This window comes from uncultured Chloroflexus sp. (assembly GCF_937129525.1).
GTDB lineage: Bacteria > Chloroflexota > Chloroflexia > Chloroflexales > Chloroflexaceae > Chloroflexus.
The window spans coordinates 56,905-109,253 of record NZ_CAKZNK010000143.1 but is presented as its reverse complement, the minus strand read 5'-3'; the positions used below and the strand labels follow the sequence as shown (position 1 = coordinate 109,253).

The following is a 52,349-nucleotide window of genomic DNA, read 5'->3' as shown; positions in this document are numbered from 1 at the left end:
GTCTTGCCGTGGTCAACGTGGCCGATGGTGCCGACGTTAATGTGCGGTTTGGTCCGCTCGAATTTCTGCTTTGCCATTGTGTTCTTCCTCCGCGTTTTTCCGCGATCTGCTTATCCTCAATCAGCCAGATTCGGCTATTTCCCGATCAGACCAGACAGCATAAATTGCCGTCGGTAGCAAACGGCGAGAATGTTGTTCTGGGATAGCCAGCTCGCCGGCAGTAACATATCCCTGGAACGGCGCCATCACTTCGGCAAGCAAGTTACCGATTGTGAGCGCCGAGATAGTTGTCGCGTAGGCGCACACCAACACCCCAAGTGGTTGCTGGCTAAGCAAACGAGCGCATTGGGCCAACAATTGTGGTAATTGCTCGTGCAAGCGCCAGATTTCACCGTTAGGCCCGCGACCGAAGACGGGCGGATCGAGCAAAATCAGATCGTACCGATTGCCGCGCCGCAATTCACGGGCCACAAACTTACCGACATCATCGATCAGCCATCGGATTGGGCGGTCGGTCAACTCTGCCAACGCCTGATTCTCTTGCGCCCAACGCACGGCAGGTTTGGAAGCATCGACGTGCGTTACGTGGGCGCCGGAACGCGCGAGATGCAGACTGCTCAATCCGGTATACCCAAACAAGACTAACGCGCGCGGCTGATCGCGACGTTGCGCCTGTCGGGCCAACCATTCCCAATGGGCGCTATGTTCGGGGAAGACACCGGTATGACGAAACGGTGTCAAACGCACCCAACAGCGCAACCCATTGGCATTGAGTGGCCAGCGTTCAGGCAAGGGACGATGGTAATGCCACTCACCTGGTCCGTCTTCACCGCGCGCGCGGTGAAACGTTGCATCGGCCCGCTGCCACTCGGTCGCCGGCAGGTAGGGCGACCAGATCGCCTGCGTTTCCGGTCGAGCCAGCACATACGGGCCAAACCGTTCCAATTTTGCGCCGTGGCCCGAATCGATCAATTCATAATCGAGCCAGGGCGGCGGTGTCAGCAGGCGTAGCTCCATCGTCGCAGAAAAGGGACGACCGCGCGGGGCGGTCGTCCCCGTCGTTCCTCGCTAATTCGCGCCACGCTTCTCAATAATCTCCCTGGCCAGCGCATCGGGCAGCGGCTCGTAATGATCAAATTCCATTGACGAGGTTGCGCGGCCCTGAGTCGCCGAGCGGAGATCGGTCATATAACCAAACATATTGGCCAGCGGCACATAGGCGCGCACGACTTGCGCATTGCCACGCGGCTCCATACCCTCAATCCGACCGCGGCGTGAGTTGAAATCGCCGATTACGGTGCCGAGAAAATCTTCGGGAGTAACCGTCTCGACCTTCATAATCGGTTCAAGCAACTGCGGCTTACCGCGGCGCACCGCCTCTTTGAGACACATCGAAGCGGCGATTTTAAAGGCCATTTCCGACGAGTCAACCTCGTGATACGAACCGTCGTACAGAGTTGCTTTGATGTCAACCACCGGATAACCGGCGATCACACCGGTTTGCATCGCCTCACGCAGCCCCTGCTCAACGGCGGGAATATACTCTTTCGGAATCACGCCACCGACAATTGCATTGACGAACTCAAAGCCACCTCCAGGGGGCAATGGTTCAAACTTAATCTTCACGTGACCATACTGACCCTTACCACCGGTCTGGCGCACGAAGCGAGTCTCGTGATCAACCGGAATGGTAATCGTCTCGCGGTACGAAACCTGCGGCTTGCCCTGGTTGGCTTCGACTTTATACTCGCGGCGCATGCGGTCAACAATCACCTCGAGGTGCAGCTCACCCATACCCTTGATGATCGTCTGACCGGTTTCAGAGTCGGTATAGACACGGAAGGTCGGGTCTTCTTCCGCCAGGCGGCTCAACGCGATCGACATCTTATCCTGATCGGCCTTGGTTTTCGGTTCAATCGCCATCTCGATCACCGGCTCAGGGAAGCGGATGCTCTCGAGCACAATCGGGTGATCGGGATCGCAGATAGTGTCACCGGTATACGAATTCTTGGGGCCGACCATGGCCGCAATCTCGCCGGCATATACCTCGTCAATATCTTCGCGATGGTTCGCGTGCATACGGAGCAAGCGACCGAGGCGTTCGCGCTGACCGCGGGTCGAGTTGAGCACATACGAACCCTTCTCGATCTTGCCAGCGTAGACGCGGAAGTAGGCCAGCTTGCCGACGTAAGGATCGGCAACGATCTTGAAGACCAGGGCTGTAAACGGCTCATCATCGCTAACCCGGCGCGTAATGACCTCGACACCCTCATCGCCCATCACCTGACCGGGCAATGTGCCGGTAATTGCAGGCCGGTCGAGCGGCGAGGGAAGATACTCGACCACGGCATCGAGCAGTTTCTGCACACCCTTGTTGCGGAGGGCAGCGCCGCAGAGCACCGGAACCAGCTTGCGTTCGAGAGTTGCCTTGCGCAGACCACGCTTCAGTTCCTCAATAGACAGTTCCTGGCCTTCGAGGTAAAGCAAGGTCAGCTCATCGTCGGTCTCGGCGATCATCTCAACCAGTTCGTTGCGGGCCTTTTCGGCGGCAGGGCGCAGCTCGGCTGGAATCTCCTCTTCGCGAATATCCTTGCCGAGATCGTCGTAATACACCGTGGCCTTCATCTTGAAGAGATCAATCGTGCCGCGGAACGTATCTTCGACCCCAATCGGCAACTGGACAATCGCGGGCTTGGCGCCGAGGCGATCCTTGATCATCTGCACGCAGCGCTCAAAGCTTGCGCCAACGCGATCCATCTTGTTGACGAAGCAGATGCGTGGCACATTGTACTTATCGGCCTGGCGCCAGACCGTCTCAGACTGAGGTTCGACGCCAGCCACGCCGTCGAACACGACGACGCCGCCGTCGAGCACGCGCAGTGATCGTTCTACCTCTACCGTAAAGTCGACGTGGCCGGGAGTATCGATAATATTGATTCGATACTCAACGCCATCCAGGCGCCAGGACGCAGTCGTCGCTGCGGCGGTGATGGTGATCCCGCGCTCCTGCTCCTGCGGCATCCAGTCCATCGTTGCGGTACCTTCGTGAACCTCGCCGATCTTGTAGGTGCGGCCGGTATAGAACAGGATCCGCTCGGTCGTGGTGGTCTTGCCCGCATCGATATGGGCAATAATGCCGATATTGCGCACTTTGTCGAGTTCGATCTGACGTGGCATAACCGTCACATACTCCTGCGTAAGGCGACATAAATCGCCGTATTCTCATAAACCGACGCCAGCTTTAAAGCCGGCCATAGTGAGCGAAAGCGCGGTTTGCTTCCGCCATACGGTGAGTATCTTCTTTTCGCTTGATCGTATTGCCTGTATTATTATATGCATCGATCAATTCGGCAGCGAGGCGTTCAACCATTGGCTTGCCAGAACGAGCGCGGGCCGACATCAGCAGCCAGCGCATTGCCAGCGAATAGCGGCGGTCGCTCTTTACTTCCACCGGCACTTGATAGGTTGCGCCCCCGACCCGCTTGGGCTTCACTTCGATAGAAGGGCTAGCATTGCGGATCGCCTGCTCGAAAATCTCTAACTGTGGCTTCTTGAGCCGTTCGGCGGCAAGGTCAAGCGCCTGGTAAACGATGCGTTCGGCGAGGCTCTTCTTGCCGCGTTCCATCACTTTATTGATAAACTTCTGCACAAGAACGCTGTTATAGCGCGCATCTGGCGGCGTGGGCCGACGCTCAACAGTTCCACGACGGGGCATACCGCACCTCTCCTACTTCTTGCCACCCTTGCCGGCGGCTGTGCCCTTGCCGACAGGCTGATTCTTCTTCGTGCCGTACTTGCTGCGACCCTGCTTGCGACCACTGACACCCTGGGTATCGAGCGTGCCGCGCACGATGTGGTAGCGCACGCCGGGCAAGTCCTTCACACGGCCACCGCGGATCAGAACAACTGAGTGCTCTTGCAAATTGTGCCCTTCACCAGGGATATATGCCGTCACCTCAAGGCCGTTGGAGAGCCGCACGCGGGCGATCTTGCGCAGCGCCGAATTAGGCTTCTTCGGCGTCATTGTGGTCACCTTCGTGCAGACGCCGCGCTTTTGTGGCGATCCGCGGCCGCGAGTCAGCTTCCCCTTCAGCGAGTTGTAGGTGAAGCGCAGGGCCGGGGCTTTGGTCTTCTTTACCACCGGCTTGCGCGGCTTCCGAACAAGTTGGTTAATGGTCGGCATTTACTGCTCTCCTTTAAACCGGCCTGCGATAGACTATCTCTTTTGCAGACAAAATAATAACTGGCCCAAAGATCTGGTCGCAGTAACGGACTGCGCCTTAGAAGTGGGCCGCATGGCGCACAGATACTTTGCTGCGCAATTTCTTCGCAGCAGTATTGGAGTATAGCACTGTCACCGGCCTTTGTCAAACTTGCCATAGTAACTGGCGATGGCAGGATGCAGAGCGCAATGCGGCACCGCGGTGACCTGTCAGCGCACCGTATAGGGGAGTAGCCGCATTGATTTCTGCCTGTGCGCCGTGACGGGCGCGCATCTCGGCTATGTGTCGCTCGCCTGAGGAATCATCGATGAAATACTGCTCATCGATAGCCGAGGCGTGGATGGTTGTTTCGTGTCAACGACCGGCTGGCGTAGTGGCGCTGTTTCCACGACGCAAGGACGGGAATGTCAGGCACTGCGATTGCGCTGTTATGAGATTGGCGCTGGCGCCGCCAGTATTGTGCTACCGGCATGATACTGCGTGTGATGTGATCGCGTCAACGGGAACTAAGCGTTGCGTAAAAAGTGTTGTGTTTGTCGGTCTCCTCTCTCAAGGCCAACAATGCCTGACCGGAGATTGGGTTTGCCACACATCGAACGAATACCTGGTCACTATCGCTGTTCCATCGGTTGTGAACGTTTGTCACCGAATGCGGTATGATGAGAGATAACATCCTGGGATGAACCAGATCGAAGCAATGAGCAGTGGCCGGATTGAGATTTTGGGAATACCGATCGATAACGTGACCGAGCCAGAAGCGCTGGCGCTGGCGGCTGCAATGATTGAGGCGGGTGGCCCGCATCAAATTTGCACGGTCAATCCGGAATTCATTATGGAAGCGCGGCGCAATCCGACGTTTCGGGCAGTATTGCGGGCGGCTGATCTGAATACACCCGATGGCTTTGGCGTATTGCTGGCGGCGCGCTGGTTGGGAACGACGTTGCGCGGTCGGGTAACCGGTGTTGAACTAACGCAAGGGTTGACCCGGTTGGCGGCTGAGCGCCAATACCGTGTCTTTTTTTTAGGCGCAGCGCCAGGGGTGGCGGAAGCGGCGGCAGCGCGGTTGCAACAACGCTGGCCGGCGCTCCAGGTTGCCGGTTGCTACGCCGGTTCGCCAGCGCCAGAGGCCGATGAGCAGCAGCGTCGGATCATTGCCGCAGCTCGTCCGGATATTTTACTGGTTGCGTATGGTCATCCACGCCAGGAATTATGGATTGCCCGCAATCAGCCATTCTTACGGGTACCGCTGGCAATGGGCGTGGGCGGGACGTTTGATTATCTGGCAGGACGAGTGCCGCGCGCGCCGCGATGGTTGCGACGGTTGGGATTGGAGTGGGCTTTTCGACTGGTGGCGCAGCCGGCGCGTTGGCGGCGGATCATTGATGCTGTGCCAGCATTTTTACTGACAGTGTTCTGGCAGGGACGGCGCAGTCTTTAGGAAACGTTGCCTGAATTGCCGGCAGCGCAAGCCGGTTGTGGAAGTGAGGAGTGCTATGGCTCAAACAACAGCGGAAAAGATTGCAGCATTGCGTGAGCGACGCGAACGGGCGCGCAATCAAGACCCGGCGGCGATTGCTCGCCAGCACGAGCGCGGGAAACTCACGGCGCGCGAACGGATTGAACGCCTGCTTGATCCTGGCTCATTTGTCGAGCTTGATGCCTTTGCCGTTCACCGCACCTCGGCGTTTGGCATGGAGCGGCGGAAGCCGTTGGGTGATGGTGTCATTACCGGTCATGGCACGATTGATGGCCGTCCGGTATGTGTCTTTGCCCAGGACTTCACCGTCTTTGGCGGTTCGCTTGGCGAGGTCTTTGCCGAAAAAATTTGCAAAGTGATGGATCTGGCGTTACGCATGGGTGTGCCTTGTATCGGGATCAATGACAGTGGCGGCGCCCGGATACAAGAAGGTGTGGTCAGTCTGGGTGGTTATGCTGAGATCTTTTACCGCAATGTGCTGAGCAGCGGCGTGATCCCGCAGCTCTCAATCATTGCTGGCCCGTGCGCCGGTGGCGCAGTCTATTCCCCGGCAATGACCGACTTCATCTTTATGGTCAAAAATATCAGTCAGATGTTTATTACCGGGCCAGACGTGATCAAAACGGTGACCGGTGAAGAGGTTGGCTTTGAAGAGTTGGGCGGGGCGATGACCCATAACACTCGCAGCGGTGTCGCTCATTTTGCCGCCGATACCGAAGATGAATGCTTTGATCAGTTGCGCACGCTGCTCTCGTTCTTGCCGGCGAACAATATGGAAGACCCGCCATATCAACCGCCTGCCGACGATCCTGAACGGATGGACGAGCAGTTGCAGAGCATCATTCCCGATAATCCACGCAAAGCCTACGACATGATTCAGGTTATCGAGTCGGTCGTTGATGATGGCTTCTTTTTCGAGGTGCAGCCGGCCTGGGCCAAAAACATTGTGATCGGATTTGCCCGTCTCGACGGGCATGTCGTGGGTGTGGTCGGCAACCAACCACTGCAAATGGCCGGCACGCTCGATATTGACAGTTCGGTGAAAGCGGCGCGCTTTGTGCGATTCTGCGATGCGTTCAACATTCCGCTGGTCACATTTGTCGATGTGCCGGGTTTCTTGCCCGGAACGCAGCAGGAATATGGGGGGATTATCCGCCATGGCGCCAAGCTGCTCTACGCCTACTGCGAGGCAACCGTGCCGAAGCTGACGGTCATTACACGCAAAGCCTACGGTGGGGCATATGACGTGATGGCGAGCAAACACATTCGCGCCGATTTCAACTTTGCCTGGCCAACCGCCGAAATTGCTGTGATGGGAGTCGATGCTGCTGTGCGGATTATCTTCCGCAAGGAACTGGCCGAAGCTGACGACCCGGCAGCAAGGTTGGCCGAGCTGGTGGAAGACTATCAGAATCGGTTTGCCAACCCCTACGTTGCGGCTGAGCGCGGCTATATTGATGCTGTCATTGAACCGCGAGAGACCCGCCCGGCGCTGATTCGCGCGCTTCGTCTGGCACGCACCAAACGCCAGAGCCTGCCAGCGCGAAAACATGGAAATATCCCGTTATGAATCAGAAGCGGGAATATTCTGATACAGATCTCGCCACAATTTTATCGATGCCTGTGCTATGATAAGACTGTTAGACTCGACTCCAACGATCCGTCTGGGTGGGATGACAGGCATGAGCGGTGCAGAGGGTGTGACAGAACAGGTGATTGAATTGCGCCTGCCGAGTCGGTTAGGGTATGAACGGATCGCGATGGATACTGCGGCGTCCCTGGCGCGACGGATGGGATTTGCTGATGAGCGAATTGATGCTTTGCGCACCGCGATTGGCGAAGCAGTAACCAATGCGATTGAACATGGGAATCAGGCTGATGAGGCGATGAAGGTGGTGGTTTTGCTAACGGTACGCCCTAACGAACTCGTGATCAGTGTGTCTGATCAGGGCCGGAAGGCGTTGGAAGTGGAGCAAACAAAACTACGCCCTCATATCGCCGATGTGTTTCAACGCGCCGATAAGGGTGGTTGGGGGATCTGGTTAATGCGCGAGTTGATGGACGAAGTGGAATTTACGCTGGCGCCGGGTGGTGGTAATCTGGTGCGGATGGTTGTCCATCTTGAGCGCATGCCGATCAGTGATCAGTAAATCGGGTATATCTGGTTTGGGCTGTAGAGTAACGTAGTGTCGTTGCCTGACCTGTCTGGATTTGGAAAAGGCAGAGTATCGTCCAGGCGGGCATAATGGCACTTTCCATATGCGCCAGAACAACACCATTCGTTCTCTACCATTCAACGTATCTGGCGCTGTGGCATAAAATCTTTAAATGCGTCTCGCTCGTTATCATAACCCAGTATGTAGAGTATTGCCTGAGCTTACAGGTATCGGAGTAATGAGGAGCGATCGATGTTAGAAGACGAGTTAAACGTCAATATCCGTCATCGCGATGGAGTCGCAGTCATCGATCTGATCGGCGATGTTACCACCTTCGCCGAAGAGAAGATCAATGGGGCCTATCGTCAAGTGACGGCGCAGGGTCATCGGTATATTTTGCTCAACTTTCGCCAAAATGATTATATCAATAGCGCCGGTATCGCCATCCTGATTGGGATCGTTACTGAAGTCAATCAGAACGGGCAGAAGCTGGCAGTAAGCGGATTGTCTCCTCATTTCCAGAAGATCTTTCGCATGGTTGGGTTAGCGCAGTACGCTGAGATTTACCAGACCGAGGAAGAGGCGTTGAGTGCGTTCCGCCGGTTGAGCGGTGTCGAGTAGCAGGGTTAGGGCAAGGTGTTGGCAGTTACTCCGGGGGTGACGGTGCCGTCGCCCTTTTTTGCTGCTTTGCTATGCTGCGGCAATTGCGGCAGATAATTCAGCCGGCGTCACCACTGCATTTCCTAACCGTTGCACGACCAACGCTGCGGCAATGTTGGCCAGGGCAGCGGCAATACGCCCCCGGCAACCGGCGGCAAGAGCGAGTGTCGCCACCGCGATAAACGTATCGCCGGCGCCGGTCGTATCGAAGACTTCGCTGACCCGGTGAGCGGGAAGCTGGAGATATGGCTCATCATCGCCAATGAGTGCTAGCCCGGCTGGGCCGCGGGTGACGATCACAAGCCGGGCAGCAAGCTGGCGGTAAAGATGGGTCAGGCCGGTAGCCAGCGCGGTTTCGTCGTTTAACGCCATCCCTAACGCTGCCGCAGCCTCGGCATCGTTACAGCGGAAGAGATCGGCATGGTGGTAGTATCGTGAGTTGCCCTGAGCATCTACCGCGAAGATGACGCCGTGTTGCCGACAAAGCTGACGCACTGTGTCAACAACCTGTGGTGTAAGCAGGCCAAGCTGATAGTCGGAACAGATGACGGCATCGGCGGTCGGTATGTGATTTGATAACGCATCGATTACCAGTTCCTCTTCGGTAGCAGTGATGGGTCGGCGGTCGAGCCGGTCGAGTCGGGCGACCTGTTGTGGGAGACGCGGGGCAGCGTCGGCCAGGATGCGCGTTTTGCAGGTGGTGAGGCGATCGCCAACGGTGATCAGTCCGCTGTCGTCGATGGCTGCCGCGCGCAGGAGATCGCGCAGGTGGGCGCCGGCGGCATCGTCGCCTACGATGGCAATCAAGCTGGCTTGCGAGCCGAGCGCGACTACATTGCGGGCCGGGTTGGCCGCCCCGCCCAGAATGGTTTCGCGACGCAGAAATTCGAGTACCGGTATCGGCGCTTCGCGTGAGAGACGGGTAGCGCGACCGTACAGGTATTCGTCGAGCGTGATGTCACCTACCACCACAATCCTTTTCCCGGCGAGAATGGATGGATCGGGCAGGCTGGTGTAGTCGATCGGTGTGCCGGTCATGGCCAGTTTCGCCCAATGTCTGCTATGCCGCGCCGGGCATCGCAGAGCCGGGAAGTATGAAGGAGAGTAGCGGCTGAAGTCGCCATATCTGCCCTCTTGCGCGTCTACGGCGTCAAGCGCAGGCGGAGCAAGGCCTCTTTTCCACTGCTCCTACGACTCAATCTTTGCCTCTAAAGCGCGGGATATTGGTATATTCGTTTAAAGTTGCTACTCTCCGAACGCCATCACCATTCCTCACCCGGCCTGCTCAACGAGAGCAGGCCGGGATCGCTGCGCGTCAGACTTAACCACTCACGGCTGCGAATGCGCGGCGTATTTCTATTCGGTAGAGCAGAAATGAAGCATCGTTGCGCCAGCATCTGCCTGCAACAGACGTAAGCGCAACTGCGCTGCGCTCACGCCTGATTACTCACTCTGCACGGCAGCGCGGAACCGCTCCATCCCGATCCGAATCTCTTCGCTCCCGGTTGCATATGACAGGCGGAGGTATCCGGGAGCGCCGAAGGCTTCGCCGGCAACGCAGGCAATATGCGCTTCTTCCAGCAGGTAGAGATTGAGTTCATCGCTGGTGGCGCACACCTTGCCGTTGCGTAGCGGTCGGTTAAGCAAGGCGTTGACGTTGGGAAAGACGTAGAATGCGCCATCAGGTACTGTACACGTTACGCCGGGGATAGTTGCCAGCAGGCTGAGTATCAGATCACGCCGGCGGAGAAATTCGGCAGTCATTGCCGCAACGGTAGCCTCGATCTCCGGATTGGGTGTGTAGGCGGCAAGAGCAGCATCTTGCGAGATGCTGGAGGTATGGGTACTGGTATGGCTTTGAATCGCCTTAATGGCCTCGATCACCGGTTGTGGGCCGGCCACATACCCAACGCGCCAGCCGGTCATAGCATATGCTTTAGCCGCCCCGTTCACAACCAGCGCGCGATCGGCAAGGTCGGGGGCGATTCGCAGCAGACGGGCATAAGGCACGTAAGAGATGGCATCATAGATCTCATCGGTGATAATCATCGCCGAATGATCACGCAGCACAGCGGCCAGCGCTGAAAGCTCATCAGCACTGTAAACGGCACCGGTCGGGTTCGAGGGTGAGTTCAGTACCACCACGCGGGTGCGCTCGTTTAAGCTAGCGCGTAGTTGCTCAGGCGTCAGCTTGAAACCGGTCTGCTCAGTAGTTTGCGGAGTAACCGGTGTAGCGCCAGCAAGTTTGACCTGCTCTACGTAACTTACCCAGTACGGAGCTGGAACCACCACTTCATCACCCTCCTCGCAAAGAGCCTGGAAGGCGAGATACAAGGCCTCTTTAGCGCCGGTCGTTACAGTGACCTGACCGATACCATAGTTGATGCCCTGATCGGCTGTAACGCGGGCGGCAACGGCTTTCCGCAGCTCGAGGGTACCACCGGTGGGCGTGTAGTGGGTATGATTGGCATGAATTCCGGCAATTGCGGCCTGTTTAATTGGTTCAGGGGTGTCGAAATCAGGTTCACCGACGCTAAACGAAATTACCTTGATTCCGGCAGCGCGCATCTGAGCGACGCGGGCTGTCATTGCGGCTGTCGCCGAAGCCTCAAGCGCAGCGAGGCGACGGGCGAGGCGGTATTCCATTTTGGCCGACATAGAACTCTCCTGTTGGGTCGCGCACAGACTTGAAGGGATTATACCAGAGGCATGGAAGGCGTGGTGACGTTTCGGTATCACGATGACGCATACCCTGGGTCGGCAATGTGATTTATGGCGGCAGGATGCCGTTGCGAGCGTAGGCTTGCACGGCCAGATAGATCGCGCGTGGTGTGCCATCAGGATGGACAAAATTCCAGGCATCGGGGTAGGATCGGGTGAGGAAGGGTGTGCTGAATTGCCAGAGAATGGTGGCTTCAAGCCAGGGATAACGACGTGATTGCTCGTAGGTGGCAATCGTCCAGCGGAGTCGATCGGCAGGTCGCACAGCGCCGCTCCAGCGGGGATGATCGTTGTAGCCACCTTCGGTAATGATGATCCGTTTATCAGTTCCGCCGAGCTGATCGAGCAGGTTGCGCACCAGTTCAATCCGGCGAAAATTGACCCGGTCAAACGCTGGTTCGGTATCGGGTGGTTCAAGGCCGCCGTAGGCGTGAACGGCCCACATATCAAAAAAGGGGAAGGCGCCGGCATCGGCCAGGGAAGCGAGAAACTGCATGTCGTCCATACGGAGCGTGCCGCCTTCGAGGCTGGGGCCAGGTGAGAGAGCACCGGCAATCACAATTGCATCTGGGGCAACGGCTTTGATTGCAGGGTAGGTCTGTTTGAGCAGATCAGTATACGCTCCCGGGTCGGGTGGTCGCTCACCCCATTCAAAGCGCAGATTGGGTTCATTCCAAATGATAATGTGACGCACACCCTGGCTGGCGTAGCGGGCAGCGAAGGCGGCGGCAAAGTGGGCGAAGTCGGCAAAATGGTCGCGGTCGAGATAGCGATCGGTTGTGCCCGGTGGTCGGGCCCAGGCCGGCACAATATCAAGGCGGGCCACCACATTGAGACCTTGCGCGCGGGCATGAGCGATGATCAGGTCGGCCCCGGCCCAGTCAAAGCCATAGCGTGAACGGGGTTGGATATAGGCCCATGGGAAGAGTTCGACAATCCAGCTCGCGCCCATCTCGTTGACCTGAGCCAGCGCGCGGCGAACATAGGCTTCATCGCCGATCCCGGTCAGGCGAGTATGCACGCCGATGAGCGGATTAGTGGTAGTAACAGTGCGAGGTGAAGGAAGGTCAAAGGGGCGAGGTAGCCGTGGCGTAATGAATTGGAGGCCGATCAGAAAGGCCAGACCGAGACTCAGGAGCACGCGCGGTACGATACTTGTCTTTGCGGGCATAAGACGGTGTGCCGGTACGATAGGTTCTCACAACAATTCAAAGGCATTGTAGCACTCTATCCAAAGCTTTGCTTGCCCTGTTGCCGGATTTTCTCGCTTTTTTCGCAATCTATAGCTACACTGTGATGTGAAAGACAGGCCACGCCTGCGTCGTCCAGGTCAATGCTCTATCCCAATGGTGGAGGAGCGAGTATGCTACGTTACCCACCGGTATTCCTTGCCATCCTCGCAACGACTGCGGACTCTCAAGGTTGTGCAAGAGCTGTTCATATGCCTTGCGTGACCATCCTAACCATGCTATAAAGATGTAGGTTGTTCATTTTTGCACATTGAATTGAATAGTCACAGGAATCAAACCACTATGCGTATTGTCATTGCAGGAGCTGGCCCGGCAGGCATGGTAGTCGCTCGCGCGATGGTCGAGCGCGGCCACGATGTAATCGTGCTTGAGAAGCGGAATGTGCCCGGCGGTAAGGTGTCAGCCTGGCAGGATGCCGACGGTGACTGGATTGAGAGCGGACTACACGTCTTTTTTGGCGCGTATCACAATCTCCTGGCTTTCCTTGAGCGGTACGGTCTAAGTGATACGTTCAACTGGAAGCCGGCAGAGATGATCTTCGCTTCTGAACGCCACGGCCTGGCGCCAATCCGGTTTGTGCCCTGGCTTCCTACGCCGTTTAACGGTCTGGCAGGTGTGCTGGCATTTAAGCCACTGTCGCTGGGCGATAAGCTGCGGATGGGCCTGGGGCTGATGAGAGTAATCTTCGGCGATCAGAAATATGTGGATGAACAGGATAACGAAACCTACGCCTCCTGGCATTTACGCCACGGAATGGGTCAGCGCGCGCTCGATGAGGTAATGCACACGATGGCGCTGGCGCTTAATTTTCAGCGCGCCGACCGTGTCTCGGCGAAATTGCCGTTGACGGCGATGCTGCACTTTGCGCATGAGAAAGAAGCGCCACGGATGGCGCTGGTCAAAGGATCGCCTGACACCAATATCTGGCGACCATTGATTGCGCAGATTGAGAAGCTGGGCGGTCGGGTTGAGCTGAACGCCAGGGTTGCAGCAATTGAGTACGATGCCGAAACCAATCAGGTGACCGGATTTCGGCTCGATGATGGTCGCCTTGTCACCGGTGATGTCTATGTCTCAGCGATGCCGGTACACAATCTGCGCAAGGTGATCCCGCCGGCGTTGCGTGAGCAACCCTACTTTGCCAATTTGAACCATCTGAAGGGTTCGCCAGTGATTACGATGCAGCTCTTCTTCGACCGGCGCATTGCCGGCGTCGATAATCTACTCTTCAGCGCAGGCACTCATTTGAGTGTCTACGCTGATATGGCGATGGTAGCGCCGGAATATCATAAGGGCGAACGGAGTATCATGCAGTTTGTAGTGGCGCCGGCGGCTGAGTTGATCAAGCTACCTGATGATGAGCTGGTGCAGTTCGTAATGAGTGAGTTTGTGCGACTGCATCCAATTGCGCGTGAAGCCAGGTTGCTCAAGTATACGATTGTGCGAATTCCCAACTCGGTGTATCAAGCCTTGCCAGGTGTGGATAAGTATCGACCTGATCAGGCAACGCCGGTACGAAACTTTTTCCTGGCCGGTGATTATACTCGTCAACACTTCCTGGCTTCAATCGAAGGCGCAGTGATCAGCGCGAATCGGTGTGTTGAGCGCATTACCGAAGCTCAGGCCCGCGGTGATCTGGTGATCCAACCACAGATTCTCGCCGCAGCAGATTAAGACATCCCGTATACTGATGGTAGCGTAAGTGGCAACCCGCCCTGTTGCGGGCGGGTTGTCGATTCGGAGCAATTTTTGTCTGTTTCTTGAAGGGCTGCCATGCTCGCCATCGACACTTTACTGAATGGGCATTACCGGATCACGGTTGCGCTCGATGCATATCCCGACGCCGAGCTGTATCGGGCAATCGATCAACGTTCTTCCCTGCGAGTGCTCATCACAGCTTTGCCTCAGCCAAATCAGACGGCGGTTGACGATGTATTGCGGCTGGCGCGTGAGCTGGCGCAGGTACAGATGCCGGGATTGCTGGCATTGCGCGACTATTTTGCCATCGATCTGGTCTGTTATCTGGTGGCTGATGACCCTGGCGGTTCTGATCTGGAAAGGTTTGCTCGTGAACGCAGCGCTCCCCTGCCTGAGAGTGAGACATTAGCGATTGTTGACCGGTTGCTTGTAGTGCTGGATAGGTTGCATCACCATCAGCCTCCGCTCTTGCTCGGCGATTTGCGCACGTGTGATCTCTGGTCATCGCCGGAGGGGGGGCTGAGCCTGGCTCCGTTTGCCTGCGCGCGCCATATCGGGTTGGAAGCCACGCCATACCGCGCGCCGGAGCTGTATGACCACGCGGTTGAACCGGCACAGGTCAGCGATATTTATGCAATCGGGGCTGTACTGTATCATCTGTTGACCGGATGGCCGCCGCCACCGGCCAATCAACGCCAGGCCGGTGTGCCGCTTAACGCGCCACGCGCGCTGAATCCGCAAGTATCGGTTTTGGCTGAGCAACTGACATTGCGCGCGCTCGAATTAAAACCGGCGAATCGCTATCAGCGGGTAAGTGAGATGCGTAGCGCGCTTGAGACGGTGCGCCTGATGGCCGGACGACCAATGGGGGCTGCCGCGCCGATTGGTCAGGGAACGGCTTCGGTACCGTTGGCGAATGCTCCGGTAACATCAACCCCATCTCCCTCATCGCTTGCTCCACCTGTCTCGCCAACGCCGTTACCGCCTGCTCCACCGCCAACGCCGGTTGCCGCTGCGCAAACCGGGGCGACTGCAACGGTTGCAACCCCGGCTCGTCCGTTCATCAGTACGTCGTGCTTGCTGGCGATCGTGGGCGGGTTGGCGGTGGCAGCGCTAGGGATGTGTTTGCTTGTAGCGGTCCTGCTGGCCCTGTACCTCACCGGTGGATCGCTGTTTGGCATGATGGGTGGCGCAGTCGCGATGGAGCCGACAGTTGCGGCTTTACCGACCACGCAGCCGGCAGCAACGGCGGAATTGCTTCAGCAGGTTGAGGCTATCACGCAGACCGCACAGTTGCGCGAAGATAGTCTGGGCGCATCCGCTTATAGTCCGAATGGTCAACTGGCAGCCGTCGCAGTCGGTTCGGCAGTGCAACTACGCAATGCCGAAACGTTTGTGCTGCAAATGACACTTACCGGTCATACGGGTGATGTGAGTTCACTGGCATTCAGTCCTGATGGGGCAATCCTTGCTTCCGGCGCGCAAGATGATCCAATCGTGCGGTTGTGGGATGTGCGTAATGGTCGCGAACTGGCCCAGTTGCGCGGTCACGACGACTGGATCCGTTCGCTGGCGTTCAGTCCTGATGGCCGCTTGCTGGCCTCTGGGAGCGCCGATCGCACAGTGCGCATTTGGGATGTAGACCGACGCGAGACATTAGTGATCTTGCGAGGTCATACCGATTTCCTGGGGAATATCGCGTTTAGTCCTGACGGACAGCGCCTGGCTTCAGCTTCACGCGATGGGACAGCGCGACTGTGGGACGTGGTGAGTGGTCGTCAGATTGATACCTTTCGTTTTAGCGCTCCGGTTGATCCGACGAGTAATACCCCTTTCTGGCTGACCGGTATCGCCTTCTCACCTGATGGTCGTCAAATTGCCGTTGGTTCGATTGACGGTAATATCTATCTTCTTGACGCTACCTCCGGCAATGTCCAGCACGAGTTGCGTGGTCACGATGGCTGGGTAGTGATTCGGGGTGTTGCGTATAGTCCCGATGGTCGGCTCCTTGCCAGCGCCAGCCTCGATGGCAGTGTGCGGTTGTGGAACCCGGCCAACGGCTCCAACCGGGGTGTGTTGCGCCAGCGTGGTTTGCGTCTGTTGGGGTTGAGTTGGAGTCCAGATGGTGAGCGTATTCTGGCGTCGAGTGATATGGGCGGTAATCTGATTGTATGGGACGTTGATTCAACTGAAGTAGTGCAGAGTTTTCAAGTAACTCAGGGGATTGTTACCGGCGTGCGTTACAGTGCCGACGGCACATTGCTGGCTGCCAGTGGCGCCAATGGCGCCGTGCGCGTGCATACGCTGGGTAGCGATCGCGTATTGAAACTCGATGGCGGCGCAGCGACAACGCAGTACATCGATTTTATTAGCGATACTGAAGTGGTGGCAATCAGTGAAGCTGGTGAGATTGTAACCATCGATCTGACTAATCGCCGTCCTAACGAGCAACTGAGTGGTATGAGAGGGTTTCCGCTCAACCTTGCGGTCAGCCCGGATCGAAATCTCATCGCGGTCGGGAACGAGCAGGGTGAAGTATACATCTGGGAAACTGTCAGCCGGCAATACCTGCGTCGCCTGACCGGCTTGAACGGGCCGGTCTACACACTGGCTTTCAGCGCGAATGGCGCTTATCTCGCTGCAGTGACCAATCAACCACCAGACTCGCCACAGATCGCGGTTTGGGAGATGGCGCGCGGTGGGAGTCCGGTCATATTACGTGGTCACAATGGTCCAATTACCGGTCTAGTTTTCGATAACAATGTGCTGATCAGTGCCAGCAGTGATGGCTCGGTACGCGCGCGCGATGTGGCCAATAATAACGCCGAAGTCTTGCAGATGCGCATCCCCAATGATCGCGGTTGGTTGAGCTGTATGGTGGTAACATCCGATGGCAATCTGCTGATTGCCGGTACGATTAGCGGTCATCTGGTCTTTTACCGGTTGAGTAATGGTGAACTCCTGCGCGAAATCGATCTGGCAGCCGGTGCGGTGTTGGCTGTTGCTGTCACACCTGACGAATCGCAACTGGCCGTGAGCACTCGCGATGAGGGGATTTTGCTCTTCGATCTGGCGCCACTGAAATAATTTCCTCGCAGTGACCGGCTGCGGAAGAACTCCCCCCTTTCCCCGGTCACCTGCCTTCGTGTATTAAATATAGTCAGCGCAGGCTAAATGCCTGTGCCGTTTGTGTTCCCGGAAGTGATTGGTTATGTGAGCAGATCGCCGGAGCGCTACTCCTGTTGGAAAATGCTTCAGCGCATAGCAGCCCATTGTATGATCTGTTTTACTGCGGCTTTCACTCCACCTTCAGCTTGCATTCGTTTGCTAATGTCGGCGGCGCGAGCGCGCCGCAGTGGACTGATTGCCTCTGCCAGAGCTGCGCTTAGCCGGGTAATTGATAGCTCTGCTATCGGAATGGGAGCTGGATTGGCTCCGGTCAGATGGGCACGCCAGGCCCAAAAAGGTTGATCGGCAGCAAATGGCACAATGACCGCCGGGAGACCGGCGCGCAGGGCAGCGGCTGTTGTCCCGGCGCCACCGTGATGAATCATTGCTGCGGCTTGAGGGAGCAACCAATCATGAGGAATGTCATCGGCTAAATAGATGTGGGAGGGTAGGCGTTCCGCTATCAGATCGGCCCAACCGCGTTGTACGATCCCCCGCTGTCCGGTTTGTTGCAGAGCATCGAACACTATTCTGGCAATTCGAGCGGCTTCACGCGAAACCATGCTACCAAAGCTGACCACTACCGGCGGCGGACCCTCGGCAAGAAAGGCGGCAAGCTCAGGTGGAGGTTGCCAGCCGGCATGGTTCAAATGCCAGGAACCGGTTTGGATTGATAACGGCCCTGATCCAGGTGGCGCGAGCAAGGCACTGTAGGCGAGCAACAGTGGTATCTCGCGGCCTGGCGCTGCCCATAGCAGTTGTGGCGGACCGATCTCAGGGTTTCGGCAACGCAAGAAGCGGTAAGTCACGCTTTGGCTGACGCGAAACACTGTTTGAGCAAAGAGATGACTGATTCGTCGCCAGTGCAATGCCATGCGGTTGTGCGTCCATATCAGGTTAGCCAGTTCGACTGGCGGATCGAAAAAAGGGAACAGATCAACGGCACACTCGGCGACGCCGTACTGCTTTGCGTAGAGATGTCCGAGCGTCATGGTCAGAAACGTATGCGCGATGAAATCGGTTGATTGGGCAGCCTGTTTGATGCGACGAGCTACCTCAATGCCGATGGGTAAGGCGAATCGGTAGATGATGCTGATGAGGCGCAGTGGTCGACCACGCGCCTCATCAGCAATCTGGCGAGCCAGGGTCACTACGTCTCCTGGCAGGGGCACGAAGTCGATCTGATAGGTCGCAGCCAGTGGAGCAAAGCGCATTGGCGCTGCCAGCTTGGGCTGGTGGCCAGCGTCGCGTAGCGCTGCGCCGAGGGCGATAAAGGGCTGCACATCGCCTCGACTGCCGTAGGTAAGCATCAGAACGCGCATATATGATGATGATCTCACTCTTGGGCCATGACTCGCAGGTACTCTTGATCGAATTGCCACAACAGTCCTTCCGATTGGGCGTAAGGACCGGGTCGGTAAGCGCGCGAGCTGACCCCTTGTTGCGACAATTCGCAGACGTGCCAGTCTTGTCGGTTGGTGCGATCCCAAAATTCTACCGCGTCGGACGGATCAAAATCGGCGGCGGTTGCAATTTCAGGAGCGAAGTACCATTCGCAAATAACGGTGGTCGCGTCAGGACGCCGTGGCAGCAGACGGTGCGCCATGACGTAATCAGGATGCAGGCTGAGCAAAAGGTTGGGGAAGATGGAATAGTAATAGACCCGACGACGATCGACTGGATCAAGACCGGGTAACGGTGGCCGGCGCGTATGACCATCGAGCGTCATGCTCTCGTGGGTTAAATCCATATAGCCGCCCAGAAAAGGGCCACTGGTCAGATCGTTGCGACCACTCTGCCATGGCGACACGGCTACCAGTTCGGGATGGATGAGCGGGCAATGGTAGCATTCCGAATAGTTGGCGACAATCAATTTCCAATTCGCCGCCACTTCATACACAATCTGAGCGCCGCGTTGCAATCGCCCAACATCCCATGCCTGAAACTTTCCGATCAGTGGCGCAAAAGCCTGGTTGAAAGGCACAGGTTGCGAGGCCAATGATATAAATACAAATCCATCCCATTCTGCCACCGTCGCGCCGATTAAAGGCCAATCTTCGCGTCGGAACCCAGGAGCGTCTTGCATATATCGCGCCGTCGCCAGTGTGCCGTCGAGCCGGTATGTCCAGGCGTGGTAGGGACAGACAATTGTTTCACCAAGCCTGCCTTGCATTTCAGTGCAGAGCCGCGCGCCACGGTGACGGCAGACGTTATAATAAGCGCAGAGGCGTTGGTTGTGATCGCGGAGCAGGATAAGACTCTCGCCGGCAATCTCGACCAAGCGATAATCGCCAGCCGAAGGCACGTCAGCGCTTCGTCCAACACAGATCCACTGACGGGCAAAGATCTGTTCCTGTTCGCGGGCAAAGATCTCTGCTGAAGTGAAATACTGACCCGGTAGCGTGTATGCTGGTCGATCGATCGAAGCGCGCTTAAATGTTGTCATCGCCAACTCCTTGTAAATGCGATATAATACCGTTTGAAAAGAAACTCCTAATGAATTAGTCGAAGGAGGGACGAATGTTTAACCCGTTTAGACGGAAAGAACAGGCTCAATCCGAACAGGGACATCGCGTCCCACCGGGACAGTATGTTACCGACAAGTTTCCAGTACTGCACTATGGAACCGTCCCTCAGTATACCAATGTTGAAGAGCAATGGGATCTGCGCTGTTGGGGCGAGATTGCCGAACCGGTGCGCTTTAGCTTCAGTGAGTTTCGCGCTTTGCCGACCGTCACCATCAAGACCGATATTCATTGTGTGACGCGCTGGAGTAAGCTCGATACCGTGTGGGAAGGGGTCAGTTTTCGCGAGTTTTTGCGTCACATCCCGGCGCTGAAGCCGTCGGTGCGGTTTGTAGTTGCCCACAGCGAGCAGGGATACACGGCGAATTTGCCGTTTGAAGCGCTGCTTGATGATGATGTGATGCTGGCTTACAAATATGACGGCCAGGAGTTGACGCCAGAACACGGCTATCCTCTGCGGCTGCTGGTGCCGAAGAAATATTTCTGGAAGAGCGCGAAGTGGCTGCGTGGTCTCGAATTCCTCGACCATGATCGCCTGGGTTTCTGGGAGCGTTACGGCTACAATAATAACGCCGATCCGTGGCGCGAAGAGCGTTATGCCGATGATTGATGCTCGTGATGAACGGATTGCCGCAGCTATTGCCGAACAGCAATCGTTGCGCGAGCGAGTATCGTTGCGCGATGAATTTGGCGATTTGCAATCAGTGGCCGGAGTTGATGCTGGTTTTGAGTGTGATGGTACCGTAATCCGCGCCGCAGTTGTCGTCTTGCGCTTTCCTGAGCTAATCCCGATCGATTACGCGCTTGTTCGCCGACCGGTGACGTTTCCATACATTCCGGGGTTGCTCGCTTTTCGGGAAGCGCCAGCGATCGTCGCGGCGCTCCATCAGTTGCAGGTGATGCCAGACCTCGTGATCTGTGATGGACAGGGTATTGCCCACCCCCGTCGATGCGGAATTGCATGCCATATCGGTGTTTTGCTCGATCTTCCCGCCATCGGCTGCGCAAAGCAACGCCTCTGGGGGCACTTTACACCGCCGCCACCTGAGCGTGGAGCGCGGAGCGCGCTTTATGATGGTCAGGAACAGATTGGTTGGGCGCTGCGTACCCGGGCTGACGCTCAACCGGTCTTTGTCTCCCCTGGTCATCGGGTCAGTCTCGAACGCGCTCCTGAGCTGGTCATGGCCTGCACAACTCGCTTCCGTTTGCCCGAAACAACCCGTTTTGCCCACCGCTTAGCCTCACACGGTCAGTTGCCATTGTTGTAGATTCAGAGGTTACAACGAGATCAGACGTTGATTGTTATCAATTTCAGCGCATCGTTTGACCTGCTTGCGCGGTTTCTCTAGTAGATGGCCGATCTGCTGGAGAACCGACCATGCGCTGGTTAGTGGCAGCAATCGTAATCGTGGCGATCATCGGTGCCGGTTGGCAACCATCCCAGGCTCAAACGCTGGTGGTGCTGATCAATGAAGTGATGTCTTATCCAGAGACTGGCACCGAGTGGGTCGAACTCTACAATCCCGGCTCTTTGCCGGTTGATCTGAGTGGCTGGCGGATTGATGACTCGGTAATCGGTGGCGCGCATACCATCATTCCTGCGGGCACATTGCTGTTGCCCGGCAATTTGCTGGTCGTACCGCTCGCCAGCGCCATTCTCAATAACGGTGATCCCGATCAGGCACAGTTAAGTAACACGACCGGGGAATTGATCGATCAAACTCCGTTAGCTATCGTGCCGCGTGGGCAAACGCTGGCACGCCAGCCTGATGGCAGCGCCGTCTGGCAGGTGGGCGCGCCATCGCCGGCATGGTGGAACAGTGGCATGCCGCCTGCGATACCATCATTGTCGCCGGTAGCGACTTCGACAGAGTTGACCGAAACCGTTCTGTCAGAGACAGCCATTACAGGTGACCCGGTTGTCCCCACGGCGACGGCGGAGAGCGCGGCGACGGCCACCGGCGCGCCTACCAGCTCGCCCACGGCAACGGCGGAGAGCGCGGCGACGGCCACCGGCACGCCCACCAGCTCGCCCACGGCGACGGCGAGCCGGACGGCGACGGCATCAGCCACTGCCACCGGCACGCCTACTCCGCCTGCGGGATTTGAGCAGGTCGTCATCAACGAAATCGCGGCGGCGGGGGAAGCGGAATGGGTCGAGCTGTACAATCGCGGCGCGAGCGCCGTCGATCTGAGCGGGTGGCGGCTGGAACGGGTGAGCGACAGCGGCGCTGTGGCGCGCCGCGAGGTGTCGCCAGCGGTGATCGGGCCGGGAGAACGGCTGGTCATAACGCTGGCGAAGGGTAGCCTGCCCGACAGCGGCGGGCAGGTGACGCTGTGGTGGGGGGAAACGCCGATGAGCGCGCCGGTCGCCTACCCGGCGTTGAGCGCGACGACGGTGTATGCGCGGGTGGGGGATGGGGCAACGGCGTGGGCAATCAGCGCCAATCCAACCCCCAATGAGCCGAATGCGCTCCCGGCGACGGCGACCGCGACCACGCTGGCGGAGAGCGCGGCGACGGCCACCGGCGCGCCCACCAGCTCGCCCACGACGACGGCCACGAGAACACCCACTGAGACACGCACCCCAACCGCGACGAAGACGCCAGCCGTGACGAAGACGCCAACCGTGACGAAGACGCCAACCGCGACGAAGACGCCAACCGTGACGAAGACGCCAACCGCGACGAAGACGCCAACCGTGACGAAGACGCCAACCGCGACGAAGACGCCAACCGTGACGAAAACGCCAACCGCGACGAAGACGCCAAAGAGTGCTGCTGTTGAAGAAACCCTGCCGGTATCATGGCCGCCGGGCAGTGTCATAATCAGTGCACTCTTACCGGCGCCGGCAACTGGCCAGAGTGAATGGATTGAGGTGACCAACCACTATCCAACGGCAATCGCGCTTGAGGAGTGGTTTGTGTCTGATGCCAGCGGACAGCGTCGCTTCCTGCCAGCTCAGGAACTGGCACCGGGAATGTCAGTGCGTATCCCATTATCGCGCCCCTTACTCAATAACAGTCATGACACGGTAGTATTGCATGATCCCACCGGCGCAATCATTGATACATTTACCTATACATCAGTGACTAAAGATCAGGTGATTTGGCGACAACCGGATCCTTCAGCTACATTATCGATATCAAAAGAAGAGATGCTGAGCCAATCAGATGAATCGGCAACTGATACATTGTCAAGTGTTGAGCCAAATTTAACTGCGTTAGCCGTTTCAAACTCTATGACATCTGCTGTGATCATGGCGCCTCGCCCGACTGAACCCTGGCCTACTTCTCTGTCGCCTCGCTCACCTGCTCCGGGGTATCTTCGCGGTACGTCGCCAGCGTCAACATTGACGCCAACCCCATCATCAATCGCTGAGGGCAATTGCGCCGATTGTGTTAAGGCGAGCTGGTCGTGGTCGCGAATAGCAGCGGCAATATTCGGCGTTATTGCCTTGCTGCTCTTTGTTGCTGAACCAACACCGGCGCGAGCAGCGCAACGCGATCATGATGTGCTATAATCTCACAACACTGGCGTGGCTAATCCGCTGAAGCAAGTATGTAGAGAGGAACCCCCTATGAAAGATCTGCCCACCCTGATCAGTGAACGGTTGACGCAGAACCTGTGGGGAGTTCTCGGCAATCAAGGCTACATTCTTGGTATCGATCTGGGGAGTTATGGCCTGCGCGCGGCGCTGATCGATCTCCAACACCATACTTATCAGAACGCAGCCATTGAGTCTTTCGATCATCACGAAGATCCGGAAACGACGGTTATGCGCGTTATCGAACTGGCGCGCGGTTTGATGGCGCGCGAGGGGGTAACGGTTGATCGGTTGGTGCGGGTTGGAGTGGGTTTCAGCGGGCCGGTTGATCTGCGTCACGGCACAGTGCGTCTGGCGCCACGACGACCGGGTTGGGAGAACTATCCCTTGCAGGAGCGATTTGAACAGGCGTTTGATGCCGTCACGTTGATCGACAATGATGCCAATCTGATTGCGCTTGGCGAGGCCACGTTTGGGGTGGGCAAGGGCTGTCAACACCTTTTCTACTTTCATCTGAGCACTGGCGTAGGTGGCGGCGCTGTGTTAAATGGTCGTCTGTATCACGGCGCTCACTCGATGGCCGGCGAAATCGGTCATGCCGTCGTTGGGCACGGCTGGGATGGCGATGGTCGGCCAGAAACGCTTGAGGAGCTGGTCTCGATCGGTGGCCTGATCAGGCGGGCTGTTGCAGGGGGGATGGTTGCCGAACGCCTTGAAGATATCTTTAGCGATCATCCGGTTGCGCAGCGGGTAGTGCAGCATACGGTTGATCTAATGGCTACCCGGATTGCGCAAGTAATCGCGTTACTCGATCCGGAAATGGTGGTATTAGGCGGGATTGTGGTGCGGATTGGCGGCGATCGATTCGTAGAGGCAATTGCTGCCAGAGTTAACGATTTCATTGCGCCGCAATTTGCCCGTCCTGTGCCGGTGGTTGCTTCTGTGCTCGGCCCTGATAGTGTTGCGATCGGCGCGGTAGCAATGGCGCTCGATAGCCTGTCGGATTGACCACTCTGCCTGCGCGGTTAGCGGGTGATGATAGGTGAGTCAGGTAGTGAACATTCGGACAATTCGATGGTTACAGTTCACACAACGCGCGTTCAGCATCCGAATTCATCGCTGGATGGTCGCATGAGCGTAATGGCGAGAAGAAACAACACCATACGCTTCCGTCTTTCTGAGTTGCGTGTAGCGCCAGGTAATGCTACAATACGGTAAGCTATATCGTACACCCTACGGATAGCAGGGAGGCAATTAAGCCTCTCTGTTTCCTGTTGTCTATAAGTGTAGCGGGGGCTGAATGGACGCGAAGACGATCATCTTTGGCGATACGGCAGTCGATCAGTTGCTACAATGGCTGCGAGCAAGTGGTGAACCGAAGGACGTGCATGATTTGTTGCTGAAGTATCTTGAAATCTTGAGCAGCTTGGTGACGGAGGAGAGCGAATGACCGCCACAACGGGAACGCTGGCTGATGAAGTATGGCGGCTGATGACCGCACAAGGGATCCTCTTCGCCGTTGATGCCCCTATCCGCCAGACGTTAAGCAATCTGGTCGAGTTTTTTGCGGCGCAGCTTCAGCGCGACCCCGATAGCATACGTGCTGAGTTAGAGGCGGCGCTGGCGGCTGATGAACGTTTTACCCGCGAAGAGGTCAATGGTCAGGTAGTATTTGTGACCTCTCGGCAGGGGCGGTATGTGCCGCGCGATACGACCGATATTCATACCTTCAAGCAGCGACTCTACGAACCAGATAAGCCATTGCCGATCGATGATTTGAGCGTGGTGGTCTCAACATCGCGTCCTGCAATCACGACGGTCGAGCCGGTCTATATCTCCGACTACTGGATTGAGCAGGCTCGCCTGGTAGCGGCGGCAAAAGCGGTGGAAGCAGCGCCTGCCGAAGAGCCTGCGGTGTCAGTTGAAGGAGAACCGGTTGTGGCGTCGGTTACCACCGAGGAGCCTGCTACCGAAATGCTATCGACAAGCGCTGTCGAGCCGGTAGAAACAGTCGTTACTGAATCGGTTGCCGGGAAGGAAGAACAACCTGTAGTCTCTGAGCCGGTTGAGTCGGTTGAAGTAACGCCGGTTGCATCTGGTGAACGAAGCACAGTGCTGGTAGTCGATGGTATTGAGATCGATCTTCATCGTTCGCCAGCCGAGATTGTTGCCGAATACGGCCCGACTCTGGAGCGGATTCTGGCCGAACAGCTCGAGCGAGATCCATTGCGTCGGATCGTGAGCTTTGGTCGGCTGCATTATCCTGAAGCGAGTCTGGTTAGCTTTGGCAAGAATGACCTGCGCAAGATTCGCGATTATATTCTCGAACGCAACGAACCACTGCTTGATACTGAGATCATTGCCGATCTCTACTACCATAATCCGCGCCAATCTGATTACGAAGGGTTTCGCTTTTCACTCAATTATCGGCTCTCGCGCGAGAAGGATTTTGAGTACGTCGGCGTCGAAGGCGCCAATATCTGGTCAACCAAAGGTTTGCCGGCAATTGGCTCGAAGCGGGTGAAAGCGGCAGAGATGGGGCAGTTGACTGCGTATCTGCTTGAAGGGTTTGACGATAGCCTCGCCGATCAGAGCGCCGAGTCGATTGTAAATAGTGGCAGCGTGACACGCTTGCTCACGTTTTTCGAGTGGGAATATGGTGTGTTGCCGCTCGATGCAGCGCTGTCGGCGTTGTTGCCTGCCCCGCTCTTCCCGGATCAGCGCAGCGCCGTGTTGCGCTTTGAGTCGCCGCAGCATTTCAGTACCTATCTGGTAGAAGTGCGTTATCCAACCGGTAATCGTGGTGGCTGGCTGCAAGGATTGGAAGATTTCTTCCACGAGCATCTTGTGCCTGGCGCGCTCATCACGATTAGCCGTAGCGAAGCAGTCCACGTCTTTACCATCAGCTACGAAGAAGCCAGCGAGACAACGGAACGCCTGCTCACCTTTGACGAGAAGAAGAACAAGTTTGCGTTTGCAAACCTGACCTTCTATTGCGCCGTTGACGCTGACCTCTTGCCCGATCAGAATCGTTACGGTAAGCTGCGCAATCTTAAAGCATTCTCAATGAACGAACGGCGCAAAGCCGAGATGATCCTCGAGCACGTCTGTGAAACAATGGGTGAGCGTAGTGGTAGCCGCGATCAACCGACCTACCGCGTGTCGTTTGATGATATCTTTGTTGCCTACAACGTGTTGCGTCCGGCATCGCGGACGTTTTTACAGTCGTTGATCGAGAGTAATCCGTCTATAACAGCCGATCCTGCCGCCGATGGCTTCTATCTGTTCACGCCACCCCCGATGGAGGCAGCGGCTGATGAGTCGGGAGAAGACGAAGAGTTGCCGATACAGCCAACGTTGCGCCGTCGGAGCGGTCGCTACATCGACGAAGATGAGTAATGTATTGGGCGGCGGCGCCGATTCCTCGCGTCGCCGCTATCCTCTCGCGTCCTACGTGAGGATTTTCCATGACTCTGAGTTTTGCTGAGCGTGTTGCCCAACTTGATACCGCTGAGTCAGCGCCAAAGCGGGTTGATTTGAAGCTGCTGGCAAACCTTGGCCCGGAAAGTGTCTACATTTTTTGGGAACAATGGCAGCGGTTTAGCCTTGATCGGCGGCGTCATATCATGCATTTGCTGGCCGAAATGGCCGAGGAGCAGATTCGGCTTGACTTCCGGCCCATTTTTCGGGCCTGCCTGGCCGATCAGGATCCTCAGATCCGGGTGCTGGCAATTGAGGGTTTGTGGGAAGATGATCACGAACAGATGATGGATCGTCTCATTAAGATGATCCATGATCCGGCTGGCGAAGTGCGAGCGGCTGCTTTGTTAAGCCTAGCCCGGTTTGCCTACCGCGCCGAAATTGGCGAGCTGGCTCATAGCGCCAGCCAACGCTTGCATGCAGCACTCCTCGATGCAGCCGATGATCCAGAACAACCGCTCGAAGTTCGGCGACGGGCAATCGAGGCGCTGGGCTACTTTGCCGGTTCGCGCGAAGCGCAGGCCGCTATAGGGCGCGCGTACAGTATGGACGACATTCTAATGCGCGAAAGTGCGGTGCTGGCAATGGGTCGTTCGATGCGACCGAGCTGGTTTCCCTACATCGAACGAGAGTTGCAGAGTCCATCACCGGCATTGCGTTACGAGGCTGCGCGCGCTGTCGGTGAACTGGGGGAAGATGGGCGCGCCTTGTTGCCATCGCTGTTGCCGTTGGTAAACGACGATGATACTGAGATTGCCCTGGCTGCAATCTGGGCGCTTGGTCAGGTCGGTGGGCCAGATGCCCGCCGCATTCTCACGCGCCTGGCTCGTTCTCGCGATGAAGCGCGCGCGCAGGCGGCTCAGGATGCTCTCGCCGAACTCGATCTTGATACGCTCTGAGGATGTATGCCCCTTATCACCGAACAGGCCACGGCCTTGCCTGGCGGCTATCGTCATATCGTGTTGTCGCCGCATCTCGATGATGCGGCGCTTTCCTGTGGTGGCCTGATTGCGCGCGCAATCGCAACTGGCGAATCGGTGCTGGTTGTGAATGTTTGTAGCGGTAGTCCGTCACCAGATACGCAGTTTAGCCCGTTTGCGCAATCACTCCATGAACGTTGGGCTTTGCCACCAGGAGCAGTAGTTGCGCATCGGCGCGCCGAAGATGCAGCGGCGCTGAGCGCTCTTGGCGCCGATGCCCTGTTGGGGTCAGCGCTTGATGCAATCTATCGCCTGCCGGCGGTCTACGCTGATGAGGCGAGCTTGTTCGCCGCACCATTCGCTGCGGATCCGTTGTTCGATACCGTGACCGATCTGATAGCCGATCTGATCCGGCGCTCTCCGCGCGCTATGTTTTATCTGCCCCTGGCGGTTGGTATGCACGTGGATCATCAGGTCGTTTTTGCCGCAGCTTCCACGTTCCTGACCAATACAGGCGCTCAGGTTGCTTACTATGAAGATTTTCCCTATGCGCGCCAACCCGATGCTGTTGAGCAGCGCCTGGGAATGGTTGGACGTGAATGCTATACTCCGCGCTATGTTCCGCTTGACGAGTCGCTGTTGACAATCAAGATTTCAGCAATCGCGGCGTATAGCAGTCAGTTGGGCGTCCTCTTTGGGGGAGCGGCAGCTATGCCGGTAGCGGTGACCGAGTATGCTGCGCGGGTGGCGTTGCCAACGATGCGCTACGCGGAACGGTTATGGGTGCGCGTATGAGCAGTTCCTGGCGTGTCGCTGAGCCTGTTTCCGCTCAGTGGGACGCATTTGTGGCTAACCATCCACAAGGCAATTTGTTGCAGGCCAGCCCCTGGGGATTGCTCAAAGCGCTGTTTGGCTGGAGCTGCCGACGCCTTGCCGTGTTCGATTCCGCCGGTCATATCGTGGCCGGCGCTCAGGTGCTCTTCCGCCGCTACTATGGACTGGCCTTTGGGTACACGCCGCGCGGTCCGCTCTTTGCCGGCGATCCGGCAGTTGATGCGCTCCTGTTGCGCGCCTTGCGCCGTTTGGGCTGGCAAATGGCCGCCGTGCTGATTCGCATGGAACCGAATCTGCTTGTCGGCGATCCTGAAACTGATACTTTGATCGATTGGCTCAGCCGTCACCGTCTACCGGTTGCCGAGACCATTCAACCGCGGAGCACCATTCTGGTCGATCTTCAACCAGATGAAGAGGCATTGTTTGCTGCCTGCTCAAAAGGTCATCGCGCCGACATCCGACGCGCCGAGCGGATTGGGGTGACAGTCCGTGCCGGTGATGAAACTGACCTGCCGGTATTTTTCGCTATCATGCAGGCAACCGGCGCGCGGGCAGACTTTGGTATCCATAGCGCTGAGTATTATGCTGCGGCGTGGCGTCTGCATCAACCGCGTGCCCGTCTCTTGATGGCGGAACTGAATGGTGTGCCGGTGGCTGCCCATCTTGTCTTTGCCGATTCGCGCTACGGTCGCTACCTCTACAGTGGCGCAACTGCGGATGGCTTGCGCAGTGGCGCCAACCATCTGCTCGAATGGCATGCGTTGCGCTGGGCGCGTGGATTGGGTTGCATCGGCTATGATCTGTGGGGCATTCCCGACGCGCTAGGGCAAGCTGCCTTGTCTACCGATGATTCGCTCCGCGCTGCGCTTGAAGAGGCAGCGCAGCGCGATCCGTTGATCGGTGTGTACCGCTTCAAGAAGGGTTTCGGTGGTCGTGTCGTTCGTTTTGCGCCCGCATTTGATCTGGTCTTACTGCCGCCACTCTACCCGCTGGCGAAGCGTAAACTGGCCGGCTGATACGAAATGCAACGACCCTCGTGCCGGTAATCTGTTCCATTCCTGATACCTGCCGGTTCGCTACTGCCCTGGAGGTCAGATGAGATATGACCAAACCACTTGCTGAACTTCTGCCCGGTGTGATCATTCATCATCTGATTGGTGATCCCGCCGTTCCTATCCATTCACTTACTTACGACTCACGTCGAGTCGAACCTGGTAGCCTCTTCGTTGCCATCCGTGGTCAGCACAGCGACGGTCACCAGTTCATCGATCAGGCGCTTGCTCGCGGCGCAGTGGCGCTTGTCGTCGATCAGCGCCACTGGCATGGTTCTGCGCCTGCCGACGTGCCCGTTGTAGTAGTGGCCGACAGCCGGGTGGCGCTTGCTCCACTGGCGGCTGCCTTCTATGGTCATCCAGGGCGGGAAATGATCACGATTGGCATCACCGGCACAAAAGGCAAGAGCACGACCACCGATCTGACCACCCAACTCCTTGCTGCCGCTGGCCGCAATGTTGGCATGATCAGCACCGTCGATTTTCAGATCGGAACGCGGCGCTGGGCAAACGACACCCGCCAAAGCACTCCAGAAGCGCCGGAAGTGCAGGCGCTGCTCCGCGAGATGGTAACTGCCGGTTGCGATACGGCAGTTATCGAAGCGACATCGCATGCGCTTTCGCCGCGTTGGGGGCGTCTGGTTGGTTGTGCGTTCGCGGTTGCGGTGATGCTCAATATCGGCCACGAACACCTCGATTATCACGGTTCGTTTGAGCAGTACCGCGCCGATAAATGTCAACTCTTTGCGCTGCTCGCCGAGCGTGAAGGTTCGACCTGGGCCATTGTGAATGCCGACGATCCCAATCATTCTCACTTTCTAAGCGCTGCGCCAGCGACGGCGATACGTCTGCGCTACGGCTTGCAAGAACCGGCTGAAGTGCGTGGTCAGTTGCTGCGCAGTGGGCCGACAGGGAGCCTGTTGCAAGTCGATACCCCGTGGGGTGCTGCCGAAATGGCGGTGCCGTTGCCGGGACGCTTTAACGCGAGTAATGTGCTGGCTGCTGTCACGGTGGCGCTCACACAGGGTGTCTCGCTCGATCAGGTTGCGGCTGCCGTTGCCGGCGTCCGCGCGCCGCGCGGTCGTATGGTGCCTGTTCACGCCGGTCAGCCCTTCGATGTCATCGTTGATTATGCCCACAATCCCGACTCATTCACCCAGATCTTTGCTATGCTGCGTCCGCAGGTGCAAGGACGCATGATCGCGGTTTTTGGCAGCGCTGGCGAGCGAGATGTGGCCAAACGCGCGATACAGGGTGAAATTGCCGGTCGCATGTGTGATTTGCTGGTGTTAACCGATGAAGATCCGCGCGGTGAAGATCGTGAGGCAATCATTGCCCAGATTGCTGCTGGCGCCGAGCAGGCGGGCAAGCGAGCGGGCAGTGGCTATCTCTGCATTCCCGACCGCGCTCAGGCAATCAGAGCCGCATTTGCCGCTGCCCGACCCGGCGATCTGGTGCTGTTGTTGGGGAAAGGTCACGAAGGTAGCATCATCTACGCCGACCATTCGCTACCTTGGGATGAGGAAGGTGAAGCGCGGCGGGCGCTAGCCGAGCTAGGGTATGGCGCTCTATGAAACGGCCATCCCAGGAGCTTTATAGCTGAGACAATTTGATGCTTGATCTGGCTCCTCATAATCCCCATACTCTGACCATCGCTACCCCGGTCATTGCCGCTGCCGGCAGCCTCGGTGATGTGGTGGGTGTGGCGCGCTGGTTGGGTCTCGCGCAGTCGGCCTCTGATCATGGTCTGGGTGCAATTATCAGTCAAACAGTGACGGTTGCCGGAAAACGTGGTCAGCCCCAATTCCTGCCAACCCCCGCCGGTGCGCTTTACCACCATGGGGGGGCAAGTCTGGGTCTCAAACAGGTACGGGAACGGTTGGTCTCGCGCTGGGCAACGTATCGGGTGCCGGTGCTGGTGAGCATTGCCGGCGCCGATGCTCCCATTGTTGCCGAGACACTTGCCGATACAGCGGGAATTGCCGGCTTCGAGCTGGCTCTGCCTGCGCTCAATGCTCATGAAGCTGCCCGTCAGGTTGCCGCAGTGCGACGGGCAACGTTGCTCCCATTGATTGTCCGTCTGCCGGGCGAATTACCCGATCCAATAGCAGTAGCTCAGGCCAGTCTCAACGCCGGCGCCGATGCGATTGCTCTGATTGGTGGTTTGCCGGCGTGTATGCCCCAGGCTGACGGCGGTTTCGTATATGGCCGGTTGGGTGGTCCGGCCATCTTCCCCTTTGCGCTCCGGTTAGTAGCTGCGGTTGCTGCTGCCGTCGATGCGCCGGTTATCGGCATGGGTGGTGTTGCAACTCCAGAGCACGCGCGGGCAATGCTCGCTGCCGGCGCGCGCGCGGTAGCGCTGGCCAGCGCACTGGTTGCCGATCTGCGCCGGGCGAAGATAATTGCTGATAGTCTGCGCGTCCGGTAGAGTGTTATCTATAGCAGCGAGCCACTTCTGCGCTATCTCAACGCCATGTCACTTCGCGCACATGCACATGAGCAGGTTCGCCGACACCTATCTGTAAGATGTCCAGCCGTAATTTAGCAGCATTCAACGGCGCGGGCAGGTCGAAGGTTACCGTTGGATCGCGAGATAGACCCCGGTATTGTTGATTGAAAACCCTCTCTTCCCCCTCAGGTGTCGTAACCGTTACGGTCAGGTCGAAATCCATCGTCCCTACAGTCAATTCAATCGTATTGACTGACTGTGGATTGGCGAAACGTAACTCGATCACCAGCGGGTTGGCCTCAAAGCCGCGCGCTAACGTTGCCAGATTGCCGTCAAAGAGGTCGATCACGCTGCCGATGTCGAATTGTGAATGAGCAACAACCAGCTCCTGCCTGTCAAGCGTCACGAATTCTTCCACCAGCGCCATACGCGCCGCGCGTTCGGCAGCCATCAGCTCGTCAATATTGGCAACGTATTCCATTCGAGTAATGTAGAAACCTGGTTGTCCATCAGGGTACCAGATGATCTGTTCAGGCGGCGCGATAATGAACTTCGCGCTCTGAAGCGCGCGGTCATATTCGGCAGCGGTCATAATGAAGACATCACGCTGTGGGTCGAGATCGCGACGGCTGTATTGATAGGCGTCAATGTTCACAAATTCGATGCGACGGCGCTGCGCCGGGTTGAGGAAGAAATCGGCAAAGCTATTGGGGTTGTTGGCCCACGTTGGCGATACGCGCGCGATGATATGCGGATCACGTTCAAGGAGCGTTGGTATGACCTCACCAAAGAGCGTTTGGGCGCCATACTGCATGCCGTTGAGACCGTAATCGCGGAACCAAAGCGGTCCGGCAAGTAACGCTGTTTGCGTCATCGTCAAACTGCTCATGACCAGCACGCCCCCTGACAAAATGCTTAGCAATCGTTGCCACGAGAGCGGCAATCGTTCGATCAGAACACTGATTCCGATCACGGTCAGCACCGTTGCCGGAATAACCATCGCCAGCGCGCGCGTGATGGCAATCCCGACCAGAGCGCTGCTAAACGGCGCTGCCAGCAGAGCGACAATCGGCAAGCGATAGATCGATTCGCGCCAGTGCCAGAGACAGACGCCCAGGCCGATCAGCACAAATGGGAGTAGGAACAGGGGAAGATGGCCGCTATCGGGAAACCGATGGCGGTCAAGATCGATAGTGTTAGGCCAGAACCAGTAACGCGGATCCAACCCTTGGGCATAGATTTCAAGAAACCGCCGAATTTTCTCACTGAGTGGCAGCGGTTGTAGCCAGTATGAGTTGAGCGCGCGGAGATGTTCGACCGTCGCGTCGGGATGGAGCCAGCGAAAGCGGAGCAGCGGCGTCAGGACGATAGCCAGCACGGCCAGCGCCGTCCACAAGCGTTGGGGCGGACGACTGAAATGGTAGCGCGCATCGATTGCCAGGAGCATGACACCGCTAACCAGCATCACCCCCTGCCCATTGGCATAGCTGTAGAAGGTTGCAGCGCCAAACAGGATGACTGCCACGATCCAGCGGTCGTCATAATAGCGGTAGAACGCATACGTAGCCAGAAAGCCGGCGTAACATGCCACCATCAGCGCCGTTTCAAACGCGGTGCGTGAGTGAAGAAACCATGCCGGCATTGCGCTGAGCACAAAAATGCCCAGCCACCAGTGCCGATTGTTGTAGCCAAACCGCAGCAGTGCGGCTACACCAAGCGGCGCCAGTAAGCCGGCAATCACCGAGGTGGCGCGGGTTTGCCAGACTGAGTGATCAAAACCAAACAGTAAAATACTAATTGCATGGACATACACGCTGAGGCTCAGGTTCCACTTTTCTGCGTTGCGAAAGTAGGGCGGCAGCCAGACGCCATCGCTGCTACGAAAGCCATTGGCAACCAGATCACGGGCCAATACACCGTGAATGGCTTCATCGCAGAAGAAGTAGATCGGGAAAGCGGTCAAACCAGCAAAGCGCGTATAGAGGTAACATGCCAGTCCAGCGAGCAAGAGCAGAACCTCACCGCGCCGCAAATGGCTCATCTTGCCAGATGGAGCCAGTGGATCGGTCAGCCAGGACATCAACGATGATGCGTTGGTCACAGACGATGACATATGATTGAGGAAAGCGCCAGGTTGAAAGCAAGGCAATCGTGGTGTGTCAACCTAAACCTCTCGGTTGGGGATAGAAGTCTGACCAGGTCACTCAAACCGAGGCGCGAATTTGATCTGCGCAAGTAGATTGTCGAAAATGGAAAGAAAAGAATCGCATGCAACTCTATTATACCGCAGCAGTTCGTGAACGACGCCGCTTTGAACATCTCATCTGGGTTGCGCTCGCTGCGCCGGAACTGGCTCGCGCGGCGCAACCCGGCCAGTTTGTCTTGTTCCGCTCCTGGGTTAGCCTGGATCCGCTCTTGTGGCCGGCTCTGTTTCTGGCCGGAGCCGATCCCACAACCGGTACGGTAGAGCTGCTGATCGATCCGCGTGATCCATCCGGTATGTGGATGATTGATCTACCGGTTGGCGCTACAGTCGAGCTATGCATGCCATCGTGTGCGATCTTTACGCCAGCGCCGACGACACAAACGCTCTTGCTGGCCGGTGTTGGATCTGCGCTGCCGGCCTTGCTCTTCCTGGCCCGGCGCACAGCCGACCGCCGCAGCGTAACGCTGGCTTTGGCTGGTGAAGCGGGTTTCCTGCCGCCACCCTTCCTTTTGCCGGCGACTGTTGAAATGCTCTCCAGTACCGACGGCGAGAAAGGCCTATTCGAACTCATCACAGCGCCTGCGCCGCGCCATGCCTTGCAATGGGCCGACCAGGTAGTATTTGGTTTGCCATCGCATCTGATCGGCCAGGCCATCGCGGCGGTACGCGCGGCGCGACTGCGCTGGGAGGACGGTTTTGCCCATGTGATTATGACCGGGCCGTTGCCATGCGGTTTGGGTGTCTGTCAGGCGTGCCAGATCGAGACGCGCCAGGGCCGGCAACGGCGATGTGTCGATGGACCACTGTTCGATCTGCGGGTTGTGCGCTGATGTTCAGCCGGATGGGGTTGTCTGAGCCGGTTTATGTGCGTAACCTAGGGTAAATCACCTTCAATCCGGCGGAAACTATTGACAAACCAGCGATTCACATCCCGGAAGCGATCTTCAGCGCCGAACAGTGTCTGATTGGCAAAATCGGGGTTGGCAAACGCGCGACCCTGCACGCTAGCGGTGCTGACAATCACATACAACGGCTGATAGAGGGTTATCGCTGGCGTCAGCTCGATCCAGCGCTGCTGGAACGCATGATAGAGTTCAGCCCGCGCTACCAGTTCTGGTTCAGCTCGCGCCTGCTCCAGGAGCGCATCGATTCGACTATCGTCGAGTCCGGCGTAATTCAGTCCGCCATTAGCCTGACTCGAATGCCACAGGCTATAGGGATCTGGATCAGGGCCGATGCGCGTCCAGGTATGGATTGCTGTCATGAAATCGCCTGCCCGCAAACGCTCGTTCAGCGTTGCGCTATCAACCGACTCAACGATCACCTCAACCCCAATTGCCTGCCACTGTTCGGCAACCGCTCTGGCAACGGCCAGCCGACGCTCATCCTGATCGACCAGTAATGTCAAACTGAGGCGTTGCGCTCCCCGCCGACGAATGCCATCACTTCCCGGTTCAAAGTCGATCTCAGCCAGTCGCTCGGCGGCTGCGACCGGATCGGCAGGCAGGCGGCGAATTGCCGGGTTATCGGCCCATGTGCCGGGCAAGAGCGGCGTGTCAATCGGTTGGGCCAGACCATTGAGCGTTGTTTCGATCAAGTCGTCGCGATGAAGGCCAAGCGCCAGGGCGCGGCGAAGCGGGATCTCTTGCAAAAGTGGCAGGCGCAGGTTAAAGGTAAGCAACGAGTATTCATCAACCGGCAAGATGATCCGCTGTTCCTCACCCGGCAGGTCAAGCGCGCGCAGGTTACTGCCCCAGCGTTCCGCAAAGCCCATCACTTCGCCGCGCGACAAAGCCGCAATGGCCGCTTCGGGGGTGGCAAAGAACTGTAATTCAATTTGATCGAGAAACGGTCGGCCATTGTAGTATGTCGGGTTGGCGGTCAGAATAGCCATATCGTCGCGAAGTTCAGCCAGGCGAAACGGACCACTCCCGATCAACCGGCTGGCAAATTCGCTCGTGGCCCATTCGGCAGGTGAGCGGTCGCGTAGCAGATGGGCCGGCAGAATTGGCACTCGTGTCAGCGCGGGAAACGATGCCAGCGGACCGGCCAGGGTAAAGCGCACGGTGCGAATATCAACCCGCTCGATCAACGTCGCGCGCCAGAAACTGGCTACTGCCGGCTCGCCGGCGTTTTCCAGCTCCTGGAGTGTGCGCAGGGTGAAAACCACATCATCGGCTGTCAACGGCATGCCATCGTGCCAGCGCAGGCCAGATCGTAACGTAAAGGTGTAGATTTCACCCGTAGCATCGACCGTGTAGCCTTCGGCCAGAGCCGGCTCGATCAACCCGTCAATGCCAATCCGCATTAATCCTTCAAACAAAAGACTGATCAATGCTCGACCGGCGGGATCGGCAATTGGATCATTGAGCAACGGGATTGGCAAAACCGGCGTGCCAACAATAGCTTCACGGTAGACGCCACCACTGGCCGGATTGTTAGTCGAAGCGCTCAATGCGGCCAGCCGGCCAAACAAGATAACAATAATCCCGATGCCTGTGAGCGCAATGGCAATTTGCCAGCGAATACGTCGCGCCATACCCTAATCGAAGATCGGCAGACTGGTGATCAGCGCCAGCAGAAGGAAGCTGACCCCTAGCACAATGGTCGCCTGGTAAAGTGTCTTTTCAATCCCGCGGCGCGTGCGATAGATCGAGCTGGTATCACGGTTAAGGCCGCCACCACGCGACTGCAAGATCACCAGTACGCTCATAACGACGCTAATAACCAGAATGGCGATGTACAGAGCGGTTTCCATAAATTGCAACACTCCTCATCTTGATACGGTTTGCTGCATGATGCAGGCATATCAGTATACCACAGGGCAACAGAGCAAGCGCAAAGAACCGCTGATGCCCCACTATTACCGAAGTCTCGTGACCCACTATCGCATTCGTCCTGCCCTCTGGCCGGCCACCTTCGTTAGTTGCGCAACTGTTCCAGAAAGTCTACAGTTTCATATCTGCATTGATTTCTGTTCTATGCTATGATCGACCTTGTTCAAAGCGTCACAGCTATTATCTCCAGTTGTGGTTATAGTATAGGAGAGAGGGAGGAGGCCATGCAGTTTCCTGCATACATTCGGCACCGTCAGCTTCGCGAGTGGATCGAAGAGATTGTCAACCTCTGTGAACCGGAGCGAGTTCATTTTTGTGATGGAACGCAGGCCGAATACGATGCACTCTGCAATCAGATGGTTGAAACCGGAACGTTTATTCGTCTCAACCCCAAACTTCGCCCCAACAGCTTTCTTGCCCGCTCGGATCCCTCAGATGTTGCTCGCGTTGAAGATCGCACCTTTATTTGTAGCATCTCGAAAGACGATGCCGGCCCCACCAATAACTGGATGGCGCCGAAAGAGATGAAGGAGATCCTGCTGAAGCTGTTCAAGGGTAGTATGCGCGGTCGGGTGTTGTATGTTATTCCTTTCAGCATGGGGCCGATAGGGTCGCCGATTGCTCACATCGGCATCGAACTCACCGACTCGCCCTACGTAGTCGTCAACATGCACATCATGACCCGCGTTTCGACGAAGATTTACGACGTATTGGGTGAAGATGGCGAATACATTCCGTGTCTGCACAGTGTCGGCACGCCACTTGAGCCTGGTCAGCCTGATGTGCCGTGGCCTTGCAATCCAACCAAATATATCGTTCACTTCCCCGAAGAGCGCGCAATCTGGAGTTTTGGTTCCGGCTACGGTGGCAATGCCCTGCTTGGCAAGAAGTGTTTTGCCTTGCGGATCGCCTCGGTTATGGCGCGTCAGGCGGGGTGGCTGGCCGAACACATGCTCATCTTGGGAGTCAAAGAACCATCTGGTCGCAAGACGTATGTAGCGGCTGCCTTCCCTTCGGCTTGCGGCAAAACCAATTTTGCCATGTTGATTCCGCCTGATCCGTTCAAGCAGGAAGGCTGGGAGATCACGACCGTTGGCGACGATATTGCCTGGATCAAGCCAGGCGCTGATGGTAAGCTGTACGCTATCAACCCTGAGGCTGGCTACTTCGGCGTTGCGCCTGGCACGTCGTACAAGACCAATCCCAATGCGATGGAGAGTTGCCGGGCAAACAGCATCTTCACCAATGTTGCCTTGACCGACGATGGCGATGTCTGGTGGGAAGGCATGACTGACGAGCCGCCTGCTCACCTGATCGACTGGCAAGGTCGTGATTGGACACCTGGCTGTGGCCGACTGGCAGCGCATCCTAATGCCCGTTTCACCGCGCCGGCCTACCAGAATCCGGCCATCGACCCTGAGTGGGAAAATCCGAACGGTGTGCCGATTGAAGCATTTATCTTCGGCGGGCGGCGCAGTCGTACCGTGCCCCTGGTCTATCAGGCATTCAACTGGACTTACGGCGTCTATCTGGCGGCGACGATGGGATCTGAGACAACGGCGGCAGCAATGGGCCAGCAAGGGGTGGTGCGCCGCGATCCGTTTGCCATGCTGCCGTTCATCGGCTACCACATGGCCGACTATTTCAATCACTGGCTCAGCTTCGGGCGTCGCCTCAAGAATCCACCGCGCATCTTTAGCGTCAACTGGTTCCGCAAAGACGAAAACGGCAAGTTCATCTGGCCCGGTTTTGGCGAGAACCTGCGCGTGTTGAAATGGGTCATCGAACGCGCTCATGGTCAGGCGGTTAGTGTCGAGACGCCGATCGGCTGGGTGCCGCGCTACGAAGATCTCGACTGGCGTGGGCTTGATTTCAGTCCCGATAAGTTTGATCAGGTGATGGAGTGCGACGTATCCGAATGGCAGCAAGAGATCTTGCTGCACGAAGAACTGTTCATCAAGCTCTACGACCGCTTGCCCAAAGAGTTGTTATCGGTGCGCGATCTCATCTTGTCGAGTCTCTGGCGCACGCCAGAAAAATGGGGCGCAACACACGAATAGCGTCATCTGCATCGTGTTGCGGTGACGAGAGCGCCCATTGGATATCAGTCGAGTTATCTTCGCGGGCAGAGTGATCCTGGTCGTCACTCTGCTCGTATTTTTATCGTGTGATCATTCTGTTACATTGCCGTTTTTGACAAGTCGCCTGATTCCGTGTACCATTGAAGCTATAAAGTTGCATAATCCCATAATATTGAGATCTCACACATCTCCCGTTAGACTGCTATCACAGCGGTTGTATATTCAACTTGCTGCTTCTGGTCTGTTGTGTCTCACGCTGGGAAAGGGAAGGAAGGTGGCTACGTGCAGGCATTGTTGCGTATTTCTCGGGCAATTGACACCTTCACTGAATGGGTAGGGAGACTGGCCTATTTTCTTGTGCCAATCGTAGTGGCAGTTGGGGTCTGGAATGTCGCCAATCGCTATGTCGGTCGCGCAATTGGGCGCACGCTAGGTTCCAACTTCTACATTGAAGCTCAATGGTATATCTTCTCATTGATCTTTCTGCTCGGCGCTGCCTATGCGTTAAAGCATAACGAGCATGTGCGCGTTGATGTCTTCTACAGCAATTACTCTGAAAAGCGCAAAGCGCTGGTCAATCTACTTGGCACAATCTTATTCCTGATCCCCTTTTGTGGATTGCTCATCTACTTCGGATTGCCGTATGTGGAACAATCATGGCGTATTCGCGAAGGTTCACCTGATCCTGGCGGTTTGCCGCGCTATGTGATCAAGACGTTTCTCATCGTTAGCCCAATCCTTCTGATCATTCAGGGTATTTCTGAAGCAATCAAGTATTATGCCGCATTCCGAGGCGTGCTCAAGGTTGCGCAACTCGAAGAAGCAAGCGAGACTAAACTATAAAATTTTGGAGGCTCCATGTACGAGTGGCTCGGACCCATGATGTTTCTCGGGGCGCTGGTCATCCTTGGCATCGGCTACCCGGTGGCATTTTCGCTCGGCGCGACGGCGATTGTCTTTGGTATCATTGGCGTTTCACTTGGCATCTTCGATCCAATTATTATCCGCGCTCTGCCGTCGCGCATCTTTAACGTCATGTCCAATTACACCCTGCTCGCCATTCCCTACTTCATCTTCCTCGGCTCAATGCTGGAAAAATCGGGTCTCGCCGAAGATCTGCTCGATACAATGGGTGTTCTGTTCGGTCCGGTGCGCGGCGGTCTGGCCATTTCCGTGGTGGTTGTGGGCGCTCTGCTGGCGGCAACGACCGGTGTGGTTGCGGCAACGGTGGTCGCGATGGGCCTGATCTCGCTCCCGATTATGCTCCGCTACGGCTATAACAAAGAGCTGGCCTGTGGCGTGATTTGCGCCGCTGGTACGCTCGGTCAGATTATTCCGCCGTCAGTGGTGTTGGTCGTATTGGGTGATCAGATCGGTGTCTCGGTAGGTCGGCTCTTTCTCGGTTCATTGATCCCCGGCCTGCTGCTGGCGGCAGCGTTAGCCTTCTACTGCTGGATGGTTGCGCTGCTGAAACCGGAGATGGCGCCTGCCCTGCCATTGTCAGCCCGTTCGATGACCGGCCAGGCGCTGGCGTTGCGCGTGGCCAAAGTGATGGTGCCGCCACTCGTCCTGATTGTTGCCGTGTTAGGGTCAATCTTCTTCGGCATTGCAACGGCAACAGAAGCCGGCGCTGTGGGCGCGCTCGGCGCAACGTTGCTGGCGCTGGCCAATCGCCGGTTGAACTGGAAGAACTTTGTTGCCGTCTGCGATGCCACTATGCGCGCCACCACGATGGTGCTCTTCATTCTGATCGGATCGACAGCGTTTGCCCTGGTCTTCCGCGCTCTCAGCGGTGACAAGTTTGTCTTCGACTTAATGACCAATCTGCCCGGTGGCGCCTGGGGCTTCCTGATCATCAGCATGCTGATCGTCTTCTTCCTTGGCTTCTTTATCGACTTCTTTGAGATCTGCTTTATCGTTATTCCGCTCTTCGTGCCGGTGGCTAAGGCGCTCGGCTTTGATCTGATCTGGTTTGGCGTGCTGCTGGGCGCAAACCTGCAAACCTCCTTCCTGACGCCGCCGTTTGGTTTTGCGCTCTTCTATCTGCGCGGCGTCGCGCCACCCGGCATTACAACCGGAGACATCTATCGCGGTGTCATACCGTTTATCGCTATTCAATTGATGATCGTCGTCATTTTGATCTTCTTCCCGCAGCTCGCACTCTATCTGCCGGCTATCTCTTTCGGTACTTGATCTGAAGTTAAAAATCACGAGACCTCCCGCTCGATGTCCGGCGGGAGGTTTCTCTTCGCGTTTACAGGTGACGCTCAACGGCGAGTCCTGAGATTAAGGCCTTACGCTCACACAATAAAAACCGGGGAGCGAAGCTAACTGCTTCGCTCCCCGGTCTGGCGCTAGTGGCCGCTATCAGATCGGATTGTTCTTCACAAAGTTGTTGAACGGCAGTTCGTTCGTCTGGTGCCAGCGCTGGATCTTCTGGCGGAAGCTATTCCAGCCTGGGAAGATCTCTTTGAACGCCGGTGACTGGTTTTCGTACTCAGCATACAGCTCAAAGGACGCCTTCTGCGCAGCGTTCAAGATCTCGTCGCTGTACGAACGCAGCTTCTTGCCCTTGGCGACGATCCGCTCGAGCGCATCATTATTCAGCGCGTCGTACTTGGCGAGCATGTTCATATTCGATTCCCAAGCCGCGACGCGGATGAAGTTCTGATACTCCTTCGGCAGCCTGTTCCATGCCTCAAGGTTGAAAACAGCGTGCAACGAGGGGCCTGGTTCCCACCAGCCGGGAGCGTAGTAGAATTCAGCCGCATCCGGCAAGCCAAGCTTTTCGTCATCGTAAGCGCCGACCCATTCCGCGGCGTCGATAGCGCCGGTCGAGAGGGCCTGGAAAATTTCACCGCCAGGCAGTGTTTGAGTAACCACGCCGATCCGCGACAAGACTTGCGCGCCGAGACCGGGGATGCGCATCTTGAGGCCTTGCAAGTCGGCGACAGTGTTAATCTCACGGCGGAACCAGCCACCCATCTGGGTGCCGGTATTGCCGGCGGCAAAGCTGATCACGCCAAAGTTTTCGCCGAGCTTGTTGATGGCCTGTTCGCCACCGCCGTGGTAGAGCCAGGCATTCTGTTGCTGTGCCGTGAGACCGAAGGGCAGCGATGTGGCGAAGGCCCACGCCGGATCAAGACCGACGTAGTAGTAGAGTGCGGTATGGCCCGACTCGACAGTGCCCTGCGAGACATTTTGCAACACTTCGAGACCGGGGAAGAGTTCACCAGCGGGGAAAGTGGTGATCTTAAACATGCCGTTCGACAATTCAGCCACGCGCTCAGCCAGCACTGTTGCGCCACCGTAAATGGTGTCGAGCGAGATAGGCCAGCTCGTGCCCATGCGCCACTCGATGGCCGGCATTGACGAGCCTTGCGCCGGTGCTTGCGCAGTGGGCGCCGGCGCTGAAGTTGCCGCAGCGGTCGGTTGCTCGCCACCTGCGGCAGTCGGTTGGGCCGGAGCAGTAGTGGGTGGATTGGTAACGGCTGGTGGTTGACCACACGCGGCCAGTGTTAGACCAAGGCCGCCAAGAACGCCAGCGGCAGCGCCACGAAGAAACTCCCGTCGTTTCATGTTTTGCTCCTGGGCAATCTGAACTGTAAAGATCGGTATATTAATTATAAACGATCTGGTGAAATGATGCAAACAATGGATTAACCAGATGATTGCTCTAACTGAACGCAGCCGAAAACAGGTGTGCCTTTCGGAAACCTGCCGCTTGCTTTCGGATAGCGAGCATAATTGCCGGTTTAATAGCTACACAAATCTCTAATTTATTGTGTGTAAAACATTTGATAAGCCAGTATTTTGTTGTTAGAAACGTAGCTAGAGAAACACCAGCACGATCGCCAGGGTCACGATGCTGGCCAGGTTTGAGAATAAGACGGTCGCAGTGACAAATTCAGGCAAGAGATCGTTTTCCATTGCGATGATGCTCACCAGCACTGCGGTTGGCATGCTGGCCTGCAAAATGCCAACGTTTCGCTCAAGCGATGGCAGGGCAAACCATCCAGCGGTGCTAAAGGCCAGAATTGGCCCGCTGATCAGTCGAATTGCGCTGGCAATTAAGAGATCACCGTTAATGCGCGGGAGGCCGGCGGCAGCGAGTTGCGCGCCCAAGACGATCAACATAGTGGGAATGAGCGCTCCTGACAGCAGTTCTAGCGGGCGCATCACGACCGGCGGTAGTGTGATGTTGAGCCAGTTGAACAGCAGCGCCGGCGGGAGCGCCAGTAGCGCTGGAGTGCGAAAGACCTGTATTGCCATCCCAATGCTGAAACCGCGACTGAAGTTGGCTGCTCCGACGCAAACAATGAAAGCAAGCACCAGGTTGGCCAGGAAGTAGACGGTTGCTGCCCCAAGCGCTGCCGGCCCTTCTGCAAACTGAATGATCGGCAGGCCAAAATTGCCAACATTGCCAAACGCGGCAATCATCACATACGCGGCTGTCATTGCCGGGCTGCGTTTGAGCAAGCGCGCCATCAGCCAGGCAATGATGATCGAGCCGATGTAGACGATGGTAATGAAACCGATCATACGTCCGGCCAGGCCGGCTTCGATCCGGGTTTGACTGAGCACGTAAAATACAAAAGCTGGCGTCAAGATGAAGTAGGCGAATCGCGAGAGGGTGCGGGCTTCGAGTTGAAGTTTGGGGCCGGTAAGATACCCAAGCAAAACAAGCAAAAAGACCGGGGCAAGCACATTGAGAAAGATGCCGGGTAACTGGTTCATACGGGTTTGGATCTTTTTTCAAATAACCCCGTGGCGAGGGGTAAGGCGGGAGCATGATAATCAGGGCCGGCTATATAATACCATCAGTGCTTGCCGGTCATGCTGGCCTGTGATACAATACCCCTACCCTTGCAAAGGCATTGGCATCGTGCTTTTAGCAGGCATCAGCAGTTGCTGACGGTTAAGGAGTTTTTCTTATGTCCGATTTTTCCGGTCGCAATCCTGCCATCATTCTGGTTGAGGATGAGCCCGATATTCTCATCATTTTGCACCGCTTAATGCGAGATTTGACCGGTGGCTACGATATTATTACCGTCAATAGTGGCGCTGATGCACTGGCTCAAATTGCGTTGCGCCGGGTACCCCTTGTCATTACCGATTATAATATGCCGGGCATGAACGGCTTACAACTGGCCGCAGCTATCAAAGAAACTTCCCCCGATACCAGTATTGTGATGATCACCGCTTATGCAACCCCTGAGCTTGAACGGCGCGCGCGTGAGCAACGCATCGATTATTATCTGCCGAAGCCGTTTCCACTTGATCGCCTCGAGCAGATTGTGCGCGATACGTTGAGCAAGTCGTCCATCAGTTAGCCATCAGATTTTTTTCATTCTATCCTCTCCATGCTCCCATTACGATGATGCTGCCTGTTATTGTCGATGGCATCGTAACGGGAGGCATGTTATGTCTGATTTACTACCGCTATTGCCTTCAGTATTGTTGTTTGTGATGATTGTGCTGACGCTGGCCTTGTTGCCGTTGCTTGATGATGATCACCCACCTGTGACCGAACGCCAGCAAACTGATCGGATCCGCTTGCCTCGCCGACCACGCTAGGTGTCGTTTACGATTGCTCTGCCCGCAGCGCGCGGGCAAGAGCCAGAGCTTCTTCCGCGCTGTGAATCTCTCCTGCCTGGTGGGCCTCGTGAATTAAACGCAATAATCGACCTACTTCCGGCCCAGGCGCTAGCTGCAACGCGGCCATCAACTCATGGCCGCGGATCAGTGGTGGTGGCGGCGGCGCCGGCGGATTCCAGTAATATTCCAGCACATACCCTAACCATTCCAGATGATGACTCCAGGCTACCGGATCGAGCCACGGCCCGCGCGTCGCCAGATGATCGGCCAGTTCGTGGAGTAAGATGTCTGGGCCGTTATCGCCCGTGTCTCGGAAAAAGCGGTTGATTCCTCGTTCACTCAATTGCCCGCTGTCGCGCATTTGTCCCGGACGCATGTGCTCTTTGACGATGCTTACGAGGTAGGCGGTGTCGGCGCGGCTGAACCGTAGCCGATACCCGATCTGAGCTACTGTTTCCGCGCCTAGACTTTGGTGACCGTAGAAGGTGACAGTGCCATCAGGATGACTCACTTTGGTGTGTGGTTTGGCATTGTCGTGCAAGAGTGCCGCCAGTTTGAGCAACGCAGCCCGCCGCGCAATCCCTCGACGCTGATCGAGCAGCGCACTATACTGAGCTGCAAATGGTATGTTGCGGCTCAGATGGGGGTGGGTTTGCGCGGCTATCGGTGGATCGCCGTTGTCAATTAGCCAGTCAAGCGCGGCAACCGTTTCAATCATATGGGCGAGAACCGGTAGAAAATGTACGCGCGGTTGTTCGCAGGCGCGAGCCGGCTCAAGTTCTGGAAAGATGACCGTAAGTGCTCCCATCTCATCAAGTAGCTGTATGCCGGCAGCAGCGACCGGCCCATCACACAGTTTGAGCAGCTCGTCACGGATGCGTTCAACGGCTGTGTTAACGAGCAAAGGCGCCGCCAGGCGGCCTGCCTCAATGAGGTCAGGCGTGGGCTGTAAGCGATGAGTAGCTCGAAATCTGCCTGCGCGCGCGATGCGCAACGGATCATCGCGCAGACTGTCTGGCGAGCAGAGTCGGAGACGACCGGCAGCCAGATCATCGCGCCCACCGAGGGGATCAATCAGGGCATCCCAGTCGCCGGTCAGCGCCGCAGTTAGAGGAAGGGCGAGCGCATTAATCGTGAAGTCGCGCAAGCTGAGATCGGCGATCAGATTGTCGGCGCGTAAAGTTGCACAGTCGATCGTAATATTGTCGGGTAAAACGGCGCGTCCGGTATCGCGCTCGCGGTCGAGGGCAACGAACGCGCCGCCACCTGCATCGGCAATCGCTTTGGCCAGCGCCAGGCCACTACCGGTGACGGCAAGATCGATGTCGGTGGGAGTGTTGCCGGTCAGCAATTCGCGCACAGCGCCACCGACCAGCCATACTGACTGGTCGGTAAGATCGGCAATCAGTTGGAAGAGGTTGTTCATTCGCCCGTTAATGTCAACACGTGAGCGGTATGTCGTTCAACTGCGGGTCGAGTCCAGAGCAATGGATGGTATGCCCCGGCGCGCCAGGCTGCCGTCATATCGGCGTAGTGAGGGCTGGCCGGATGGCCGCTCTGACCGGCAGGTAAAATGGCCCGCGAAGCATCCCAATCATTCAAATCAAGAATGAAGCGCACCGATGGCGCGTTGTAGATTTGCATGCCGGCAGTGTCGCGTGGAATGTAGCAATGATTGACCGTATCGATGTCGCCACCCATAGGCCATGGCCCGCGGTTGAAAAGCGGTGTTAAGGCTGGCACGCTGCCTAATGGATGCCGTAGAGTTAGGGAATGGATTCGACCATACTGCCAGCGGGTCGGGTCAGGGCCGAGACGCTCGCGTAGTTCGGCAGCGGTGCGGGCCAGCGCAGCCCGCAAAACGCCGCCCCAGGTGCGTCCATTCCCCAACCATTCGTCAGGTTGATCGAGCGGTTGCGTTGCCATCCGGGTCAGGATCATGGGAAGCGCTCTTTCAAGGTAAATATTGGCTGGCAGGACGCTGAATGTGCCTAGCGCTGCTGGAACCCGGAACAGATCGGCCAGTTCCTGATAAACAATTCGCAGCAGATGATAACGTAAGCCTTCATAAATTGCTCCCCCGACACTCTCGGCCCGAAGCTGACCGTCCCAGGTGACAAAGAGGTCACGGACACGCTGCTCCATGCCAGGTTCAAGATTGAGACGGGCAACCTGTTCGACCAGCGCCTTGCCGGGGAGGGAAAGCACATCGTTTTGAATGCGGGCGAAGCTGCGCGCATCGTGTTGTTTTGTGGCCGCAAGCAGATCCTGAATGCGCTGGGCGCGGTATGGGTTGAGCCAGGAACCGTGAATTGGCGCGCTCGTGGGCCGATCTTCGGCAGTAATCCGATGATTGGCAGTAACAATGGCCCCGTTTGGTGGATCGAGCTGACTGGGTAGCTCGGCAAATGGGATCATTCCTTCCCACTCGTATTCTCCATTCCAGCCGGGCACCGGCAGCATACCGTCGCTGCGACGGCGAACAGGCAGGCGACCGGCCAGACAGTACCCGATATGGCCGTCAATGTCGGCGTAGATGAAGTTCTGTGGTGGTGTGTCCCAATCGGTCAGAGCGGCGCGGAACTCTTCCCAGTTGCGGGCACGGTTGAGCCGCAGCACAGCGCGGGTCAGCGCAGATGGTTCGAGCGCAGTCCATTGCAGCGCCAGGGCTATGCTTTCTTCACCGGAAGCAGGGGTTTCACCGCGCAGCGCGCCGGCTACCGGATCGATGATCGGGCCATGGCGGGTGATGCGGACATCAATCACAACCGGTTCAGCCTGCCCTTTGACCGTAATCGTCTCTTGCACCAGTTCGGCAGTCAGCCATTCATCGCGCCAGCGGTAGCGGAGTGGATCGGCAGGGTCAAAACGCTCGATGAAGAGATCCTGATTGTCCGTGCGGGCATTCGTTACTCCCCAGGCGATGCGTTGATTGTGGCCGATGATCACTCCGCAGGTTGCAGGAATCGTTGCGCCGGCGACGTGAAAATCACCACCTTCCAGATGCACTTGATACCATAGGTTCGGCAACGAGAGATTCAGGTGGGGGTCATTTGCCAGCAAGGGTCGGCCACTGGTAGTACGTTTGCCCGCCACCACCCAGGCATTCGATCCTTGTGGGGTCTCGGTCTCACCGGTAAAGAAAGCGGCTTCGCTGGCCAGTTGCAGAGCGGCGGCACCCATATCCGGGGTGTAGTGCGCTCCAGCCGGGATCGTTAGCGGCCCATCTTCGGGATAACGCGGAAGCAGTGCGCTCGCCCGTTCGATACCAACAGTTGCGACAATCTGCGCCTGTAACAGCTCTTGCATCCAGTTGGCCGCAAGTGTCAATGACATCATCTTCGGCCAGACCAGCAGATCGGTCAATTCCCACGGCTGCGGCTGGATGCCGAGAAGGGTAAACTCCAGTGGCAAACGGTTGCCGGTATGCTCGATCAACGCATTGACGCCGCGCAGATAGGCGGTCATCAATGTCGCAGTCTCGTCGTCGAGCAACGTTGCTTCCCGGCGGGCAATGCGACTAAAACCCAGCGTGCGGATAAAACGGTCGGAGTCTATCGCAACCGGTCCGAAGATTTCCGCTAACCGCCCATGCCCAATCCGGCGATGCATTTCCATCTGCCAGAGCCGATCTTGCGCATGCACATAACCAAGCGCACAGAAGAGATCTTCATTATGCTCGGCGTAGATATGCGGAATGCCCCAGCGATCACGGCGAACTTCGACCCTCGCGCGCAAGCCGGGTAGTTTGATCCGCCCGTTTGTGCGTGGCAAGGGACGCCGCAGAGCAACCAGTGCGCCTACGCCGGCGAGCGCCGCAATTGCGCCAACACTGATGCCGATGGCCCGTCCAAGGCGAGAGGGGTTAAATGTCACGCTCCACCTCCGTTTCCGGCTGAATAGGTGATACCTGTATTGTGAACCTGAGCTGCTGAAGTGTCAAACTGGCGCGCAAGACTGACACGATGGTGGATTGCTATTCAGTCTGGCCATTGTCCGGTCAGGCGGTTGACAGTGGCGCGGGGATAGCGTATCTTTCCTCACAGTGGATAAACGACACCAAACCTGGAATGCGCCATGAATCTGACCATTCCGCCGGAATTGCATCACGATCTCTTGCGCGTCGAGAGCCTGTTGCGCGAGCGAACGCGCGCGCGGTTGTCGGTAATCACGCTGGTCGATTCACATCTGATTACCGATCCCTCTGATCGATTGCGCGCGCTGATTGTGCTGGCAATTGCCAGGCTTGGTCATCACGTTGATGAACAAGTCGCCCATGCTGCGGCTGCGGTTGAATTGATCCAGGCCGCTACCCGTACCCATGACAATTTGATTGATGAACAGGCTCGTCGCCGTGGGCAGATTGCCAATGGCGCATGGGATCACGGTGTCGCGTTAATGGTGGGAGATTACCTCTTTGCGCTGGCTGCTGGTGAAATGGCGCGCAGTCCTGATCCACGCATTATCGGCCTCTATTCCCAGGCAGTGATGCGCATTTGCGAGGGTCAGCTTACCACCGTGACCAGCCTGACACCGCGCGCAGCGGCACTGGCAGTGTACTGGCAACGAGCCGAAGCTCTGTCAGGCGCTTTGCTCAGTGCGGCAGCTCAGGCCGGTGTGTTGTGCGGTGGTTTGCCCGAATCATTGCTGGAACCGGCAGCGCGTTTCGGTCTGCATCTCGGTCTGGCCCGACAACTGGTCGCCGAAATCCGCGATCTGGAAGCTGATGGAGCGCGGTTGCAGACCGGTCATGTGCCGCTGGCATTGCTCCTGGCAGCAGATGATCCGCTCGATCCAGTGTTACATGCAGTCTTCACCCAACCCACCTCGATGACGGTCGCGGCAGCGTTACCACTGATCCGGGCTGCTGGTTTGCCGGCGGCGCGCAATGCGCTGTCTGAACAGCAAGCTGCTGCGCGAGAGGCGTTAGACCGGTTACCGGTTGGCGCTACCACTCGGTGGCTGACCGATCTGATTCAGCAGATCGATGGATGAAAATCGGCGCAAGGCCTGTGTTATAATGCGACGGCTAGAAGAACTTTGCCGCTGTCGATCCGGCAGGAGAGTCTATGTACCGTTCACATACCTGTGGTGAATTGCGCCCCGCTCACGCCGGTCAAGAGGTGACACTGGCCGGTTGGGTGCATCGCCGGCGCGATCATGGCGATCTCATCTTCATAGACTTGCGCGATCGTTATGGGATCACGCAGGTTGTGTTTAGCAGCGCGTATGCTGAGGCGCATACTGTGGCCGAGACGGTGCGTTCGGAATATGTAGTTCAGGTGCGGGGTGAGGTGCGGATTCGCCCGCCCGAAGCGGTCAATCCAGATCTCGCCACCGGTGAGATTGAAGTGGTTGCCCATGCAGCGCAGGTCTTGAATCCAGCCCGCACGACGCCGATTTATATTGCCAAAGAAGGCGGTGAAGATGAAGCAGTGCGCCTGAAGTATCGCTATCTCGACCTTCGTCGTGAACGGATGCAGCGCAATCTGATCCTGCGCCATCGTGTGGTGAAATTTATTCGCGACTTTCTCGATGCCGAAGGCTTTGTTGAAATCGAGACTCCGATCCTGATTAAATCAACCCCAGAAGGCGCGCGCGATTATCTGGTGCCGTCACGGTTGCATCCGGGCAAGTTTTACGCCCTGCCGCAAAGCCCGCAACAGCTCAAACAGTTGTTGATGGTGGCCGGCTACGATAAATACTTTCAGATTGCGCGCTGTTTCCGTGATGAAGATCAGCGCGCCGACCGCCAGCCTGAGTTTACTCAGCTTGATATGGAGATGAGCTTCGTCGATCAGGAAGATGTGCTCGATCTGATCGAACGGCTCTTTACGGCGCTCTGCCGCGCGATAACTCCGCACAAGCATCTGCTGACCCCGTTCCGCCGCTTAACCTACACCGAGGCAATGGAACGTTACGGTTCAGATAAGCCCGATCTGCGCTACGATCTGGAACTGGTCAATCTAAGCGATCTGCTGGCGGAAACCCCATTCCAGGTCTTCCGCGCGGCGCTGGCTAATGGCGGGCAGGTCAAAGGAATCCGCGCGCCGGGATGCGCGACCTTCTCGCGGAAGCAGATTGATGAGCTGGCCGAGGTAGCTCGGGCCGGTGGCGCTAGAGGTCTGGCGTGGGCTGTGTTACCGGCTGACGGCGGTGAGATTCGCTCAAGTTTTGCCAGGAATCTAGCTCCTGGTGAGTTTGCTGCTATTGCTGAACGGATGGCTGCTCAACCCGGCGATTTGCTCTTGCTGGTGGCCGATCAACCGGCAGTGGTAGCCGCTTCACTCGATAAATTGCGCCGCAAACTGGCCGAGTTACTCGATCTGGCCGACCCCAATACCCTTTGCTTCGCGTGGGTGGTTGATTTTCCGCTGGTGGAGTGGAATGCCGACGAACAGCGCTGGGATGCCGTGCATCATCCGTTCACCGCACCCAAAGATGAAGACCTGCATCTGCTGACTACCGATCCCGGCAAGGTGCGGGCAAAGGCCTACGACCTCATTCTCAACGGCTATGAGGCAGGTGGTGGTAGCATTCGTATCCACCGTCGTGATGTGCAACAGCAAATCTTCTCGCTACTCGGCATCAGTGAAGATCAGGCGCAAGCTCAATTTGGTCATATGCTTGAAGCCTTCGAATATGGCGCGCCGCCGCACGGCGGTATCGCTCCCGGTATCGATCGGCTGGTGATGATTTTGGCTGGCGAACCGACGATCCGGGAAGTGATGGCCTTCCCCAAAACCCAGCAGGCGGTTGACCTGATGACCAATGCGCCGTCGCCGGTGGATGAGCGCCAGTTGAAAGAACTACACATCCGGATTGTGAACGGTTCAGCGGCTGATAACGCATAATGTGCGAAATGGGTAGACTGGCGTATCTCACCTGTCGCTGTATCGCTATGACAGAGTGGAGTGGGCACCGTAATGACCCAAAAATAGTACCGCTATCCGGGCGACAAAACCGGCCAGAACCGGCTATACTATAGATGCACGACGTCCATGCCGCCGCCGCGCCAGATGGCGCGGCGTTGCGTTCGCCGGAGCGGTTATGTCGAAGCGCATCTTAATTGTTGATGATGATCCAAACATTCGTCGGCTGGTCACCCTGGCTTTGACCGAAGAAACGTCCTACGAAGTCAGCGATGTCTCATCGGCAGAAGCAGCGTTGCTGCACATCTCGCGTCAGCCGGTTGATCTGCTCCTTACCGATCTGCATATGCCGGGCATGAGCGGTATCGAACTGATTCAACGTGTTCGTCAGCTCGATCCTGGCACTGCGATTGTGGTCTTCACCATCAGTCCGGAAGATTTGACACCGCGGCTCAAAGCTGAATTGCAGATCGACTATGTACTGGCCAAACCGGCCACCGCCGAGCAGTTGCGTCTGACTGCCGCAACGCTACTTGACCCAATCAAACCATTGACGAGTGCCGGTCGAGCCGAATCTGCGCCATCAGAACCAGCG

At 57.0% G+C, this 52,349-nt stretch carries 43 protein-coding genes (1 of these 43 running past the window's edge); 27 read left to right on the top strand and 16 right to left on the bottom strand.

Translation table 11 applies throughout. The features are described 5' to 3' along the window. Positions 1 to 120: 120 nt before the first annotated feature. The 4 genes from Q0650_RS17545 to rpsL all read right to left on the bottom strand — a co-directional run bounded on the left by Q0650_RS17545 (position 121) and on the right by rpsL (position 4,183). Complete coding sequence (locus tag Q0650_RS17545; RefSeq protein WP_298821349.1) at positions 121 to 1,017, bottom strand: class I SAM-dependent methyltransferase; 897 nt, start codon at positions 1,015 to 1,017, stop codon at positions 121 to 123. A 51-nt stretch (positions 1,018 to 1,068) separates the two neighbouring features. Continuing rightward, a complete protein-coding gene (fusA, locus tag Q0650_RS17540) occupies positions 1,069 to 3,177 on the bottom strand; it encodes an elongation factor G (protein ID WP_298821347.1) in 2,109 nt (702 codons plus the stop codon). Between the two features lie 64 nt (positions 3,178 to 3,241). Next, entirely contained in the window at positions 3,242 to 3,715 is a 474-nt protein-coding gene (gene rpsG / locus Q0650_RS17535; protein ID WP_298821345.1) for a 30S ribosomal protein S7, read from the bottom strand. Positions 3,716 to 3,727: 12 nt separating this feature from the next. After that, positions 3,728 to 4,183: a 30S ribosomal protein S12 gene (gene rpsL / locus Q0650_RS17530; RefSeq protein ID WP_298821343.1), complete on the bottom strand. Its 456-nt coding sequence runs from the start codon at positions 4,181 to 4,183 to the stop codon at positions 3,728 to 3,730. A gap of 391 nt (positions 4,184 to 4,574) precedes the next feature. On the opposite strand from rpsL, the gene Q0650_RS17525 reads away from it, so the two are divergent. The 5 genes from Q0650_RS17525 to Q0650_RS17505 all read left to right on the top strand — a co-directional run bounded on the left by Q0650_RS17525 (position 4,575) and on the right by Q0650_RS17505 (position 8,477). Then, a complete protein-coding gene (locus Q0650_RS17525; RefSeq protein ID WP_298821340.1) occupies positions 4,575 to 4,697 on the top strand; it encodes a hypothetical protein in 123 nt (40 codons plus the stop codon). 223 nt (positions 4,698 to 4,920) lie between these two features. Continuing rightward, positions 4,921 to 5,661: a WecB/TagA/CpsF family glycosyltransferase gene (locus tag Q0650_RS17520; protein ID WP_367280834.1), complete on the top strand. Its 741-nt coding sequence runs from the start codon at positions 4,921 to 4,923 to the stop codon at positions 5,659 to 5,661. 55 nt (positions 5,662 to 5,716) lie between these two features. Then, positions 5,717 to 7,270 carry an acyl-CoA carboxylase subunit beta gene (locus tag Q0650_RS17515; RefSeq protein WP_298821335.1) on the top strand — a complete coding sequence of 518 codons (1,554 nt, stop codon included), beginning with the start codon at positions 5,717 to 5,719 and terminating at the stop codon, positions 7,268 to 7,270. 58 nt (positions 7,271 to 7,328) lie between these two features. Next, positions 7,329 to 7,850, top strand: coding sequence for an ATP-binding protein (locus Q0650_RS17510; RefSeq protein ID WP_298821334.1), 522 nt, complete (start codon positions 7,329 to 7,331; stop codon positions 7,848 to 7,850). Positions 7,851 to 8,108: 258 nt separating this feature from the next. Further along, positions 8,109 to 8,477, top strand: coding sequence for an STAS domain-containing protein (locus Q0650_RS17505; RefSeq protein ID WP_298821333.1), 369 nt, complete (start codon positions 8,109 to 8,111; stop codon positions 8,475 to 8,477). Positions 8,478 to 8,546: 69 nt separating this feature from the next. Here the strand turns inward: Q0650_RS17505 and Q0650_RS17500 are convergent, their stop codons facing one another. The 3 genes from Q0650_RS17500 to Q0650_RS17490 all read right to left on the bottom strand — a co-directional run bounded on the left by Q0650_RS17500 (position 8,547) and on the right by Q0650_RS17490 (position 12,408). Then, entirely contained in the window at positions 8,547 to 9,554 is a 1,008-nt protein-coding gene (locus Q0650_RS17500) for a bifunctional heptose 7-phosphate kinase/heptose 1-phosphate adenyltransferase (protein ID WP_298821332.1), read from the bottom strand. A gap of 405 nt (positions 9,555 to 9,959) precedes the next feature. After that, positions 9,960 to 11,174, bottom strand: coding sequence for a pyridoxal phosphate-dependent aminotransferase (locus tag Q0650_RS17495; protein ID WP_298821330.1), 1,215 nt, complete (start codon positions 11,172 to 11,174; stop codon positions 9,960 to 9,962). Positions 11,175 to 11,286: 112 nt separating this feature from the next. Continuing rightward, positions 11,287 to 12,408, bottom strand: a complete 1,122-nt coding sequence (locus Q0650_RS17490) for a hypothetical protein (RefSeq protein WP_298821328.1) — start codon at positions 12,406 to 12,408, stop codon at positions 11,287 to 11,289. 361 nt (positions 12,409 to 12,769) lie between these two features. Here Q0650_RS17490 and Q0650_RS17485 point away from each other — a divergent pair, with 361 nt between their 5' ends. Beyond that, positions 12,770 to 14,161 (top strand): FAD-dependent oxidoreductase, encoded by a 1,392-nt coding sequence (locus Q0650_RS17485; protein ID WP_298821326.1) that lies wholly within the window; start codon positions 12,770 to 12,772, stop codon positions 14,159 to 14,161. Positions 14,162 to 14,260: 99 nt separating this feature from the next. Further along, complete coding sequence (locus tag Q0650_RS17480; RefSeq protein ID WP_298821324.1) at positions 14,261 to 17,272, top strand: serine/threonine protein kinase; 3,012 nt, start codon at positions 14,261 to 14,263, stop codon at positions 17,270 to 17,272. Positions 17,273 to 17,439: 167 nt separating this feature from the next. Here Q0650_RS17480 and Q0650_RS17475 read toward each other — a convergent pair whose 3' ends face one another. Both Q0650_RS17475 and Q0650_RS17470 read right to left on the bottom strand, forming a co-directional pair. Further along, positions 17,440 to 18,675 (bottom strand): glycosyltransferase, encoded by a 1,236-nt coding sequence (locus tag Q0650_RS17475; RefSeq protein WP_298821322.1) that lies wholly within the window; start codon positions 18,673 to 18,675, stop codon positions 17,440 to 17,442. Positions 18,676 to 18,689: 14 nt separating this feature from the next. Next, positions 18,690 to 19,799, bottom strand: a complete 1,110-nt coding sequence (locus tag Q0650_RS17470) for an aromatic ring-hydroxylating dioxygenase subunit alpha (protein ID WP_298821320.1) — start codon at positions 19,797 to 19,799, stop codon at positions 18,690 to 18,692. 74 nt (positions 19,800 to 19,873) lie between these two features. Here Q0650_RS17470 and Q0650_RS17465 point away from each other — a divergent pair, with 74 nt between their 5' ends. From Q0650_RS17465 to Q0650_RS17415, 11 genes are all read left to right on the top strand, one after another. Continuing rightward, on the top strand, positions 19,874 to 20,488 hold the full coding sequence (locus Q0650_RS17465; RefSeq protein WP_298821318.1) for a sulfite oxidase-like oxidoreductase: 615 nt from the start codon (positions 19,874 to 19,876) through the stop codon (positions 20,486 to 20,488). Further along, entirely contained in the window at positions 20,475 to 21,146 is a 672-nt protein-coding gene (nfi, locus tag Q0650_RS17460; RefSeq protein ID WP_298821316.1) for a deoxyribonuclease V, read from the top strand. The genes Q0650_RS17465 and nfi overlap by 14 nt, the downstream gene beginning before the upstream one ends. A gap of 110 nt (positions 21,147 to 21,256) precedes the next feature. Then, positions 21,257 to 23,401 carry a lamin tail domain-containing protein gene (locus Q0650_RS17455; RefSeq protein WP_298821314.1) on the top strand — a complete coding sequence of 715 codons (2,145 nt, stop codon included), beginning with the start codon at positions 21,257 to 21,259 and terminating at the stop codon, positions 23,399 to 23,401. Between the two features lie 57 nt (positions 23,402 to 23,458). Next, on the top strand, positions 23,459 to 24,433 hold the full coding sequence (locus tag Q0650_RS17450; RefSeq protein ID WP_298821312.1) for an ROK family protein: 975 nt from the start codon (positions 23,459 to 23,461) through the stop codon (positions 24,431 to 24,433). Between the two features lie 292 nt (positions 24,434 to 24,725). Then, positions 24,726 to 24,875: a hypothetical protein gene (locus Q0650_RS17445; RefSeq protein ID WP_298821310.1), complete on the top strand. Its 150-nt coding sequence runs from the start codon at positions 24,726 to 24,728 to the stop codon at positions 24,873 to 24,875. Continuing rightward, entirely contained in the window at positions 24,872 to 26,824 is a 1,953-nt protein-coding gene (locus tag Q0650_RS17440) for a hypothetical protein (RefSeq protein ID WP_298821309.1), read from the top strand. The genes Q0650_RS17445 and Q0650_RS17440 overlap by 4 nt, the downstream gene beginning before the upstream one ends. Positions 26,825 to 26,892: 68 nt before the next feature. Then, positions 26,893 to 27,804 carry a HEAT repeat domain-containing protein gene (locus tag Q0650_RS17435; protein ID WP_298821307.1) on the top strand — a complete coding sequence of 304 codons (912 nt, stop codon included), beginning with the start codon at positions 26,893 to 26,895 and terminating at the stop codon, positions 27,802 to 27,804. 6 nt (positions 27,805 to 27,810) lie between these two features. After that, entirely contained in the window at positions 27,811 to 28,620 is an 810-nt protein-coding gene (locus tag Q0650_RS17430) for a PIG-L deacetylase family protein (protein ID WP_298821306.1), read from the top strand. After that, on the top strand, positions 28,617 to 29,675 hold the full coding sequence (locus Q0650_RS17425) for a peptidoglycan bridge formation glycyltransferase FemA/FemB family protein (RefSeq protein ID WP_298821304.1): 1,059 nt from the start codon (positions 28,617 to 28,619) through the stop codon (positions 29,673 to 29,675). Before Q0650_RS17430 ends, Q0650_RS17425 begins: the two co-directional genes overlap by 4 nt. A gap of 86 nt (positions 29,676 to 29,761) precedes the next feature. Beyond that, on the top strand, positions 29,762 to 31,285 hold the full coding sequence (locus Q0650_RS17420) for a UDP-N-acetylmuramoyl-L-alanyl-D-glutamate--2,6-diaminopimelate ligase (RefSeq protein WP_298821300.1): 1,524 nt from the start codon (positions 29,762 to 29,764) through the stop codon (positions 31,283 to 31,285). Between the two features lie 38 nt (positions 31,286 to 31,323). Further along, positions 31,324 to 32,139 (top strand): dihydroorotate dehydrogenase, encoded by an 816-nt coding sequence (locus tag Q0650_RS17415; RefSeq protein WP_298821298.1) that lies wholly within the window; start codon positions 31,324 to 31,326, stop codon positions 32,137 to 32,139. Positions 32,140 to 32,176: 37 nt separating this feature from the next. Here Q0650_RS17415 and Q0650_RS17410 read toward each other — a convergent pair whose 3' ends face one another. After that, complete coding sequence (locus Q0650_RS17410; protein ID WP_298821296.1) at positions 32,177 to 34,240, bottom strand: glycosyltransferase family 39 protein; 2,064 nt, start codon at positions 34,238 to 34,240, stop codon at positions 32,177 to 32,179. Positions 34,241 to 34,428: 188 nt separating this feature from the next. On the opposite strand from Q0650_RS17410, the gene Q0650_RS17405 reads away from it, so the two are divergent. Beyond that, positions 34,429 to 35,196 (top strand): hypothetical protein, encoded by a 768-nt coding sequence (locus tag Q0650_RS17405; protein WP_298821294.1) that lies wholly within the window; start codon positions 34,429 to 34,431, stop codon positions 35,194 to 35,196. A 44-nt stretch (positions 35,197 to 35,240) separates the two neighbouring features. On the opposite strand, the gene Q0650_RS17400 is transcribed toward Q0650_RS17405, so the two are convergent. Then, positions 35,241 to 36,905 (bottom strand): peptide ABC transporter substrate-binding protein, encoded by a 1,665-nt coding sequence (locus Q0650_RS17400; RefSeq protein ID WP_298821292.1) that lies wholly within the window; start codon positions 36,903 to 36,905, stop codon positions 35,241 to 35,243. 3 nt (positions 36,906 to 36,908) lie between these two features. Then, positions 36,909 to 37,124, bottom strand: coding sequence for a preprotein translocase subunit SecG (gene secG / locus Q0650_RS17395; protein WP_298821290.1), 216 nt, complete (start codon positions 37,122 to 37,124; stop codon positions 36,909 to 36,911). A gap of 303 nt (positions 37,125 to 37,427) precedes the next feature. Here secG and Q0650_RS17390 point away from each other — a divergent pair, with 303 nt between their 5' ends. The 3 genes from Q0650_RS17390 to Q0650_RS17380 all read left to right on the top strand — a co-directional run bounded on the left by Q0650_RS17390 (position 37,428) and on the right by Q0650_RS17380 (position 41,477). Next, positions 37,428 to 39,263, top strand: coding sequence for a phosphoenolpyruvate carboxykinase (GTP) (locus Q0650_RS17390; protein ID WP_298821288.1), 1,836 nt, complete (start codon positions 37,428 to 37,430; stop codon positions 39,261 to 39,263). Between the two features lie 303 nt (positions 39,264 to 39,566). Next, positions 39,567 to 40,127, top strand: coding sequence for a TRAP transporter small permease subunit (locus Q0650_RS17385; protein WP_298821286.1), 561 nt, complete (start codon positions 39,567 to 39,569; stop codon positions 40,125 to 40,127). 15 nt (positions 40,128 to 40,142) lie between these two features. After that, positions 40,143 to 41,477 carry a TRAP transporter large permease subunit gene (locus Q0650_RS17380; RefSeq protein ID WP_298821284.1) on the top strand — a complete coding sequence of 445 codons (1,335 nt, stop codon included), beginning with the start codon at positions 40,143 to 40,145 and terminating at the stop codon, positions 41,475 to 41,477. A gap of 174 nt (positions 41,478 to 41,651) precedes the next feature. On the opposite strand, the gene Q0650_RS17375 is transcribed toward Q0650_RS17380, so the two are convergent. Both Q0650_RS17375 and Q0650_RS17370 read right to left on the bottom strand, forming a co-directional pair. Continuing rightward, positions 41,652 to 42,863, bottom strand: coding sequence for a TRAP transporter substrate-binding protein (locus Q0650_RS17375; RefSeq protein WP_298821282.1), 1,212 nt, complete (start codon positions 42,861 to 42,863; stop codon positions 41,652 to 41,654). Positions 42,864 to 43,115: 252 nt separating this feature from the next. Next, positions 43,116 to 44,021, bottom strand: a complete 906-nt coding sequence (locus Q0650_RS17370) for an AEC family transporter (protein WP_298821280.1) — start codon at positions 44,019 to 44,021, stop codon at positions 43,116 to 43,118. Positions 44,022 to 44,218: 197 nt separating this feature from the next. Between Q0650_RS17370 and Q0650_RS17365 the strand changes: the two genes are divergently transcribed. Both Q0650_RS17365 and Q0650_RS17360 read left to right on the top strand, forming a co-directional pair. Further along, positions 44,219 to 44,617 carry a response regulator gene (locus Q0650_RS17365; protein WP_298821278.1) on the top strand — a complete coding sequence of 133 codons (399 nt, stop codon included), beginning with the start codon at positions 44,219 to 44,221 and terminating at the stop codon, positions 44,615 to 44,617. A 91-nt stretch (positions 44,618 to 44,708) separates the two neighbouring features. Continuing rightward, positions 44,709 to 44,861 (top strand): hypothetical protein, encoded by a 153-nt coding sequence (locus Q0650_RS17360; protein ID WP_298821275.1) that lies wholly within the window; start codon positions 44,709 to 44,711, stop codon positions 44,859 to 44,861. A gap of 7 nt (positions 44,862 to 44,868) precedes the next feature. Here the strand turns inward: Q0650_RS17360 and Q0650_RS17355 are convergent, their stop codons facing one another. Together Q0650_RS17355 and Q0650_RS17350 are read right to left on the bottom strand one after the other, a co-directional pair. Beyond that, a complete protein-coding gene (locus tag Q0650_RS17355) occupies positions 44,869 to 46,308 on the bottom strand; it encodes an HD domain-containing protein (protein ID WP_298821273.1) in 1,440 nt (479 codons plus the stop codon). Beyond that, the gene (locus Q0650_RS17350) at positions 46,305 to 48,758 is read right to left on the bottom strand and encodes a penicillin acylase family protein (RefSeq protein ID WP_298821271.1); all 2,454 of its coding nucleotides are present in this window, start codon (positions 48,756 to 48,758) and stop codon (positions 46,305 to 46,307) included. The genes Q0650_RS17355 and Q0650_RS17350 overlap by 4 nt, the downstream gene beginning before the upstream one ends. Before the next feature lie 201 nt (positions 48,759 to 48,959). On the opposite strand from Q0650_RS17350, the gene Q0650_RS17345 reads away from it, so the two are divergent. The 3 genes from Q0650_RS17345 to Q0650_RS17335 form a co-directional block, all read left to right on the top strand. Then, on the top strand, positions 48,960 to 49,877 hold the full coding sequence (locus tag Q0650_RS17345) for a polyprenyl synthetase family protein (RefSeq protein ID WP_298821269.1): 918 nt from the start codon (positions 48,960 to 48,962) through the stop codon (positions 49,875 to 49,877). A gap of 74 nt (positions 49,878 to 49,951) precedes the next feature. Then, positions 49,952 to 51,736, top strand: a complete 1,785-nt coding sequence (gene aspS / locus Q0650_RS17340) for an aspartate--tRNA ligase (RefSeq protein WP_298821267.1) — start codon at positions 49,952 to 49,954, stop codon at positions 51,734 to 51,736. Between the two features lie 196 nt (positions 51,737 to 51,932). Further along, positions 51,933 to 52,349: the 5' portion of a response regulator gene (locus Q0650_RS17335; protein WP_298821265.1), read on the top strand. The gene runs 510 nt beyond the window's last position; the window shows 417 of its 927 coding nt (coding positions 1-417); it begins with the start codon at positions 51,933 to 51,935; the stop codon falls past the right edge of the window.

Coding starts and splice junctions, on each gene's coding strand:
- Q0650_RS17420 (WP_298821300.1), top strand. CDS start 29,762: ATGACCAAACCACTTGCTGAACTTCTGCCCGGTGTGATCATTCATCAT.
- Q0650_RS17345 (WP_298821269.1), top strand. CDS start 48,960: ATGAATCTGACCATTCCGCCGGAATTGCATCACGATCTCTTGCGCGTC.
- Q0650_RS17410 (WP_298821296.1), bottom strand. CDS start 34,240: ATGTCCTGGCTGACCGATCCACTGGCTCCATCTGGCAAGATGAGCCAT.
- Q0650_RS17405 (WP_298821294.1), top strand. CDS start 34,429: ATGCAACTCTATTATACCGCAGCAGTTCGTGAACGACGCCGCTTTGAA.
- Q0650_RS17455 (WP_298821314.1), top strand. CDS start 21,257: ATGCGCTGGTTAGTGGCAGCAATCGTAATCGTGGCGATCATCGGTGCC.
- nfi (WP_298821316.1), top strand. CDS start 20,475: ATGCCGATGATTGATGCTCGTGATGAACGGATTGCCGCAGCTATTGCC.
- Q0650_RS17430 (WP_298821306.1), top strand. CDS start 27,811: ATGCCCCTTATCACCGAACAGGCCACGGCCTTGCCTGGCGGCTATCGT.
- Q0650_RS17490 (WP_298821328.1), bottom strand. CDS start 12,408: ATGCCCGCAAAGACAAGTATCGTACCGCGCGTGCTCCTGAGTCTCGGT.
- Q0650_RS17480 (WP_298821324.1), top strand. CDS start 14,261: ATGCTCGCCATCGACACTTTACTGAATGGGCATTACCGGATCACGGTT.
- Q0650_RS17365 (WP_298821278.1), top strand. CDS start 44,219: ATGTCCGATTTTTCCGGTCGCAATCCTGCCATCATTCTGGTTGAGGAT.
- rpsG (WP_298821345.1), bottom strand. CDS start 3,715: ATGCCCCGTCGTGGAACTGTTGAGCGTCGGCCCACGCCGCCAGATGCG.
- secG (WP_298821290.1), bottom strand. CDS start 37,124: ATGGAAACCGCTCTGTACATCGCCATTCTGGTTATTAGCGTCGTTATG.
- Q0650_RS17380 (WP_298821284.1), top strand. CDS start 40,143: ATGTACGAGTGGCTCGGACCCATGATGTTTCTCGGGGCGCTGGTCATC.
- Q0650_RS17415 (WP_298821298.1), top strand. CDS start 31,324: ATGCTTGATCTGGCTCCTCATAATCCCCATACTCTGACCATCGCTACC.
- Q0650_RS17360 (WP_298821275.1), top strand. CDS start 44,709: ATGTCTGATTTACTACCGCTATTGCCTTCAGTATTGTTGTTTGTGATG.
- Q0650_RS17445 (WP_298821310.1), top strand. CDS start 24,726: ATGGACGCGAAGACGATCATCTTTGGCGATACGGCAGTCGATCAGTTG.
- Q0650_RS17450 (WP_298821312.1), top strand. CDS start 23,459: ATGAAAGATCTGCCCACCCTGATCAGTGAACGGTTGACGCAGAACCTG.
- rpsL (WP_298821343.1), bottom strand. CDS start 4,183: ATGCCGACCATTAACCAACTTGTTCGGAAGCCGCGCAAGCCGGTGGTA.
- Q0650_RS17465 (WP_298821318.1), top strand. CDS start 19,874: ATGTTTAACCCGTTTAGACGGAAAGAACAGGCTCAATCCGAACAGGGA.
- aspS (WP_298821267.1), top strand. CDS start 49,952: ATGTACCGTTCACATACCTGTGGTGAATTGCGCCCCGCTCACGCCGGT.
- Q0650_RS17375 (WP_298821282.1), bottom strand. CDS start 42,863: ATGAAACGACGGGAGTTTCTTCGTGGCGCTGCCGCTGGCGTTCTTGGC.
- Q0650_RS17510 (WP_298821334.1), top strand. CDS start 7,329: ATGATAAGACTGTTAGACTCGACTCCAACGATCCGTCTGGGTGGGATG.
- Q0650_RS17475 (WP_298821322.1), bottom strand. CDS start 18,675: ATGCGCGTTCTGATGCTTACCTACGGCAGTCGAGGCGATGTGCAGCCC.
- Q0650_RS17400 (WP_298821292.1), bottom strand. CDS start 36,905: ATGGCGCGACGTATTCGCTGGCAAATTGCCATTGCGCTCACAGGCATC.
- Q0650_RS17370 (WP_298821280.1), bottom strand. CDS start 44,021: ATGAACCAGTTACCCGGCATCTTTCTCAATGTGCTTGCCCCGGTCTTT.
- Q0650_RS17440 (WP_298821309.1), top strand. CDS start 24,872: ATGACCGCCACAACGGGAACGCTGGCTGATGAAGTATGGCGGCTGATG.
- Q0650_RS17545 (WP_298821349.1), bottom strand. CDS start 1,017: ATGGAGCTACGCCTGCTGACACCGCCGCCCTGGCTCGATTATGAATTG.
- Q0650_RS17425 (WP_298821304.1), top strand. CDS start 28,617: ATGAGCAGTTCCTGGCGTGTCGCTGAGCCTGTTTCCGCTCAGTGGGAC.
- Q0650_RS17435 (WP_298821307.1), top strand. CDS start 26,893: ATGACTCTGAGTTTTGCTGAGCGTGTTGCCCAACTTGATACCGCTGAG.
- Q0650_RS17505 (WP_298821333.1), top strand. CDS start 8,109: ATGTTAGAAGACGAGTTAAACGTCAATATCCGTCATCGCGATGGAGTC.
- Q0650_RS17500 (WP_298821332.1), bottom strand. CDS start 9,554: ATGACCGGCACACCGATCGACTACACCAGCCTGCCCGATCCATCCATT.
- fusA (WP_298821347.1), bottom strand. CDS start 3,177: ATGCCACGTCAGATCGAACTCGACAAAGTGCGCAATATCGGCATTATT.
- Q0650_RS17515 (WP_298821335.1), top strand. CDS start 5,717: ATGGCTCAAACAACAGCGGAAAAGATTGCAGCATTGCGTGAGCGACGC.
- Q0650_RS17355 (WP_298821273.1), bottom strand. CDS start 46,308: ATGAACAACCTCTTCCAACTGATTGCCGATCTTACCGACCAGTCAGTA.
- Q0650_RS17485 (WP_298821326.1), top strand. CDS start 12,770: ATGCGTATTGTCATTGCAGGAGCTGGCCCGGCAGGCATGGTAGTCGCT.
- Q0650_RS17470 (WP_298821320.1), bottom strand. CDS start 19,799: ATGACAACATTTAAGCGCGCTTCGATCGATCGACCAGCATACACGCTA.
- Q0650_RS17390 (WP_298821288.1), top strand. CDS start 37,428: ATGCAGTTTCCTGCATACATTCGGCACCGTCAGCTTCGCGAGTGGATC.
- Q0650_RS17495 (WP_298821330.1), bottom strand. CDS start 11,174: ATGTCGGCCAAAATGGAATACCGCCTCGCCCGTCGCCTCGCTGCGCTT.
- Q0650_RS17520 (WP_367280834.1), top strand. CDS start 4,921: ATGAGCAGTGGCCGGATTGAGATTTTGGGAATACCGATCGATAACGTG.